The 56,160-nt window shown below is 60.9% G+C and carries 53 protein-coding genes and 1 tRNA gene (2 of these 54 only partly in view); 22 read left to right on the top strand and 32 right to left on the bottom strand.

Translation table 11 applies throughout. The features are described from left to right. On the bottom strand, nt 1–394 hold the start of the coding sequence (locus IVB22_RS08990) for a LysR family transcriptional regulator (protein ID WP_247516929.1). The gene continues 479 nt to the left of window position 1, outside the view; the window shows 394 of its 873 coding nt (coding positions 1–394); the start codon lies at nt 392–394; its stop codon lies off the left edge, out of view. Between the two features lie 113 nt (nt 395–507). Here IVB22_RS08990 and IVB22_RS08985 point away from each other — a divergent pair, with 113 nt between their 5' ends. After that, nucleotides 508–924 (top strand): tautomerase family protein, encoded by a 417-nt coding sequence (locus IVB22_RS08985; protein ID WP_247516928.1) that lies wholly within the window; start codon nt 508–510, stop codon nt 922–924. A 51-nt stretch (nt 925–975) separates the two neighbouring features. Here the strand turns inward: IVB22_RS08985 and IVB22_RS08980 are convergent, their stop codons facing one another. Further along, nucleotides 976–1,404 carry a 4-oxalocrotonate tautomerase family protein gene (locus tag IVB22_RS08980; protein WP_247516927.1) on the bottom strand — a complete coding sequence of 143 codons (429 nt, stop codon included), beginning with the start codon at nt 1,402–1,404 and terminating at the stop codon, nt 976–978. A 118-nt stretch (nt 1,405–1,522) separates the two neighbouring features. Between IVB22_RS08980 and IVB22_RS08975 the strand changes: the two genes are divergently transcribed. Both IVB22_RS08975 and IVB22_RS08970 read left to right on the top strand, forming a co-directional pair. Beyond that, a complete protein-coding gene (locus tag IVB22_RS08975; protein WP_247516926.1) occupies nt 1,523–2,398 on the top strand; it encodes a LysR family transcriptional regulator in 876 nt (291 codons plus the stop codon). An 80-nt stretch (nt 2,399–2,478) separates the two neighbouring features. Further along, nucleotides 2,479–3,996, top strand: coding sequence for a PAS domain-containing sensor histidine kinase (locus IVB22_RS08970; protein ID WP_247516925.1), 1,518 nt, complete (start codon nt 2,479–2,481; stop codon nt 3,994–3,996). Nucleotides 3,997–4,066: 70 nt separating this feature from the next. Here the strand turns inward: IVB22_RS08970 and IVB22_RS08965 are convergent, their stop codons facing one another. The 3 genes from IVB22_RS08965 to IVB22_RS08955 are packed head-to-tail and all read right to left on the bottom strand — an operon-like array spanning nt 4,067 to nt 6,750. Continuing rightward, complete coding sequence (locus IVB22_RS08965) at nt 4,067–5,503, bottom strand: TIGR01777 family oxidoreductase (protein WP_247516924.1); 1,437 nt, start codon at nt 5,501–5,503, stop codon at nt 4,067–4,069. Continuing rightward, a complete protein-coding gene (locus IVB22_RS08960) occupies nt 5,500–6,165 on the bottom strand; it encodes a DUF4166 domain-containing protein (RefSeq protein WP_247516922.1) in 666 nt (221 codons plus the stop codon). Before IVB22_RS08960 ends, IVB22_RS08965 begins: the two co-directional genes overlap by 4 nt. Before the next feature lie 27 nt (nt 6,166–6,192). Continuing rightward, entirely contained in the window at nt 6,193–6,750 is a 558-nt protein-coding gene (locus tag IVB22_RS08955; RefSeq protein ID WP_214489801.1) for a GbsR/MarR family transcriptional regulator, read from the bottom strand. A 262-nt stretch (nt 6,751–7,012) separates the two neighbouring features. Between IVB22_RS08955 and IVB22_RS08950 the strand changes: the two genes are divergently transcribed. Beyond that, a complete protein-coding gene (locus IVB22_RS08950; RefSeq protein ID WP_247516921.1) occupies nt 7,013–8,962 on the top strand; it encodes a diguanylate cyclase domain-containing protein in 1,950 nt (649 codons plus the stop codon). Between the two features lie 147 nt (nt 8,963–9,109). On the opposite strand, the gene IVB22_RS08945 is transcribed toward IVB22_RS08950, so the two are convergent. Both IVB22_RS08945 and opgC read right to left on the bottom strand, forming a co-directional pair. Further along, the gene (locus IVB22_RS08945) at nt 9,110–9,328 is read right to left on the bottom strand and encodes a hypothetical protein (RefSeq protein WP_247516920.1); all 219 of its coding nucleotides are present in this window, start codon (nt 9,326–9,328) and stop codon (nt 9,110–9,112) included. A 34-nt stretch (nt 9,329–9,362) separates the two neighbouring features. Continuing rightward, nucleotides 9,363–10,718: an OpgC domain-containing protein gene (gene opgC, locus IVB22_RS08940; protein ID WP_247516919.1), complete on the bottom strand. Its 1,356-nt coding sequence runs from the start codon at nt 10,716–10,718 to the stop codon at nt 9,363–9,365. Between the two features lie 514 nt (nt 10,719–11,232). On the opposite strand from opgC, the gene IVB22_RS08935 reads away from it, so the two are divergent. Next, the gene (locus tag IVB22_RS08935) at nt 11,233–11,895 is read left to right on the top strand and encodes a response regulator transcription factor (protein WP_247516917.1); all 663 of its coding nucleotides are present in this window, start codon (nt 11,233–11,235) and stop codon (nt 11,893–11,895) included. Here IVB22_RS08935 and IVB22_RS08930 read toward each other — a convergent pair. The 6 genes from IVB22_RS08930 to IVB22_RS08905 form a co-directional block, all read right to left on the bottom strand. Next, entirely contained in the window at nt 11,890–14,010 is a 2,121-nt protein-coding gene (locus tag IVB22_RS08930) for an MASE1 domain-containing protein (RefSeq protein WP_247516916.1), read from the bottom strand. The genes IVB22_RS08935 and IVB22_RS08930 overlap by 6 nt on opposite strands. 527 nt (nt 14,011–14,537) lie before the next feature. After that, nucleotides 14,538–14,678, bottom strand: a complete 141-nt coding sequence (locus IVB22_RS08925; protein ID WP_247516915.1) for a hypothetical protein — start codon at nt 14,676–14,678, stop codon at nt 14,538–14,540. Between the two features lie 40 nt (nt 14,679–14,718). Next, nucleotides 14,719–15,018, bottom strand: a complete 300-nt coding sequence (locus IVB22_RS08920) for an acylphosphatase (protein WP_247516914.1) — start codon at nt 15,016–15,018, stop codon at nt 14,719–14,721. Beyond that, on the bottom strand, nt 15,015–15,884 hold the full coding sequence (locus IVB22_RS08915; protein WP_247516913.1) for an oxaloacetate decarboxylase: 870 nt from the start codon (nt 15,882–15,884) through the stop codon (nt 15,015–15,017). Before IVB22_RS08915 ends, IVB22_RS08920 begins: the two co-directional genes overlap by 4 nt. A gap of 135 nt (nt 15,885–16,019) precedes the next feature. Continuing rightward, the gene (locus IVB22_RS08910; RefSeq protein ID WP_247516912.1) at nt 16,020–18,035 is read right to left on the bottom strand and encodes an acetyl/propionyl/methylcrotonyl-CoA carboxylase subunit alpha; all 2,016 of its coding nucleotides are present in this window, start codon (nt 18,033–18,035) and stop codon (nt 16,020–16,022) included. A 137-nt stretch (nt 18,036–18,172) separates the two neighbouring features. Then, on the bottom strand, nt 18,173–18,382 hold the full coding sequence (locus IVB22_RS08905; RefSeq protein ID WP_247516911.1) for a hypothetical protein: 210 nt from the start codon (nt 18,380–18,382) through the stop codon (nt 18,173–18,175). Between the two features lie 204 nt (nt 18,383–18,586). Here IVB22_RS08905 and IVB22_RS08900 point away from each other — a divergent pair, with 204 nt between their 5' ends. Together IVB22_RS08900 and IVB22_RS08895 are read left to right on the top strand one after the other, a co-directional pair. Beyond that, the gene (locus tag IVB22_RS08900) at nt 18,587–19,351 is read left to right on the top strand and encodes a thermonuclease family protein (RefSeq protein WP_247516987.1); all 765 of its coding nucleotides are present in this window, start codon (nt 18,587–18,589) and stop codon (nt 19,349–19,351) included. A gap of 56 nt (nt 19,352–19,407) precedes the next feature. Continuing rightward, nucleotides 19,408–21,858 (top strand): PAS domain-containing protein, encoded by a 2,451-nt coding sequence (locus tag IVB22_RS08895; protein WP_374207487.1) that lies wholly within the window; start codon nt 19,408–19,410, stop codon nt 21,856–21,858. A gap of 7 nt (nt 21,859–21,865) precedes the next feature. Here IVB22_RS08895 and IVB22_RS08890 read toward each other — a convergent pair whose 3' ends face one another. The 5 genes from IVB22_RS08890 to IVB22_RS08870 form a co-directional block, all read right to left on the bottom strand. After that, nucleotides 21,866–24,526: an EAL domain-containing protein gene (locus IVB22_RS08890; protein ID WP_374207497.1), complete on the bottom strand. Its 2,661-nt coding sequence runs from the start codon at nt 24,524–24,526 to the stop codon at nt 21,866–21,868. Between the two features lie 153 nt (nt 24,527–24,679). Further along, on the bottom strand, nt 24,680–25,207 hold the full coding sequence (locus IVB22_RS08885; protein WP_247516908.1) for a hypothetical protein: 528 nt from the start codon (nt 25,205–25,207) through the stop codon (nt 24,680–24,682). 153 nt (nt 25,208–25,360) lie between these two features. After that, the gene (locus IVB22_RS08880; RefSeq protein WP_247516907.1) at nt 25,361–25,651 is read right to left on the bottom strand and encodes a SemiSWEET family sugar transporter; all 291 of its coding nucleotides are present in this window, start codon (nt 25,649–25,651) and stop codon (nt 25,361–25,363) included. Nucleotides 25,652–26,125: 474 nt separating this feature from the next. Continuing rightward, nucleotides 26,126–26,617 carry a ferritin-like domain-containing protein gene (locus tag IVB22_RS08875; RefSeq protein ID WP_247516906.1) on the bottom strand — a complete coding sequence of 164 codons (492 nt, stop codon included), beginning with the start codon at nt 26,615–26,617 and terminating at the stop codon, nt 26,126–26,128. Between the two features lie 71 nt (nt 26,618–26,688). After that, entirely contained in the window at nt 26,689–27,141 is a 453-nt protein-coding gene (locus tag IVB22_RS08870; RefSeq protein WP_247516905.1) for a PPC domain-containing DNA-binding protein, read from the bottom strand. A 311-nt stretch (nt 27,142–27,452) separates the two neighbouring features. On the opposite strand from IVB22_RS08870, the gene IVB22_RS08865 reads away from it, so the two are divergent. After that, nucleotides 27,453–27,803 carry a hypothetical protein gene (locus IVB22_RS08865; RefSeq protein WP_247516904.1) on the top strand — a complete coding sequence of 117 codons (351 nt, stop codon included), beginning with the start codon at nt 27,453–27,455 and terminating at the stop codon, nt 27,801–27,803. A 1,092-nt stretch (nt 27,804–28,895) separates the two neighbouring features. Here the strand turns inward: IVB22_RS08865 and IVB22_RS08855 are convergent. From IVB22_RS08855 to IVB22_RS08840, 4 genes are all read right to left on the bottom strand, one after another. Continuing rightward, a complete protein-coding gene (locus IVB22_RS08855) occupies nt 28,896–29,162 on the bottom strand; it encodes a hypothetical protein (protein WP_247516902.1) in 267 nt (88 codons plus the stop codon). Nucleotides 29,163–29,508: 346 nt separating this feature from the next. Beyond that, on the bottom strand, nt 29,509–29,688 hold the full coding sequence (locus IVB22_RS08850; protein WP_057855515.1) for a hypothetical protein: 180 nt from the start codon (nt 29,686–29,688) through the stop codon (nt 29,509–29,511). A 42-nt stretch (nt 29,689–29,730) separates the two neighbouring features. Then, nucleotides 29,731–29,967: a hypothetical protein gene (locus tag IVB22_RS08845; protein WP_247516901.1), complete on the bottom strand. Its 237-nt coding sequence runs from the start codon at nt 29,965–29,967 to the stop codon at nt 29,731–29,733. Between the two features lie 1,051 nt (nt 29,968–31,018). Then, a complete protein-coding gene (locus IVB22_RS08840) occupies nt 31,019–31,606 on the bottom strand; it encodes a hypothetical protein (protein WP_247516900.1) in 588 nt (195 codons plus the stop codon). Between the two features lie 478 nt (nt 31,607–32,084). On the opposite strand from IVB22_RS08840, the gene IVB22_RS08835 reads away from it, so the two are divergent. After that, nucleotides 32,085–32,744, top strand: coding sequence for a peroxiredoxin (locus IVB22_RS08835; RefSeq protein WP_247516899.1), 660 nt, complete (start codon nt 32,085–32,087; stop codon nt 32,742–32,744). Nucleotides 32,745–32,836: 92 nt separating this feature from the next. Here IVB22_RS08835 and IVB22_RS08830 read toward each other — a convergent pair whose 3' ends face one another. From IVB22_RS08830 to IVB22_RS08815, 4 genes are all read right to left on the bottom strand, one after another. Beyond that, nucleotides 32,837–33,232, bottom strand: a complete 396-nt coding sequence (locus IVB22_RS08830; protein ID WP_247516898.1) for a DUF2177 family protein — start codon at nt 33,230–33,232, stop codon at nt 32,837–32,839. Nucleotides 33,233–33,343: 111 nt separating this feature from the next. After that, on the bottom strand, nt 33,344–35,080 hold the full coding sequence (locus IVB22_RS08825) for a methyl-accepting chemotaxis protein (RefSeq protein ID WP_247516897.1): 1,737 nt from the start codon (nt 35,078–35,080) through the stop codon (nt 33,344–33,346). Between the two features lie 131 nt (nt 35,081–35,211). After that, nucleotides 35,212–36,087 (bottom strand): DMT family transporter, encoded by an 876-nt coding sequence (locus IVB22_RS08820; RefSeq protein WP_247516896.1) that lies wholly within the window; start codon nt 36,085–36,087, stop codon nt 35,212–35,214. A 225-nt stretch (nt 36,088–36,312) separates the two neighbouring features. Next, on the bottom strand, nt 36,313–36,759 hold the full coding sequence (locus IVB22_RS08815) for a hypothetical protein (protein ID WP_247516895.1): 447 nt from the start codon (nt 36,757–36,759) through the stop codon (nt 36,313–36,315). Between the two features lie 334 nt (nt 36,760–37,093). On the opposite strand from IVB22_RS08815, the gene IVB22_RS08810 reads away from it, so the two are divergent. Both IVB22_RS08810 and IVB22_RS08805 read left to right on the top strand, forming a co-directional pair. Next, nucleotides 37,094–37,351 (top strand): hypothetical protein, encoded by a 258-nt coding sequence (locus IVB22_RS08810; protein ID WP_247516894.1) that lies wholly within the window; start codon nt 37,094–37,096, stop codon nt 37,349–37,351. Between the two features lie 51 nt (nt 37,352–37,402). Continuing rightward, nucleotides 37,403–37,479, top strand: a tRNA-Arg gene (locus IVB22_RS08805). Between the two features lie 1,461 nt (nt 37,480–38,940). On the opposite strand, the gene IVB22_RS08800 is transcribed toward IVB22_RS08805, so the two are convergent. From IVB22_RS08800 to IVB22_RS08790, 3 genes are all read right to left on the bottom strand, one after another. Beyond that, nucleotides 38,941–39,576: a response regulator transcription factor gene (locus IVB22_RS08800; RefSeq protein WP_247516893.1), complete on the bottom strand. Its 636-nt coding sequence runs from the start codon at nt 39,574–39,576 to the stop codon at nt 38,941–38,943. Nucleotides 39,577–39,914: 338 nt separating this feature from the next. Beyond that, nucleotides 39,915–40,544 (bottom strand): response regulator transcription factor, encoded by a 630-nt coding sequence (locus tag IVB22_RS08795; RefSeq protein ID WP_247516892.1) that lies wholly within the window; start codon nt 40,542–40,544, stop codon nt 39,915–39,917. A gap of 82 nt (nt 40,545–40,626) precedes the next feature. Continuing rightward, nucleotides 40,627–41,844, bottom strand: coding sequence for a sensor histidine kinase (locus IVB22_RS08790; protein WP_247516891.1), 1,218 nt, complete (start codon nt 41,842–41,844; stop codon nt 40,627–40,629). Between the two features lie 723 nt (nt 41,845–42,567). Between IVB22_RS08790 and IVB22_RS08785 the strand changes: the two genes are divergently transcribed. The 11 genes from IVB22_RS08785 to IVB22_RS08735 all read left to right on the top strand — a co-directional run bounded on the left by IVB22_RS08785 (nt 42,568) and on the right by IVB22_RS08735 (nt 54,093). Further along, entirely contained in the window at nt 42,568–43,635 is a 1,068-nt protein-coding gene (locus IVB22_RS08785) for an efflux RND transporter periplasmic adaptor subunit (RefSeq protein WP_247516890.1), read from the top strand. Next, nucleotides 43,632–46,688, top strand: a complete 3,057-nt coding sequence (locus IVB22_RS08780) for an efflux RND transporter permease subunit (RefSeq protein WP_247516889.1) — start codon at nt 43,632–43,634, stop codon at nt 46,686–46,688. The genes IVB22_RS08785 and IVB22_RS08780 overlap by 4 nt, the downstream gene beginning before the upstream one ends. Nucleotides 46,689–47,348: 660 nt before the next feature. Further along, complete coding sequence (locus IVB22_RS08775; protein WP_247516888.1) at nt 47,349–47,888, top strand: Na+/H+ antiporter subunit E; 540 nt, start codon at nt 47,349–47,351, stop codon at nt 47,886–47,888. Beyond that, complete coding sequence (locus IVB22_RS08770; protein WP_247516887.1) at nt 47,881–48,168, top strand: monovalent cation/H+ antiporter complex subunit F; 288 nt, start codon at nt 47,881–47,883, stop codon at nt 48,166–48,168. Before IVB22_RS08775 ends, IVB22_RS08770 begins: the two co-directional genes overlap by 8 nt. Further along, nucleotides 48,165–48,458: a monovalent cation/H(+) antiporter subunit G gene (locus IVB22_RS08765; protein WP_247516886.1), complete on the top strand. Its 294-nt coding sequence runs from the start codon at nt 48,165–48,167 to the stop codon at nt 48,456–48,458. The genes IVB22_RS08770 and IVB22_RS08765 overlap by 4 nt, the downstream gene beginning before the upstream one ends. Next, a complete protein-coding gene (locus IVB22_RS08760) occupies nt 48,455–49,396 on the top strand; it encodes an MnhB domain-containing protein (protein ID WP_247516885.1) in 942 nt (313 codons plus the stop codon). Before IVB22_RS08765 ends, IVB22_RS08760 begins: the two co-directional genes overlap by 4 nt. Then, entirely contained in the window at nt 49,393–49,734 is a 342-nt protein-coding gene (locus tag IVB22_RS08755) for an NADH-quinone oxidoreductase subunit K (RefSeq protein WP_247516884.1), read from the top strand. The genes IVB22_RS08760 and IVB22_RS08755 overlap by 4 nt, the downstream gene beginning before the upstream one ends. Continuing rightward, on the top strand, nt 49,734–51,266 hold the full coding sequence (locus tag IVB22_RS08750; protein WP_247516883.1) for a complex I subunit 5 family protein: 1,533 nt from the start codon (nt 49,734–49,736) through the stop codon (nt 51,264–51,266). Before IVB22_RS08755 ends, IVB22_RS08750 begins: the two co-directional genes overlap by 1 nt. 14 nt (nt 51,267–51,280) lie before the next feature. Beyond that, on the top strand, nt 51,281–52,894 hold the full coding sequence (locus tag IVB22_RS08745) for a proton-conducting transporter membrane subunit (protein ID WP_247516882.1): 1,614 nt from the start codon (nt 51,281–51,283) through the stop codon (nt 52,892–52,894). A 133-nt stretch (nt 52,895–53,027) separates the two neighbouring features. After that, complete coding sequence (locus IVB22_RS08740) at nt 53,028–53,495, top strand: hypothetical protein (RefSeq protein WP_247516881.1); 468 nt, start codon at nt 53,028–53,030, stop codon at nt 53,493–53,495. 124 nt (nt 53,496–53,619) lie between these two features. Continuing rightward, nucleotides 53,620–54,093 (top strand): DUF992 domain-containing protein, encoded by a 474-nt coding sequence (locus tag IVB22_RS08735; RefSeq protein ID WP_247516880.1) that lies wholly within the window; start codon nt 53,620–53,622, stop codon nt 54,091–54,093. A gap of 77 nt (nt 54,094–54,170) precedes the next feature. On the opposite strand, the gene IVB22_RS08730 is transcribed toward IVB22_RS08735, so the two are convergent. From IVB22_RS08730 to IVB22_RS08720, 3 genes are all read right to left on the bottom strand, one after another. Then, the gene (locus tag IVB22_RS08730; protein WP_247516879.1) at nt 54,171–54,875 is read right to left on the bottom strand and encodes a carbonic anhydrase; all 705 of its coding nucleotides are present in this window, start codon (nt 54,873–54,875) and stop codon (nt 54,171–54,173) included. 81 nt (nt 54,876–54,956) lie between these two features. Then, a complete protein-coding gene (locus IVB22_RS08725; RefSeq protein ID WP_247516878.1) occupies nt 54,957–55,670 on the bottom strand; it encodes a Bax inhibitor-1/YccA family protein in 714 nt (237 codons plus the stop codon). 93 nt (nt 55,671–55,763) lie between these two features. Beyond that, nucleotides 55,764–56,160, bottom strand: partial view of a hypothetical protein gene (locus IVB22_RS08720; protein ID WP_247516877.1) — the 3' portion only. 233 nt of this gene lie beyond the right edge of the window; 397 of the gene's 630 nt are visible here — the last part of the coding sequence; its start codon lies beyond the right edge, outside the window; its stop codon occupies nt 55,764–55,766.

Raw genomic sequence — 56,160 nt, 5'->3', positions numbered from 1 at the left:
CCGGATCGATGCGGTGATCGCTGACGGAAAGATCGATCGTAATTTCCGGAAACTGACCCGTGAATTGCGGCAGCAGCCGCGCCAGCCGGTGTCTTGCGAACGCAGTGCCGCTGTTGACCCGCAGATGGCCGCGCGGCCGTCCATGGACGGAGGCGACATCGGCTTCGGCGGCTTCGACCGCAGCCAGGATGCCCCTTGCATGAACGAGGAAGGTTTCGCCTTCCTGGGTCAGCACCAGCCGCCGCGTCGTCCGATGCAGAAGCTTGGCCCCGAGGCGGCGCTCCAGCTTGGTCACGATGCGGGAGACGCCTGAAGCAGTCAGTTCGATTTCGGTGCCCACGGCGGCAAAGCTTCCCAAATCGACCGTCCGGACAAACACCGCTAGGTCTGACATCGGGTGCGTCAGCATATTCATGACTTCTAGGTACGAGTGATTATCAAATGCGAGATTTATCTTCATTCATAGCATGAATAGGACGGAGGTCGCAGAAACTCGGAGACCTCGCCATGCCCCTCGCCCGCCTATCCGTTCCGGTCCATCTGTCGCCCGCCAGAATTCGCGCCCTTGCCGATGCCGTACACGAGGGTCTTGTCGAGACCTGTGGCGTGCCGCCCAACGATCGATTTCAGCTCGTTTCGACCTATCCGCGGGAGATGATGTTCATCGATCCGACCTTCCCTGACGTCGCGCGCACGCCGGACGCGTCGATCATCGAGATTCTGTTTCTCGAGGGGCGCACGATCGATCAGAAGAAAAATCTGTTTCGGCGGATCGCGGACCGCGCCGTTCGCGCCGGATTTTCCGGAGACGACGTCATGATCGCGCTCAGCGAAAATGCACCGGTGGACTGGTCGCTCGGTCGTGGCCGTGCCTTCGGCGACCACCACGCGCCGGTGGCAACGAGCCCTGCGTCTACTCGCTGACAGCGCATGCGCGGACGGCGCCGCAAGCGCCGTCCGCAAGTAAGGAGATTCTCACGCCGCAGCCTTCCGCGGCGAGACCTCGAGTTGGCCGGCGATATAGCGGCGCTCCTGGGTGAGGCCGCCGAAGCCGTAGGCGTCGCCCTTCACCTCGTCGACATGCGCGTAGCTCTCTTCATGCAGCGGCCCGAGCAGTTCGCCCATGCGCTGGAACAGCGCGGCGAGATAGGCCGCCTTTTCGTCCTTGGTGTTGGTCCCCTCGCTGACGTGAACGTCGAGCCAGAAGCTGGCGAGGCTCTGCTCGGCGAGTGACTTTCCGCCGGCGAACCAGTCGGCGGCATCGACCGATTTCACGATGACGGCGGTGACCTTGGGATCCTTGCGCAGGATGGTCGCGGTGAGATCGCTGACGGTGGACGCAATCTCGGCCTTCAGCGACGGCGTCTTGCGAACGCTGGAATAGGTGACGGTGATGAGCGGCATGGTCATTCTCCTTTTTTGCAGGCGCACTGGCATCGCGCTCCCTTTACCCTAGACCGGCAGTCATCATTTTGGTATCTTATCTCTGTTCATAACAGTGATAACCAATATTGATGATGACATGAGCACGCTGGATATCGATACGGTGCGGGCCTTCCTGCTGGTCGCCGAGCTTCAAAGCTTTACCCGCGCTGCCGAGGCGCTGGGCACGACGCAAGCGTCCGTCAGCATGAAGCTGCAGCGGCTGGAGAGCGTGCTCGGCAAGCGGCTGGTCGAGCGCTCGCCGCGGGCGGTCGCGCTGACCGCCGAGGGCGCAGCGTTCCTGCCCAACGGCCGCGCGCTGATGCAAGCCCATGACCGCGCGCTGTCGAACGAGACGCTCGCGCGCCAGCAATTGTCGCTCGGGATATCCGATCACGCCGCGGGACCGGAACTGGTGCCGCTGCTCGAACGGCTGCACGCGATGTCGTCGCAACTGGCGCTGTCCGTGACCATCGGCTTTTCGCGCGCGATGCTGGATGCCTACGATGCCGGCGAGCTCGATGCAGTCGTGGTGCGGCAGGAAGGCAGTCGCCGCGGCGGCGAGAAGCTGACTGAGGATGAGTTCGGCTGGTTCGCCGCAAAACGCCTGGCCTGGCACCGCGGCGAGACGCTGCCTCTGGCGACGCTGGCGCCGCCCTGCGGCGTGCGCGCGATCGCCGTCCGCGCGCTCGACAAGGCCGGCATCGCCTGGACCGAGAGCTTTGTGGGCGGCGGCGTCACCGCCGTGGTCGCAGCCGCATTAGCCGGCCTTGCGGTAGCGCCGCTGGCCCGGCGGATCGCGCCGCCGGGCCTGGTCGATATCGGGCCGGCCGAAGGGCTGCCGCGGCTTTCTTCCTCGAAGGTGATGCTGCACTCGAAGGTCGGCGACCCCGCCAAGCTCGCGGCATTGCGGACACTGGCAGCGACATTCAGGAGCGTGGTCGCCTCGGCGAAACGGTCCGTTTCGCCGGCATAACGGGCCGTTTCGTTAAAAAGCCGATTTTTCGGGAACCAATGGGCGCGTTGTGCGTTTGCGCCGATTAAACGGGCAGTCGGATGTTCAAGAAAGATCAACAACAGGAAAGGGATCTCTTCGAATCCGAACGTAATTTCCGACTTCTGGTTGAAGGTGTTGCCGACTACGCGCTTTACATGCTGGATCCGACCGGCGTGGTGACGAGCTGGAACATCGGCGGCCAGCGGATCAAGGGCTACTCGCCCACCGAGATCATCGGGCAGCATTTTTCCCGCTTCTATACCGAAGTCGACCGCGCGAACGGCAAGCCGGTCCGCGCCTTGCGTATTGCCTGCGAACAGGGCCGCTACGAGGAGGACGGTTGGCGTGTCCGCAAGGACGGTACCTTCTTCTGGGCCAGCGTCGTCATCGACCCCATCTACGAGGACGGCGAGCTCATCGGCTTCGCCAAGATCACCCGGGACATCACCGAGCGCCGCGAAGCCCAGCTCAAGCTGGAGCAGATGCACCAGCAGCTTGCGGAATCGCAGAAGCTCGACGCGCTCGGCCAGCTGACCGGCGGCGTGGCCCATGATTTCAACAATCTCCTGATGATCATCAGCGGCAGCGTTCACACGCTGAAGAAAGCGGTGGGCGACGATCCCAAGTCCCAGCGGGCGCTATCGGCGATCGAAGGGGCGACCAAGCGCGGCGCCTCCCTCACCAGCCAGTTGCTGACATTCGCGCGCCGGCAGAGCGTCAATCCGCAGGCGGTCGACGTCGCCGAGCGCATCGATGCGGTGCGCGAAGTGCTCGATGCCGCCGTCGGCAGCGCGGTGACGTTGCAATTCGACGTCGCCAAGGGCGTCTGGCCGATCATGGTCGACGTCGCCGAGTTCGAAACGGCGCTGGTCAATCTCGTCGTCAACGCGCGCGACGCCATGACCGGCGGCGTCATCAGGATATCGGCGCACAACGACACGCCCGGCGGGGACGGTGCCGGCGACTTTGTCGCGATCTCGGTGGAGGACACCGGCACCGGCATTGCGCCCGATATCCTCAACAAGATCTTCGATCCCTTCTTCACCACCAAGCCGATCGGCAAGGGCACCGGTCTGGGGCTGTCGCAGGTTCATGGCTTCGCGCATCAGGCCGGCGGAACGGTCAAGGTGGCGAGCGAACTCGGCAAGGGCACCAGGATCACGATCCTGCTGCCGCGAAAGGAAGCCGCTCCGGCGGCCGAGCACGTCAATGCGGTCGAAACCGGCGGCAGCGGCACCGTGCTGCTGGTGGAGGACAATCCTGAGGTTGCAACCGTCAGCACCGGCCTGCTCGAACAGCTCGGCTATACCGTCCGCCGGGTGGCCAATGCCGAAGCGGCGTTGCGCGAAGTCGAGCTCGACGGAATAGACCTCGTCTTCTCCGACATCGTGATGCCCGGAAAAATGGACGGCCTCGGCCTCGCACGCCACCTGAAGGCCGTCAGGCCCGGACTGCCGATCCTCCTGACCAGCGGCTACAGCGATGCCGCGCTGAACGTGCGCGGCGATTTTCCCATTCTGCGCAAGCCCTACGAAATCCACGAACTCAGCCGGGCGATCGCAAAACTGCCGCGGTGAGGCGCCTACGCGAGATCGCGGCAATGTCGCGATCCCTGGCGGCATGAGCCCGAGGAGACCTCGTCCTCCTCTACAGAATCGCTTCGAACGCGCTGCGCAGCGTTTCGTGCCGGAACACGAACCCGTTGCTCAGCGCCTTGTTCGGCAACACGCGCTGGCCGCCCAACAGCAATTCATTGGCAAAATCGCCGCCGACCCGGCGCAGCAGCCCGCCGGGAATCCGGAAAATCGCGGGCCGGTGCAGCCGACGGCCCAATTCCTCGGTGAACTTTGTATTGGTCACCGGGATCGGCGCGGTGGCGTTGATCGGCCCAGCCAGTTCAGGCTTTGCGATCACATGCGCGATCAGGCGGATCAGATCGTCGCGCTCGATCCACGACATCCACTGCCGGCCCGAGCCCAGCGGTCCGCCGAGGCCGAACTCGAACGGCGTCAGCATCCGCGTGATGAAACCGCCATCGGTGCCGATCACGAGGCCGATCCTCAAACAGACCACGCGCACGCCATGCTCTTCCGCCGGACGCGCCGCGTTCTCCCAGGCGTCGCAGAGTTCGTGGCTGAAGCAGGCATGTGATTTAGCTGACTCCGTCAGCACCTGGTCCTGCCAGAGCCCGTACCATCCAATGGCCGAACCGCTCACCAGCACGGCCGGCTTGCATTCAAGCCGCGCGATCAGCTTGACGATGTCGCCGGTCATGTTGATCCGGGAGTCGAGGATTTTTCGGCGCTTGGCATCGGTCCACAGCCCGTTGCCGATCGGCTCGCCCGCGAGATTGACGATCGCATCGATGCGGCAGTCCGCTGGAAGCTGGTCGAGACTTGTGATCAGCGTGATCGGCGGCGGCAACATGTCGGCTTTGGCGGGGTTGCGCACCAGCGCGATGACCTGATGCCCTGCCCCGCTCAGGCCTGCCACCAGGCGGCTGCCGATGAAGCCGGTGGCGCCGGTCACCAGTACCTTCTGCCCTGCGGGCAGTTTTTCGACCAGGCTCGCCGCGGGCGCGCTGGTCATGCGCGAAAGGCGCTTCGACGCGGTGAAATCGCGCAAGCCACACAGCGCGGCGCCAACGGCTGCCGCCGCCGCGATCAGGCTGAGCCAACCAGCGTAAGCCGATTTGACGCCGGTCGGCTGCCCGGCCCAGCCGATCAGGACCGGCAGCAGCAGCACCAGGATGGCGCCGTAGTTGATCGCGAGCAGCGTGTGATTGATGCGTTCACTGGCCGGCAATTTCCGGCTCATGTCCTCCTCGACGAAATCCATCAGCGTGATGACGATTTCCGCGACGAGAACGGCGATGATGAGAACGGCGATGACGCCGTGCACCTCCAGCCAGCCCAGCACCAGGAACAACAGCGCATAGAGCATGTTGCGCAACGCATGGAGTTGCAACTCGTAGCGCTGTGACGGACGCCATGCGAGCCGCTCGGTCAGCTCATGGTGATAGAACGTGTCGAACACGCCCATCACGACCTGAATGGCGATCAGGGTCCAAAGCAGCGACGTCATGATGCGGCCTCCCGGAACACGGCGGACTGACGAATGAGCTTGCCGAAGCGCGGATGAACGATCTCCAGCGTGAAGCGGAACGTGCCGCCGCCGAGATCGGAATGGGTCACGGTGAGATCGCCGGGCGTGAACCGCATGGGCAGCGGCAATCTCAGCGGCCCGACCTGCAGGGAATAGTCGACGCTGCGGAATACCAACGCTTCGTGCTCGACGGAGATACGCAACGCCATGCTGACGCCGTAGCCGACATATTCTTCGAGCCCGGTCGGCCCGGCGAACCGTTTCGCCGAGTGAATGACTTGCGGAAATCCGTTGCTGCGCGCGCAGATGCGGGTCCAGATCTGGCCACCGCTTGCCGCATCCTCGGTCACCGTCACGACCATCGGGACACCGGTCTCGGCGCCCGTCGGCAGCGGCCCGCCGATGACACGCGCGAGCTGCGCCAGCCACCAGCCGGCGCGGCTAAAACTCACCTCCTCCACCGTGCCGACATAGACGACGGTCTCGCCATCGGCAAAACGCTTCGAAAAACGCCGCCATATCGCCAGCGGCAAACGGCCCCACTCCTCGTCGGGCAACAGATTGTGGAAGCGGCGGTCGTCGAGCAGGATGGTGTTCGAGGCAGGTGTTGCGGGAAGCCTTGGTACTCTTGTGGACGCCATCACACGCTCCTGCCCTGCCCCTCTGCCCTATCTGGATTTCCCGGCCGGCAAGAAGCTGACGATCTTCTCACCAAGCTTGATCAGCGCGACCAGCCTCGGCCGCGGCACGCCCAGCATCTGCGTGTACCAGCGGTCGACCAGTTCGGTGAAAGCCAGCATTTCCTTCAGCCGCTTGGCTGCGACCGGGCTGATGGTCGGATCATCGGCCGCATCGGAGACACAGGCGCGCAGCGCATCGACCGCGGGATCGATCTCGCGCTCCTTGCGGCGGGCGGCGATCCGCGCCGCCACTTCCCAGATGTCGGTCTCCGCCTCGAAATGATCGCGGCGGTCGCCGAGGATCGGCACCCGGCGGATCAAATTCCAGGCCAGCAATTCCTTGATCGAATTGGAGACGTTGGATCGCGCCATGCCGAGCGTCTCGGCGATGTCCTCCGCAGTCATCGGCGCCTCGGCGAGATAAAGCAGGCCGTGGATCTGGCTGACGGAGCGGTTGACGCCCCACTCGTCCCCCATGTCGCCCCAATGCAGGATGAACCGTTCGACGACGGCGGGGAGTTTCTTCTTGTCGGTTGTTTCTGTCATGACAGAAATATCTGACGGAACTGTGCGGATGTCAAGTCCCGCATGCAGCCCCAGCGGCGCGGGTGGCGCGCTATGTCCGTTGGAGGCGCCCCTGCTCCGACGCCGCGGTCTGGACTGGCCGGTTCCCTCGATGGAACCGGGATGGAGCCGCGTTTCCATGTTTTCCCGGCCGATCCGTTAACCGCTTCGGCACCGATCACGTCTTAAATTTCCCGTAGCGCGTTGCCGGCAACGAGATCTGGCGCGGTCATCAAGGCAAGGCATGCCCCATCGAAATCCCCCAGACCCGGGCGGGCCGCTGCGGCGGGTAACATCGACGGCCGTGGTCATCACCTTTGCGCTTGTCATGACCGCCTGCGTCCTGGGCCTCATGGCCTGGAAGGCGCTCGACGCAAAGAAGGCGGCGCTGGCGAGCGGCAGCGCTGACATCCAGAACCTCGTCCATTCGCTTTCCGAACATGCCTCGCACACCCTTCAGGCGGTCGATATCGCGATGGCCGGAATGGTGGACCTGCTGAAATACCGAGATCCGGAGCCGGACCGGTTCAACAAGTACCTCGTTGAGACGGTGAAAACGCTACCCCAATTGCGCGGGATCGGCGTCGCGGACGCCAAGGGCAACTGGAACTATTCGTCACTTCCGGAGCAGCCGCGCCATACCATCTCGGACCGGAGTTATTTTGCCTACCATCGCGATACGCCGGACAGCGCGCTTCGGATCAGCGAGCTGTTGCAGTCTCGTATCGACGAGCAATCCTCGTTGATCGTTCTCTCGAAACGTATCACCAAGCTCGACGGCAGCTTCGGCGGAGTCGTCGCCGCAGCGATCGACAAGGATTACTTCAACCGCTTTTACCGGACATTCCAGCTTGGCCCGGACGGCGGCATCAGCCTGATACGGAGTGATGGCACGCTCCTGATACGCTGGCCGGCGTCGGACAAGAGCAAGGATCTTTCCAGGACCGACCTGTTCTCAAAGCATCTCAAGCTGAGCTCCGTCGGATCCTACAAGATCATCTCGCCGTTCGACGGCATCGTGAAGTATTTCGGCTACGAGGAAACGCCGCAATACCCCATGGTGGTCACCGTAGCCGTGTCGGAGGACTGGCTGCTTTCCGAATGGTGGAAGGGATTGCGGACCGACGCCCTCGTCGCAGGCGTGCTGCTGTGCATGATCCTGATGCTGGCGGCGTTGCTCGCCCTGCAATTTCGCTTCCGCAACAAGATCGAGCGCGCGCTGCGCGAACGCGAGGCCCACTATCGATTGCTGGCCAACAACATCGCCGACATCATCATCCTGATCGACGCGCGCAGCCTGCTCCGGTACGTTTCCCAATCCGTCGAGCCGGTGCTGGGATTCCGCGCGAAGGACCTGACCGGCAAATCATGCTTCGACCTGGTCCATCCGGAGGACCGGGAAAGCGTCAAGCAGGCAACCACAAGGCTCAGGGATGTCGCCAGCGTCAGCACGGTCGTATTCCGGCACTATCGCGCCGACGGAACGCTGGCGTGGGTGGAAAGCAAGTTCAAGCTGGCGACGGAACCAAGCGACCCTGCGCGGACGGAATTCCTCTGCGTCATCCGCGACGTCACCGAACGAAAGCGCATGGAGGACGAGCTGACGCAGCTCAACCGTCGCCTCACCCAGCTTGCTGCGACGGACGGACTGACCGACCTCACCAACCGCCGCACCTTCGACGGCTTCCTGAGGCGCGAATACGAGACTTGCGAAGAAATTTCGGTGCTGCTGTTCGATATCGACAATTTCAAGGGTTACAACGACACCTACGGACACCAGGCCGGCGACCGTTGCCTGCAGGCGGTCGCCAAAGCCATCGGCGATGCGACCGCCAATACGTCAGGCCTGTCCGCGCGCTATGGCGGCGAGGAATTCGCCGTCGTGCTGCCGAATACAACGGAAGACGCAGCCCTGAAGGTCGCCGAGAGCATTCGGCTGACGGTTCGGGCTCTGGGCATTCCGAACACGGCCTCCAGCCGCGGATACATCACCATCAGCGCGGGCGTCGCCGGCAGAAACCGTTCGACGCTCGACGAGGCCGCGTTGGTGGGGGAAGCCGACACCGCGCTCTATGAGGCCAAGCGTCTCGGCCGCAATCGCAGCATCGTGTATTCCTCACTCGAGTTGCAATATGTCGAGAGCGCCTCCATCCAGCACGACGACGAGTTCGCGCCCGGCGAACGGGCGCATTAGAAGTTTCCAACCGAGCGCCAGACCGAGCAGCCGTTGGAGTTGGCCGAGCGTATCGCCAGCCCGACTCAAATTAGGAAAGGAGCCCTCGCAGAGGGTGTCCGCTGATTTCAGCTGACATTCGCAGCATGACGTTCGTTTTGTCGTGTACTAGGTCCGCTTGCGCACGCCAGTGGAAACGGTCTTGTGTGCAGGCACCGGGGTGCAGGTCGTGAGTACGAGCGCAAACCGGCTGCACTGCCAGTCAGCGCCGAGCGCGGCGCTGGTGGGTGACGTCAAGTTGACCGACAGTAATGCCACAACGCAGGCAAACATCACGTACACCACGATCAGCACCGCTCTCTTGTGGGTTCTTGGGTGGGAAATCATGGCCTTGGCTCCTGTACGATGGCCCCCTTGTGATCTAATTCACATCCTGACCCACATTTTTCGCTGGTGGCCCGAAGGCGTGCGCGATTGCTGGCACTCGATCAGCGCCGCAGCCGGACTCGCGCACTGGAGCAAACAGCATCTTTATTCGATCACCTCGTCGGCACGAGGCGAGCAGCGTGGGCGGAATGTCAACGCCGAGCGCCCTGGCTGTCCTGAGATTGACGACCAGCTCGAACTTGGTTGGCTGCTCGACGGGCATGTCGGCGGGCTTCGCGTGCAGCTGCTGCCTGGGTTTGGTGTTGATCCAGTTCAGCAGCGTCGCCGCCGCGATCATCACCAGGACGCCACCAACACTGAGCGCGATCTGCATCATCAGCCCGTCCGAGATGTCGAGCAGCGCCAGGTGGCTGGCCAGCGTCAGCAGAACGCCGAGGCAGTAGATTGGCAGCGAGTTCTGGCCACAGAGAATGGCGCCACGCATCACCGCCGTCGTCAGCCCTCGCCAGTTGCGAGGCACGAACCATGCCGCCAAAACCGCAAGGGCCAAAAAATGCAGCAGTCGCAATGGATCGAGATTCGATTTGTCCATCGGGTAAAACAGCGTCAGCAGCGCCTGCGGAACCAGCGCTTCCAGCGGTTTGATGCTCCAGCTCAATGCGATGATGAGGCTGAACACCAGATAGAGAACGGCAGGCACAAGCGCGGTGCGTGAGGTCACCCACGGCCGGAATCTCTTGCCCTCGATGATCCACCACGCGCCGAGCACAAGCGGCAGTTGCCAGGCTAGCGGATTGAAGAACCAGTGGCTGTTCGGCCACGCCGGGATGGTCCAGCCGAAGACGTGCACCAGTGTGTAAAGCAACAGCGACGCACCGAGCGTTGCGTTCGGCGCTCGCAGCAGCAGCCACAGCAGCGGCGCGAACAAAAGGTGATAAAGCACGAAGAGCGGCAAGATGTCGGTGTTGACCGGGCGGTATTGCAGGATCGCCGCGTGCGCGAGCGTCACGCCCGGCTGATCCAACAGAATGCGCGTATTGCTCCTGTCGGCAAGAGGGCCGCCGCCTGCGAGGTGAACCACGACGGCGCAGGCGAGCGTGAGCAGCAGAAATGCGACATAAATATCCCAGCTTCGCCACAGCGTCCGGCCGATCACGCCGGTCCAGCCCCCGCTCTGCCGTGCCTTGCCGTAGGACAGCGCGCAGGTCAAACCCGAAAGAAACATGAATACTTCCGCGGCATCGCTGAAGCCGTAGTTGCGCAGCGTCAGCCAGCTCCCGACGTTGTTGGGGACATGGTTGAGAAAGATGCACCAGAGCGCGATGCCGCGGCAGGCATCAATGCGCAGATCGCGGCCGTAGCCTTTCAGCTCCGGCAGCGCGCCTGCCAATGGCTTCGGGGGGGGCAGTTCGATCAAGCATCTGGTTCCCCGTCCGGCGTCCAAGCACGTTTCAAGAGGGACCGAATCTGACGAAAAACATCAGCCGCGCCGAACCCGGCCGCGAATTATGGCGACGCCTGGTAGAACCTCCTGGCGCGGGAGGCTGTCGGTTGACGATTATCGTTCGACGGTACAGCGCGTAAATCAGCCGGAGGTCCTCACAGAGGGGTTCTTAGGTCCTATGATCAAGGTACCTACAGATATCCGCACTCTGAATCCCGCGACTCTCGTGGTCCGCACTCGCTTTTTCGGCGTCCTGTGAGCTGATTACAATTACAGCACACAACGGCATTCGACTTCTATCTTGAGTGCCCAACCGTGAACCGCTGGTTGGGCCAAGGATGAAGGATGGACGGTTTCGGGGTCAGTCTTCCCGCCAGCCTCTTCCTCGCCAAAGACCCAAAGGTGGGTGTATGATTTCTTCAATTGGATCTCCGTGCCATGGGATGACGGAGAGCTTTTCATGAAAGTCCTTATCGTTGACGATCATGCATTGATACGCGAGGCGTTGTACGCCGTCCTGAGACAACTGAAGCGAGAAGCCGTCATATTTGAAGCTTCGAGCAGCAGTCAGGCAATGGACATAGTCGAGGAACATCCCGACATCAGCCTCATCTTGCTTGATATCAATTTGCCTGACAGAGATGGCTTCTCTGTCCTCCACGAACTGCGAGACCGCTATCCAACCATTGCTATCATCATTCTCTCGTCCTCGAATGATCAAGACACAGTCAAGCGCGCTTTCAAACTTGGCGCTCTGGGTTTCATCCCGAAAACGACCGAACGAGAGATCATGCTCAACGCCATTGAGTTAGTGTTCTCCGGCGGTATTTACATTCCCTCGGAAATCCTGGAGGAAACACCGTCTCCGCGGCTTACAAATAAACCAACGACGCCCGACTTTCTTAAGGGCCTCGGATTGACCGATCGGCAGATCGAAGTGCTTGCGCTTCTGATGAAGGGAAAAAGCAACAAGATCATTGCCAAGACCCTCAACATGGCAGTGCCGACAGTGAAAAACCACATCACGGTCGTTCTCAAGGCGCTCAGCGTAACAAGCCGCACCGAGGCAGTAATAAAAGTAGGAAAAATGAGCTGGGAATCGTCGCCGAAATCTGAGTCATAAAGCCGGCCGGGTATCTCTCCTATCGTCGTGATCCATAAAGAGCTCGTGCATGACAGCGCGGAGCCGCATTGGGTCGACAGGCTTGTGCAGCAAAATGTATCCTCTATCCTTGGCCTCACGTGCTGGTTCAGGTGCCGTATCGCCGCTGATGAGAATAGCTGGAATGGATGAACCAAACGCCGCATTGATTTGTTCAATGGCGCGGATCCCGGTCTTTCCGCTCGCAAGATGATAATCCGAGATTATAAGATCGGGGCGTTGTTGGCGCTCCGCAAGTCGGATAAGTGCCGCTTCGTCGGATTCGCTGGTAAGGACGGTGTGTCCCCATCTGCCAAGCAATCCGCCCGTTCCTTCCTGCACGATTGGAGCATCGGCAATAACAAGAACGACCTTGCCTTCGACAGCAAAGGCCGCGGGGTGAGGTGAGTCGACGGGCTCGGTGGACGTGTCGCATTCATCGGCCATCGGAACCAGGATCGCGAATCGCGAACCTCGGCCCAAAGTCGAAGCTAAGTCGATTGGATGGTTAAGAAGCAGGCGAAGCCTGTCGACGATAGCCAAGCCGAGCCCCATGCTGCCGTACCGGTTCCGGTCTCGGGCAGCAAGTTGAAAAAACTCGCCAAAGATATTCTGCTTCTGATCCTCAGGAATGCCGGGACCACTATCCCATACTTCGATGCGCAACATTTGACCGCGCCGACGACAGCCGACGATGATCCCGCCCCGCAACGTATAGCGCACAGCATTGGATACCAGATTGAGCAGTATGCGTTCGAGCAGCATGGCGTCGCTCCGCACCCAGGCGTCACTTCGCCTGACGCGTAGACGCAAGCCCGTTTCTCGCGTTGCCTGATCAAACGTCGTCTCAATTTTTTGCAACAGGCGTGCAATCGGGAATTCAGTAATTGTGGGTATGAGTATCCCAGCATCGAGCCTGGACATATCCAGGAGTGAATTGAGCATTTCATCCATTTCCTTGCGCGTTGCATCGACCAGTTCGATCGTCCTTGTCCGTTCCCCCGATCTGAGCGGCGTACGCAGCTGTGCAACGAACAAGCCCAGCGCATGTAATGGCTGCCGCAAATCATGGCTTGCCATGGCAAGAAAGCACGATTTTGCCGCATTGGCGAGCTCCAGCTCTCGCGTACGCTCTGCGACCTTCCGTTCGAGCTCGATCTGCGCGCGGCGCAGACTTTTCTCCGCTTTCTTGCGCACCTCGACGTCGGCGCTCAGTAACAAACTTGGAACGGTAATACTGATCAAGAACATCAATACCAGCAGGAATGAAACGTTGAGATCCGCGGTCGTGAAGGGGCCGCCGCCCGTGAGCGTCCCCCATATCGTGATGCCGGCAAGCAACAGCGCAACCGTTGCGGTGTCACGTGGACCGCGGCGCAGCGCCGCCCACAACAACGGCAGGATCACAAGAAAACCCAGTGGATCTCGACTCGGCGTTTGCTCGATCAGGGGGCTGAAAGCAATGAGTCCAACAGCCGTCGCTGTTGCGAGGACGCCCATCGTCTCTAAAAATTCATTGCGGTTGAAAGCAAGGTAGTGGCTTGATGCCCAAAGCACGATAACGGGAGCAATGACCAGCGCGCCGGTCACATCTCCCATCCACCATGTGACCCAGGCGTTCGCGAAATTCGTCCGTTCGATGTACCCGGCGGTTGCCAGGCTGGTCAGTCCAATGCTGGCGCTGATCGGTGTCGCGATCACGAAGGAAATCAGAGCAAACTTCGCGACAGAATTTGGCGTCGAAAAAGTATTGCATCCGCTCGACCATCGATTGATCAGGTAAGCCCCAACAACCGCTTCAAGAGAGTTACCGATCGCAATCGCAATTGCGGTGGCAACCGAGCCGGCGGTCGTCGCATTGGCGATCATCGCTGCCGTGAAAATTGCGGGCCAAGTCCGATATCCCCACAACAGCACTGCCGCCAGCGCGACACCGGTCGGCGGCCAAATTGGCGTTGCACTGGGATGAATAGAGGCGAGAGCAAGGCCGCCTTTTGCCAAGGCGAAATAGATGACTCCAATTGCGACCAGACGGCCGGCATAGCTAATGCCTCGGTGGAAATTTATCTCCGGCGTTAGTGATCGTGGATCGGACATCGTCGACGCCTGGACTAGAGGCAGTTGGATCGTCCACCATGACTGACTTTTTGATCTCCTTGATAAAGAAGGATCGCTACTTTCCCGCTTACCAAGCGGTTGATCGACACCACTACGTCCGACCGCTGCGACAATGCAAAACTCGGCAAGATGCGCTCAGATCGAATTGATCACCGCGGTCTGCTGACGGACCAAGAGATGGCGCGTGCGATGGAGCATCTCAACGCCGCCCCCACAACCGCCGGCGGCCACCGCAATTGCCCTGCATAATCGCAATTCGGGTTCGTTGAGGAAACTACCCATTTCGAGTTAGCAGAACGCGCAGCTGGTAGTACGCTTTTACCCCCGCGAAGTCTGAAAAAGGTCATTTGCGTCGATTTTGGAATCCGCGTCATGTCCGCTTAAGGGGGTAATCTCGGAAACGGCGGTTGTGCTAGCTTCAAGCAGATCGTGCTTCTCTGCGCGGCCGGCCTGTTCGTTTCCCTGCTGATGCTGACTTACGGTCTCGATCTAAGCCCGGGTTTCTTCTAGCGCGTGCCAGGCCGCCATGAGAGGTCATCAGACAGCACATAGATCGTGATCGCGGCCAGGCACATCACGATCCCGATCCAGAACATCGGCGAGTGATGGATCCGTCTCCAGTCGCGTCCGGGCGGGTGCGGCTTCATTCAGTCACCTCGTGGGTGCGTCTCGGCCATATTACGGGCGTTAGATCGTCGGCAGCACCGAGAACCGGTCCCCTGCCCGTCGCAGATTCAGCAGGTCGGGACCAGCGGCTTCGTCCTGGACTGCATCGACCCGTGCAGACGATGGTCCGCGCCGACAGGCGGCGATCATGTCAGTCACGACGGCGGCAGGCCCGGTGAACAGCGCTTCCACGCTGCCGTCGCGGCGGTTGCGCACCCAGCCCTCGAGATCGCGTGCGGTCGCCTCGTCCTCGACAAAGGCGCGGTAACCGACGCCCTGCACCCTGCCCCTGATCGTGACATGGCGGATCGCGTCGTTCATGACTTCTTCAGCCCGAGAAATGCGCCATTGCGCGCCTTCACGTCAGCCTCGCGCATGGCACGGCCGGTGAGTTCTGCAGACGCCAGCCCCTTCAGGTTCTTCGGCGAAGTTCCCTCACGCAAGGCCTTCAGCGTTTCATAGACGGCTTGCGTGGCGGCGGCAAACGGCGCGTGGCCCTGCAATGCGATCCGAACGCGCTGACTGGCGAGATAATCGAGCGCGGTCATGTCTTCAGGCGCACCGCCCAGTACGATCGGCAGGCGGGTTGCGGCGGAAATGGCTTCGAGCTCGCCGCGGCTCTTGATGCCGGTGAAGAACAGCGCATCGACACCGGTGGTCTCATAGGCCCTCGCACGCGCGATCGCATCGTCGAGACCGGTTATGGATACGGCGCCGGTGCGGCCCATGACGACCAGCGAGGGATCGCTGCGGCCGTCGAGCGCGGCCTTCATCTTGCCGACGCCCTCCTCCAGCGAGATCAGTTGCGTCCCCGACTGCCCGAACGCCTGCGGCAGCAGCGTATCCTCGATCGTCAGGCCGGCGGCGCCGGCGGATTCGAGTTCCTGCACGGTGCGTCGGACATTGAGCGCGTTGCCATAGCCGTGGTCAGCATCGACCAGCACCGGCAATGCCGAGGCGCGCGACATCCGGCGCATCTGCTCGGCCAGCTCCGTCAATGTGATCAGCGCAATATCGGGATCGCCGAGCACGACCAGCGAGGCCACCGAGCCGCCGAACATGCCGAGCTCGAAACCAAGGTCTTCCGCAATACGGATCGAGGTCGCGTCATAGACCGACCCCGGCCGGATGCAGGTGGAGCCGTTGAGAATGGAACGCAATCTCTCTCGGCGCTGACGAAAAGCCATAGGAAGGACTCCCTCTTTCGGCATTGCCTGCGACAAACGCAAAGCGTTTGCGCAAGGGAGCGAAGCGACGAAGCAATCCAGCTTCTTTGCGTGGCTATGGATTGCTTCGCTGCGCTCGCAATGACGGGATTACCTCTACGCAAACTCCAATATCAGCGCATCCACCGCCAGCGTCGCGCCGGCCGCGGCGTGGATCTTCTTCACCGTGCCGTCGCGCTCGGCGCGCAGCACGTTCTGCATCTTCATCGCCTCGACCACCGCGAGCGTCTCGCCGGATTTGACCTCCTGCCCTTCGCTCACGGCAATCGACACCACGAGCCCGGGCATCGGGCACAACAGCTTCTTGCCGGTGTCGGCCGCCGACGTCACCGGCATCAGCCGGGCGGCGGTAGCTTCGCTTTCGGTGAAGACGTTGACCGCAACGTCAAAGCCCTGGTGCGCCAGGCGGACGCCGTTCGGAATCGCGCGCACCTGCATCGCCACGGGGTGACCGTCGATGGTGCCCTGCCAGACCGGTTCGCCCGGTGTCCAGTGTGAGATCAGATTGTGCGGATTGCCGGGCAGACCATCGGCGCCGATGAAGCGTACCGCGATGCCCTCGGCCTCCCGCGCCACATCGAGCGCGATTTCGTCGCGATCGAGCCACACCGCGCGGCGGCGTTCGCGCTGCACCAGCCGGCCGTTCATCTGGCCGGAAATCTGCCGCTTGCGCTCGCCAATCACATGATCGATCGCAGCGCCGACGGCCGCCAGCCGCCGCGCGATCTCGCCTTCCGGCGGGCGCGCGGAAAAACCCTTCGGAAATTCCTCTGATATGAAGCCGGTGGAAAGCTTGCCCTCGCGCCAGCGCGGATGGTTCATCAGCGCCGACAGGAACGGAATGTTGTGCCTGATACCGTCGACGTAAAACGCGTCCAGCGCGGTTGACTGGGCCTCGATCGCGGCCGCCCGCGACGGCGCGTGCGTGACGAGCTTGGCGATCATCGGATCGTAATGGATCGAGATTTCGCCGCCTTCCTGCACGCCGGTGTCGTTGCGGATGGTGACGCCGTCATGGCTCGCTTCCGCCGGCGGGCGGTATTTCACCAGCCGGCCAATAGACGGCAGGAAGTTGCGGAACGGGTCCTCGGCATAGACGCGAGATTCCACTGCCCAGCCGGTCAGCGTGACGTCCTTCTGCGCGATCGAAAGCTTTTCGCCGGCGGCAACTCTAATCATCTGCTCGACGAGGTCGATGCCGGTAACGAGTTCGGTGACGGGATGTTCGACCTGCAGGCGGGTGTTCATCTCCAGGAAGTAGAAGCTCTTGTCCTGGCCGGCGACGAACTCGACGGTGCCTGCGGAATCGTAGTTGACAGCTTTTGCCAGCGACACCGCCTGCTCGCCCATCTTGCGGCGGGTGGTCTCGTCGAGCAGCGGCGACGGTGCCTCCTCGATGACCTTCTGGTTGCGGCGCTGGATCGAACATTCGCGCTCGCCGAGATAGATCACGTTGCCATGCTTGTCGCCCAGCACCTGGATTTCGATGTGGCGGGGATCGACGATGAATTTTTCGATGAAGACGCGATCGTCGCCGAACGAGGATTTGGCCTCGGCCTTGGCGAGGTTGAAGCCTTCGGCGACCTCAGCCTTCGAATGCGCGATCCGCATGCCCTTGCCGCCGCCGCCGGCAGAAGCCTTGATCATCACGGGATAGCCGATCTCGTCGGCGATCTTCACCGCGTGCTTTTCGTCTTCGATGACGCCGAGATGTCCGGGCACGGTCGAGACTTTTGCTTTTGCGGCGGCCTTCTTGGATTCGATCTTGTCGCCCATCGCGGCGATGGCGCCCGGATTGGGGCCGATGAAGACGATGCCCGCCTTGGCAAGCTCGCGCGGAAACGCCTCGCGTTCGGACAGGAAGCCATAGCCGGGATGCACGGCCTCTGCGCCGGTCTTGCGGCAGGCTTCGACGATCTTGTCGATCAGCAGATAACTCTCGGCAGCGGCCGGCGGGCCGATCAGCACGGCGTCATCGGCCATTTCGACGTGCAGCGCATCGCGGTCGGCCTCGGAATACACGGCCACCGTCTCGATCCCCATTCGGCGCGCAGTCTTGATGACCCGGCAGGCGATCTCGCCGCGATTTGCGATCAGAATTCGTTTGAACATGTTCTTCTTGCTTGAGCTTTGGGCGGGATCCTCCCCCGCAATGTGACATGCGGGACGCGGGTAACCCACCCGTCGTACAGCAAAAATCGATGGAGGCAACGGTCTCGTATCGGCCGGTTGCGCCGGCCGGCGGCGATTCAGCCGGAATAGGCGTTGAAGCGGCCCCGCGCATAGGCGCGGGATACCGCCTTCATCAGTTCGCCTACCTCGGATTCCAGATATTCGTTGGCGACGATCAGCGCGCGGATCGTCGCCCTCATGTCGCCGCCGCAGGCTGAAATCGCTTGATCTACCGCGGTTTCCAGCTCGTCGTTCTCTTCGAATTTCGGCTGTGAAGAGGACGACATGGCAAATATTCCGTGTTGAGCAACGCCTCTTATGTTCCTATTTTGTTCTCATGAAGTCAATGGGCCATTCGGTGTGGCTGCAGCGGCGCCGACGGTTTTCCCCAACCTGCTTTCATGCACGATTAGCGCCAGTGCCTTGGTTCAATCACATCGCCTTATGCTAGAAGGCGGCGGCAGGCGTGGAATTGATTTGAAATGAAACAGATGCGGTCACGAATTTTTCTGGTTGCGGCGTTGCTATCGATCGTACTTGGGGCCAGCCAGAGTTCGGCCGCCACTGCCATCGTCCGGGATGGCAGCACGCTTCAGTTGGGCAACGTCACCTATCGGCTCGACGGCATCGAGACGCCCACCGTCGATCAACTCTGCATCGACGAACACGCCGATAGCTGGACCTGCGGCATCGAGGCGCGCGATCAACTGACCAAGCTGATCGGCGGCAAACAGGTCCGCTGCGACGATCTCGGCCCCGATCCCGCCTACAAAAAACGGCGCATCGGCGTCTGCAAGATCGAGGGCGAGACCACAAGTCTCAGCCAGTTGCTGGTCCGCAACGGCTTTGCCCTGAATGTCGAAGCATCCGCCTCCGGGCGCTTCCAGGCGGACGAGGCGCGCGCCAGGGAAGATCGCCAGGGACTGTGGAAAGGCTGCTTCGTTGCTCCGCAAGAGTTCCGCCGCGGGAAAAAGGACGCCGCCCTGCTCGGCGGCGCATGCCGCTCCGACCGCGACCGCGAAATCCGCGAGGCCTTGTTCCCCGAAGACCTCGTGATGCCGGCAAGCTGCAACATCAAGGGCAAATACGCCGTCCGCGCACGCGTCACCGGGAACCTCGGCATCTATCATTTGCAGGCGTGCCGCTCTTACCCCGGCCTGACCAAACCGGATCGCTGGTTTTGTTCCGAGGACGACGCCCAGGCGGCCGGGTTCCGCAGGGCCTACAACTGCCGCGCGGGGACAAAGAGCAAATGAAGCTGGCAAAGCCGCCGGCTCCTGTGTGAGAGTACCGCCAGAGGTTGCTGGCGCGCATGACCCCTTCCAACACTTCGAACGTTCTGCCTGAAGCTGCCGCTGAACGCTTGCGGCGACATCTGCAGCAAATCGCAGGCGAACGCGACAGCGCTCATCGCGCCCTGCAGGAACGCGAAGCGGAACTGGCGCGGATCCAGCGCATCGCCGGTGTCGGCGGTCTCGAAATCGATTTCCGTGACGGCGTCAAGAATCGCCGCTCCCCCGAATATCTCCTGGTGCACGGCTTGCCGCCCGAGGCGGCCAACGAGACCTATGAGGAATGGGTCAGCCGAATCCATCCCGAGGATCGCGAGCGAACGGTTCAACACTTATTCGGCGTCCTGAAGAGCGAGGGCGAGGACTATTCGGCCGAGTACCGCATCGTGCGGCCGAATGACGGCGCGACCCGCTGGATCCGCGTCGTCGCCAAGATCGAGCGCGACCGCGAGGGCCGCGCCCTGCGCCTGGTCGGCGCCGATTGCGACGTCACCCCTCAAATGCTGGCGCAGGCAACCTTGCGCGAGAGCGAGGAGCGCTTCCGCCTGATCGCGAACAGCGCGCCGGTGCCGGTCTGGGTCACCAAGCTCGACCGCACGCGTTCCTTCGCCAACCAGGCCTATCTCGATTTCCTCGGGCTACCGTTCGAGCAAGCCATCGTGTTCGACTGGCGCAAGCGGCTGCATCCGGACGATCAGTCCCGCATCGTGCAGGAATCGGTCGCAGGCGAGGCCTCGCTGAAACCGTTCGTGCTGGAGGCCCGCTATCAGCGCGCCGACGGCGAATGGCGGTGGCTGCGCTCCGAATCCCAGCCGCGCTGGGATCCGACCGGCAATCATATCGGCTTCATCGGCGTCGCCCACGACATCACGTCAGCCAAACAGGCCGAGCAGGACCTGCGCCGGCTGAATGAAATCCTCGAATTGCGGATTACCGAGCGAACGGCGCAACTGGAATCCAGCGAAGCCCAGATGCGCGCGATCTTCGAGACCAGCCATCAGTATCAGGGGCTGCTCAACGCGCACGGCGACGTCTTGCATTCGAACAGTACCTCGCTCGCAGGTATTGCCGCGAATGCCAGCGAGGTGATCGGCAAGCCGTTCTGGGAAACGCCGTGGTTCACCGGAACCGAAGGCATGCGGGACGCCGTCCGCGACGCTTTCATCGCGGTGATGCGCGGCGAGGAAATCCAGACCGAGATGCGGCTGCAGTTGCCGATCGGCGAGCGCTATTTCGACTTTGCGATGCGCCCGCTGCGCGACCAGCACGGCGCGATCATTGGCGCGGTGCCGGAAGCCGTCGACGTCACCGAACGCCGCCGGGGCGAGGAAGCGCTGCGCCAGTCGCAGAAGATGGAAGCGGTCGGACAATTGACCGGCGGCGTGGCGCACGATTTCAACAATCTGTTGACCATCATCCGCTCCGCGACCGACTTCCTGCGCCGGCGCGAACTGCCGGAAGAGCGGCGCCGGCGCTACATCGACGCCATTGCGGAGACCGTGGAGCGCGCCTCCAAGCTGACCGGACAATTGCTGGCGTTCGCCCGCAGGCAGCCGCTGAAGCCGCAGGTGTTCAATGTCGGCACCCAGGTCGAAGCGGTGGCGCAACTGATCCGCCCGCTGGTCGGCGCCCGGATCAGGATCGATATCGAAATCGCCGATCTCAACTGCTTCGCGATCGCCGACGTCGCGCAGTTCGAAACGGCCCTGATAAATTTCGCCGTCAACAGCCGCGATGCCATGAACAGCGAGGGCCGGCTGAACATCCGCGTCCGCAAGGTGGATGCGATTCCGCCGCTGCGCGGCCAGCCCGCCCGTGGCGGCGACTTCATTGCCATCACCGTGACCGACACCGGCACCGGCATCGAGCCCGCCCTGCTCGAGACGATCTTCGAGCCGTTCTTCACCACCAAGGAAGTCGGCAAGGGCACCGGCCTCGGCCTCAGCCAGGCGTTCGGTTTCGCCAAGCAGTCCGACGGCGACATCGCGGTCGCGAGCGAGCCCGGCCGGGGCGCGACGTTTACGATCTACCTGCCGCAGGCCGCGGTGCCGGCCGATGCCGTCGAGGCGGCTGCGAGCAGCAGCGAACCCGCCGCACGCGGCCGCGGCTACCGCGTCCTCGTGGTCGAGGACAATGACGACGTCGGGCAGTTCTCCACCGAGTTGCTGGAAGATCTCGGCTACACCGTCCGCCGCGTCGCCAGCGCGGATGCCGCGCTCGCGATCCTTGCCGAGGACGAGTTTTCCGCCGATCTGGTGTTTTCCGACGTCATCATGCCCGGGATGAACGGCGTGGAGCTCGCCGGCATCGTACGCGAGCGCTATCCCGGCCTGCCCGTGGTCCTGACCAGCGGCTACAGCAACGTGCTGGCGGAGAATGCCCACCGCGGCTTTGAGCTGATCCAGAAACCCTATTCGGTGGAATTGCTGTCGCGGAGTCTGCGGAAGGCGATTTCAGAGGCGCGCCGCTAGAGGTTTTTCACGCCGCGGCCTCGACGCCTGCCCTGCCCGATGCCAGCAGCGCGCGGATCTCCTGCGCCGGACGCGCCGCGCTGAACAGAAAGCCCTGCATCTGGGTGCATCCGAGATTCTGCACGGTCTCGCGCTGCTGCAGGGTCTCGACGCCTTCCGCCGTGGTGACCATGTTGCGGTCGGCGGCGATGCTCACCACCGCGCGGATGATCGAGGCCGACGAGGAATTGCGCGTCACTTCCTTGACGAAGGAACGGTCGATCTTGATCTTGTCGAACGGGAAGCGTTGCAGATATTGCAGCGAGGAATAGCCGGTGCCGAAATCGTCGAGTGCGATGTGAACGCCGAGTGCGCGGAGCTGGTTCAGCGTCGCAAGCGCGGCGTCGTCGTCCGCGATCAGGACGGCTTCCGTGATCTCCAGCTCCAGCCGGCGCGGGTCGAGCCCGGTCTCGGAGAGAACAGCCGCGACCTTCAGCGACAGCGTTTCCGACCGGAACTGGATCGGCGAGACGTTGATGGCGATGCGGACATGGTTAGGCCAGGTCGCAGCTTCGGCGCAGGCGGTGCGCAACACCCACTGCCCGATCTCCTCGATCAGGCCGGTTTCCTCGGCGACCGGTACGAAGTCCGCCGGAGAGACCATGCCGCGCACCGGATGCCGCCAGCGCAATAGCGCCTCGCAGCCGGTGACACGATCGCTGCGCAGATCGACCTGCGGCTGATAGTGCAGTTCGAAGCCGCCCTCGGCCAGCGCCGCGCGCAAGTCCGCCTCCAGTTCGCGGCGATGATTGGCCTGCTGCTCCATCGCGGGATCGAAGAAGCGATAGGTTCTGCGGCCGGCCGCCTTCGCCGCATACATGGCGATATCGGCGTTCTTCAGGAGATCGAACAGGTCCGAGCCGTCGCGCGGGGCGACTGCGATGCCGATGCTGGCGTCGCTGGAAAGCTGGTGGCCATGACAGTCGAACGGGGTACGCAGCGCCTGATAGATCTGCGCGACCAGTGCGCGCACATCCTCGGCGCTCCCGATACCGTGCTGAAGGATGGCGAATTCATCCCCGCCGAGACGGGCGATGAAATCTTCCGGTCCCACCGACTGGCGCAACCGTTCCGCCACGCCCTTCAGGAATTCGTCGCCGATCAGATGTCCCAGCGTATCGTTGATACGCTTGAACTCGTCGATGTCGATATAGAGGATCGCGAACTCGCGCCCCTCGGTTTCCAGCAGCAACCCTTCGGCATGGCGCTGGAACAGCGAGCGGTTCGGCAGATTGGTCAGCGCGTCGTAATGGGCGAGATGCTCGATCCTGGCCTGGTCGCGCCGCCCTTCGGTGACGTCTTCCAATGTCGCGGCCCAGCCGCCGTCCTGCGAGCGCTTGAAGATAAGCCGGATCGCGCGCCCGTCCGGCGTCGAGGTCACGGTGTCCTGAACCAGGCTGCCATTGGGATCGAGAAACCGGGCACAATAGGCGTCGACGTCGCCGACAAAGGAGCCGCTCTCCTGGCGGTGCTGGATCAGGTCGCGCAGATGACAACCGGGTTTGACCACGTCGGTCGAGAGCCCGAACATGTCGATATATTGCCGGTTGCAGATCACGAGGCGCCCTGAGGAATCGAACAGCAGCAGGCCCTGCGTCATGTTGTTGATGGCAGTGTCGAGATGCTGGCTCTTCTCCGAAAGCTTGCGCTGCGCCGCTGCATGCTGGCCGCGCAGCTGGCGCACGATCAGGAAGACCATGCCGATCACGACGATGATCGCCAGCGCCGCCGCAAAAAATTGCAGCCTGGCCTGCGCCCGCCAGTCGGCGAGTGCGGTCTGCGTCCTCGCGGTCGCGACGATGAGGATTGGAAAGTGCTTCAGCGACTTGACCGCGCCGACCTTGTCTTCGGACAACCGCGCGCTGGTGAAGCGTCCCGAAACATTGCCGTCCAGCGCCAGCGCTTGCTGAAACGCGTCCGTATTGGCGACGCTGTGGCCGATCAGCTTATCGTCCTTGGGATAGCGGGCGATGATGGTGCCGTCGCGGTGAATCATCGAAATCGCGGTGTCGCTGCCCAGCGCCAGCGATGCGACAAAGTGCTCGAAGTGCGAAGGTTCGACGCCGCGGACCGCAAAGCCGATGATCTCGCCCTGGCGGCCAATGATCTTTCGCGCAAAGACCGTGGTCCAGACCTTGGTCACCTTGCTCACGACCGGCTCGACGATCACGTCGGGCGTCGGCTTGCCCGACATGAACTCCTGGAAGTAGCGTCGGTCCGTGATGGTCTTGTCCGCCACCGGCCACATCTCGGACGAATTGATCAGCCAGCCCTTCGCGCTCCAGAGATTCAAGGCTCCCACATGCGGCAGCACCGAGAGCTTCGTGCGCAGCATCTCGTGTGCGCTCAATGTCGACATCTTGCTTTCGAAGTCGTCGGCGGTGTGAACCCCGTCCGCCCGCAGGCCAGCCACGACGTCTTCCTGGACGTGCTGGAGATCCAGCAATTGCTGGTCGAAATGCCGCGACAGCAGCAGCGCGCTGTTGTTGAGTTCGCGTTCGGCGACTTCCAGCGCCCGTTCGCGGTATTGCATGGCGAAATAACCGGTGCCGAGCATGATCGCGATCACGAGCACCGCCGCACTCAGGATCAGCCACTGGATCGCACCCAGCCTGATCCGCCACAGCATGCCACCCCCAAACAACGACGGGCTCTCCGCGCTGACGTCTTGCGATGAATTATTCAGCATTTTCCGCTGCCCCCACAAGCGCTTGTTGTAGGGAACACAACCCAAAAGGGCGTTAGCAAAGTGAGTTATCGCAAGGTTAAGGCGATAGCCGATTCAGGCGGTTTCCGCCAATTCAGCTTCCTTGAGGCTGCATTCGATCAGCGCGCCGTCGATCGTGAACTCCGAGAACGGCGACGCCTCGGTCGCGGCCAGCAGCGGTGCGAAGAACTGCGCATCCCCGGGACTCTTCAGAAAGAAGCGGATGTGGCTGGCGGTCATCGTATCCCGCGACAGCCATACGATGCCGGAGAACAGTGCCACCATCATCTGGGCGTATTGGCCCGCGTCTGCGATCCCCAGTTCATACACCGGCGACACCAGGATAAAGCGCGCCCGCAGGATCGGCGACGGGAATTTGCTCATCATCAGGCGGCTGACCTGGCAGGCTGCATGAATCCGCTCGCCGTCGGAGAGGCAGTACAGGCTGGGGTGGTCGCCATCCTTGGTCAGGCCGTCATAGGCCGTAAAGCTTCCCGTCGAAAAGGTCGAAAAGTCCTCCCCGACGCTTTCAGCGTCCTTCTTCCACTGGCCCTTGATCGACCGCCAGGACCTGTCCGGCTCTTTCATCGGCAGAAGGCGCATGACTAACCAGAGGTTAATGCAAAAGTTGATGCCGGTATTTTACGGACCGCGACTAAACGTTTGCTTACGCTGGTGCCGGCCACGCAAATATTTGTTGCAACTCAGGAATCGGCTACCTCAACGGGTATTCTGCCGCGACACTCTTTTGCGTGGTCAGCCGTGCTTCATCGACGCCCTGCCCGGCCTCTGCCGCTCATGAAGCTTATGGTAGAGCACATAGCCGGTGAGGCTGGCGCCGACGACATTGGCCGCGATGATGATCCAGTCGGCTTTGACGGCACCATACACCACCCAGAGCACCAGCCCGGAGGTCAGGGCGATCAGCATGCGCGACGAAAGGTCCTCCGTCGATTGGCCGGCCCAAACCTTCTTCACTTGCGGGATGTACGATAGCGAGGTCAGCATGGCTGCGATGACACCAATGACGGTTTCGAGAAACTGCATTTCTTCTGTCGTCCTGTTGCAGAGCCAGCGTCGCCGCTGAAGGCGCCTGCTACGACGCGCGCCCAAGGCAATCGTTCCTGACATGCGCAAGGCCATGGTTCTTGCATTTGGAACGATCGGACCCGGGGCGGGTTTTCCCGCATCGGCGTTTCATTCCCCCGCGACGTCGAACTCGACCCCCGCCGATAATCCCTTAGACGGGGTTGGCGGGGCTCCTTTTATTCCGTTTGCGGCAAAGACGGACGATGGCGCTGTTTCTAATACGGCTAACCCGCGCCGACATCGAAATCGCCCAGCGGATTTCGGGACCAGCGACGTGATCGCGGGCCTTGCGATCGGCGCTGCGGTCGAACGGCTGCTGAGGCGGTAGACGGGTTTCGGATTATCGCGCCGGGAATAGTCGAGGCTCGCGGTGACGGCCAGCAAGCGGGGCCGACGACGCTCACCATAGCGCCGTCGGCCGGTTTTCCGGTCTTACGCCGCGGCCTCGTAGTTGACCGCGGTCTCCGCGATCTTGGTCAGGGCCTCGTCCGTCTTCTTCTCTTCCGCCAGGGTCTGGTCGATCAGCTTCGCGGCTTGCGGATTGTTAAGCTTGATTGCCCAGGCCTTCAGGGTGCCATAGCGTGAAATCTCGTAATGCTCGACGGCCTGAGCCGCCGCCAGCAGGCCGGCGTCGAGCGCAGGCGTATCGGCATACTCCTCCATGATCTCCTTGCCTTCATCGAGAATGCCCTCGATGGCATCGCACTTCTTGCCGCGCGCGGCCTTGCCGAGCAGCTCGAATATCTGTTCCAGGCGCTCGACCTGTCCCTCGGTCTCGTCATGGTGCTTTTCGAACGCAGCCCGCAGCTTGTCCGAATTCGCAGCCTTCGCCATTTTCGGCAGCGCCTTCAGGATCTGCTTTTCGGCGTAGTAGATGTCCTTGAGCGTATCGAGAAATAGTTCGTTGAGGTCTTTCTCAGCCATGTCGTCCTCCGTTGTTGGCGGGCGGACAACATTGGATCGAACGGAATGGTTCCTAAGCCGCGCGTGACGCTTTAGTCGCGCGCCGCCGCAAGATCGATCAGCGCAATCCCGAGGTCCGCCCGCTTCTTTCGTCGAAGCGTTGCCGGGACTTCGGTCAGGACCACTTCGAGCGTCGGCCTCACCGTGCCCGACAAGAGGTGGCCGCCGCGGGTCGAGCCGTCGGCGAGCCCGAGCACGATGTGGACATGAAGGCTGGGCTTGCCGTCATCGCCGACGGCTATGTCCCCGATCGCACTGAGCACCTCGCACTGCTCATTGACCTCGATCTTGCGGTAGCTCTTCGAGGCGATATCGAACCAGCCGACGGTCGCCCGTTCGAAGGCGCCGATCGCCGTCAGCGAGGCCGCGGAAATCTCCGATTCATTGGCAAAGCGGCTGAGCGCTGCAAACGCCTCCTCACCCGTGTCAAGAATGATGACGTGAACCTGTGCTTGCTCGTCGGCGCCGATGCGCTTGCTCTTCATGGGTGACCTCGCAAATTGCCGTTCAGGCCGCGCTACGCCTGCAACTCGACGGCTGCACCCGCCTCCTTGAGGCGGGTCGCGGCACTCCCGGTCAATCGGGCTCGGCAGACATCGTTCCACGCGATCTGAATCAAGCGCCCTTCGCAACGCGTTGATGCAAGAAATTCATTCGCAGGAGCGCACAGTCCGCCTTGCGGCGGAACATGAAACCGGAACTGAAACCTCACATCCGTTTGAAGTAATCCGATCACGATATCGGAACGGTCGCTGTCGCCCCTAGTGGCCCGACGTCACTACAACGGAGGCAATTTATGAACTTGAAGCTCCTGACCGCAGCCGCAGTTCTTTCCACTGCCGTCGCGGCGCCGGCACTGGCGCAGGACGCTCACGGAAGGTCGGATGCCATCCGGCAGCATCAAACCGGCGATCGCTACTATCATCGACACAGCGGATTCTGGCCGGGTGACGTAGCGGCCGGCGTGGTCGGCGGCGCGATCGGAACGGCCGGCGCTATCGCCACCGCTCCGTTCCGGAACGACGTCTACGCGTATAATGACGGCGACTACGGACGCCGCTACTACGGCGGCGACAACAGCGGCTTCGTCTGTCAGCCCGGAACGACGTTCTGGGGTGAGGACGGTCGACGTCATATCTGTCAGTAACGAGAACGCATGAACGACTTGGGAGGCGGCCAACGGCCGCCTCTTTCTTGTGACCGCAGGTTCAATCCCATGTGTGCAGACCGGAATCTCACGAGGGCGCGATACCGTTCAGCCCCGATCTATGCCACGAAGCGGGCTTAACGCCGCCGCTCTTACCTGCTTTTTGGATCAAAAAACAGCACGCCGCATTGAGTCATCTAACCCAAGCCGAGGGTCCAAATGATTAGAGACCACACCTTTGAGCGTCGAAAGACGACGCCGGCCGAGCGCGAAGCTCGCAAGGCGTTCAGAGAGGTCATACCCGGAAATGCCGTGACTGATTACGCAAGGGCGCAAAAATCCTTCCACGAGAATCGTGAGCGTCTGAAGGCAGAGCGGCTAGCCCGAGAGGCGGAAGCGAGGAAGCGGCCATCTTCCGATTGATGATTTAATCGACGCTCGTCGCGGTTGCCGGATTTTCCCGATTTTCCGGTTCCTGTGTGCCTTTGTGCGCAGACGGCGGCAGGCGGATGTTGGTCTCCTATCCTCATTACCGACCCTTGAAATATATTTGCGATCAGCCCGGCATTCGTGCCGGGTTTTTCGTGTCGTCCTATATTTCCTATTTTCCGTCGGCCTTCGGACGGACGGCTTGGTTGGAATTGATAGTGGCCTGTTTTGAATTACGAGCGCATAAAGAAGGATGTCCGAATCTCATCACCGATCTTGTCAGTGCGGCGCGGTTTACAACCGAACGGAATCCATGGCCCCCGGACGCCAGATAAGCAGCTTCGAATGCTTGCTGTGCGGTACGACCATGGAAACCTGGAATACGGCTTGGGTGCCAGCTTACCGCTTGGTCGCGGGGCCGGCGGTGATGCCCGAGAAGGCCGCGCCTGAAGCTCCGGCCAAGGGCTAATTGTTCTCTCGTTTTCTTGTGTCGCATGGCGGACAACACAACATCGCCGCGCGGCCCTCGGCTTTTATCGGTGATGAGAACGCCGGTTGCGGTCCCGCCTCAGTTGGCGGACCTTTGATTTATGCGCACCCGCAGATGTCAATCGACTACTTTAATTTTTAGAGGCTCACGACGTACGCACACCCAGCGACAGCCTAACCCTTTTTCTTCTTTCCCGGCGGGTCGCCGCCGCGGTCCACCCTGCTCACCCGCTGCGCGCGTTCCTTGTCCCGAGGCTGCTCTTGTCCGCGCTCATCGCGGACGATGCCCTGGTCGTGGCCGCCCTCGTCATGGTGACCCCGTCCCGGCTCCGTCGCTTCTCGTTGCTGCTCTTTGCCCTCCTCCACCAATAGCTCGTCGCCGAGCATCTGCCCGATGATCTGTTTGGTCTGCGCTTCAGCTTTCTGTTGGAACTTGCTCATGGCTGACCTCCTGGCAAGGAGAACGGCGCCGGGGCTTCGATGTTTCCTCCAATCGGCCCGACCCTTGACCGGGCGCGGACGCTTGCCAGCACGGCCCACTCTTGAGGCCGGCTCCATCCAATGTAACAATCCTGTCGCAGAGCAAAACTAAACGGGAGCGACGGCGGATCGTCGGAACCGCTGCTTGTGGGGAGAACCTAATACGCCGCACAATGGTATGCTGTCCGCCGGTCTGATCGCACTAGCCGCAATCTCAGCATCCGCGCAAAACGCCAACCCGCGCAATCTGATCCTGTACGGCGGAAAACAGAAAACGGCGGGGAATAACCCCGCCGCATGTATCTGACTATCCGATGAGCCATAGCCCTTTGTGGATATCGAATTTCACCAAACCTTCGTCGCGCATCTTCAGAAGCAGCGATTGGCAGGCTTCCTCATTCGGAAGATTGGCACGCCGCATGAGTTGGTAGGCCTTGAGCGGCTTCTCGCGGAGCGCATTCAGGATATTCTCGCGATCTTTCAGCACAACTGCTCCTGCAATCCAAAACCGGCGTTCACGATGAACGGCTCAGGCGATGACGAGTTTGATCTCGCCGTCTTCAAGGTTTCCCGCCGCGAGCGCGTCGCGTGCCATCTTTTCGACAACAGACCAATTGGCGAGAAGATATTTTTGCGCCAGCGCCTTCGTCGGCAGCTCGGTTTGCAGAATGCAGCGCTGCCGCACGTTCCCGTTCGCGATCTGGAAGGATACCGCTTGCGGCCCCTCGATGATCTCTTGTTCGGTGGGCTTGGCAGCTACCCGCATCCGCTATTCCTTCTGAATTCTTGATTAAGGCAGCACCGTCGGGTCGGCATCACTGCCGCGACTGACGTTCGTTTCTGGCTGGTAGGCAAGCAATTCAATACGGTTGGTCGACGGACGCCAACTAGGCCTGGTCGTCCTCGACCTTCGAGCCTCTCGGCTTAGGGTCCGCGCTCGATTGTGTATTGCGGACAGCCTCGGCCAGCATCAGCCGCAACTCGTCCTTTGTCATCGGTGGTTGCCGGGTGGTCGATGATTTCCATTGTGCCATGAAGTCAATATGGGGATGCCGGGGCGTGAATTAAACCCCCGGATGCCAAGAACTTAGTTCCATCTCGTAGGGTGGTGGGCACGCTTCGCTTTGCCCATGGAATCTATGGACTGCGCGCAAAAGCGAATTTCACCAGCTATTTCAATGCGATTTGGTGCGTCCAGATTGCGCGCCAAAAATATTCTGCTTCCACCGCAGGCCAAATCAGCTGCATATCTCCGCGCGTCTCACCCAATTGAGGGGCGCTCGCGATCGTCACGAACGTGCGGTGAGATGCGGTGGACGCTGAGGGCGCGATAGACGTACGCGCCGGAAGCGTACGGCGAAGTCGTGTGGTTCGGGCGCCGCGGTGCTGGCGCTAAGTCCTGGAGAAGCGAAGCTTCTCGGGGGCGACGGAGGCAAAAGAGCCGTTCTCCGGGAAGAGCACGAAGTAAGCCGTAAAGCCATTGCGCAGGGAAGGCCGGAATGCTCCCGCTGCCCTGTATGCTCGTGTGCACTTTTGTTTGCGCAAATCGCACGCGAGACCGCGGGTGCAGCAAGCACCCGGTCTTCCCTGCGCCCTCTGTTTTTTGGGGGCAAGGTGAATAGCAAACCTCGGGCGCATCACGTCGCGAGAATGCGCAAGCGCGTTCAGCTTCGTAGGATGGGTGGAGCGAAGCGATACCCATCAATACCGTCACACGTGACGATGGGTATCGCTGCGCTCCACCCATCCTACAAACTACAAAACAAAACGGCGGGGAATTATCCCGCCGTCCTCAGATCAGTGATCGCCAGATGAACCTACAGCATCCCCATATCCAGCATGCCCGGCAGTTGCGCGAGCGGCAGGGCCGCGGCGCCGATCAGGGTTGCCACCAGCGCCGTGAGGCGGTGGTTGATGCGGCGCTTGCCGCGCATCTGGCTGGCAAGCCATTCCAGCACCTTGGTATCGATCTTGGCAGCCTGCGTCGGTGCCCAGCTCTCGATGTCGGTGTCGGGCGACAGCGCAACCGTGCGCGGCGGCACCGGCAGTCCGGACTCGGACGCCGCATGATGGGCGACCGCCTTGGCCAGCAGATCGTCGAAACGTCCGTCGTCGGTACGTTCGGCGGCGGCATCGCTGATTTCAAACAGCGCCTCGACCTCGGCGCGGCTCACGGGCTGATGCTCGACAGCGCTGACGGTCAGGATGCGCGCGCACCAGGCGGCGTCGTCAGCATCGAGCGCGCGGGAAAAATGGATACGGCCCCTGGTCGTGGGGCCCTCGCCGGTGATCACGCCATCGCGTACAATAGTCAGAGCCTGCGCCGCGGTCCGGCGGCAGGATGGTTGCGGGACGTCAGACGTTTCGGCAGACGTTTCAGCGGCTTTGGCAGTTGGGGCAGGCATAATTGCACTTCTCAATTTCTTTTTTTCAGGTCCAGCATTTCCATACGGGGCATGAACGAGCGGTTAACGATTCGAAACTCGCATTCCCTGATTTTTACATGGTTGCCAATTGGTCGCTGTGATGCCGGTCACGGTTCAGGCCAAGGCACCCTCAACGCATACCCGGGTGCAAAAGGCCCGGCCTGATGCGGGCGATAAAAGGCAATATCGGGGCAGAGAGGGCAGAAAAGCGGAACAGCGTTGAAAACATTGCGATCAAACAAAAAGATAGCGCTAGAACCTCTCTCACCCCGCGTCGAATGCGGAAGCAAACGGGTTCTTTTCGTCGCAGAGGCGCGGATCAAAAGAAGATGCTAGGAGTTCCGGGCTTGCGGAGAAGGATCTCACCTTTTGCGCTAACCGGTTCACTTAACCGCTTCACACTCCTATAATGTTGAAGACGAATTCTCCTGTAACTTTAATGAGATGAGGTGAAACCATGGCACTCCAGATTGGCGCAGTAGCCCCCGATTTCGAAGCTCAGACCACCGAGGGAAAGATCAAATTCCACGACTGGATCGGCAATGACTGGGCGCTTTTGTTCTCGCACCCGAAGGATTTCACGCCGGTTTGCACCACCGAACTCGGCGCTCTCGCGAAGTTGAAGCCGGAATTCGACAAGCGCGGCGTCAAGCTGATGGGCCTGAGCGTCGATCCCGTCGACAGGCACTCGAAATGGTCCGAGGACATCAAGGAGACGCAAGGTGCCGCACCGAACTATCCGATGATCGGCGATATCGATTTCAACGTCTCCAAGCTCTACGACATGCTGCCGGCCTCAACGTCGGGCGATCCGCTCACGCGCACGCCCGCCGACAATCAGACCGTCCGCAACGTCTTCATCATCGGGCCGGACAAGAAGATCAAGCTGGTGCTGGTCTATCCGATGACCACGGGGCGCAATTTCGCGGAAATCCTGCGTGTCATCGACTCCCTGCAGATGACGGCCAAGCATCGCGTCGCGACGCCCGCCGACTGGAAACAGGGTGAGGACGTCATCATCGCGGGCTCCGTCAGCGACGACGAGGCGAAGACGATCTATCCGGCCGGCTGGAAGGCGCCGAAGCCCTACATCCGGATCGTGCCGCAGCCCAAATGATGGCGTAGCCGCTTCGTAGGATGGGCAAAGCGTAGCGTGCCCACCATCAAGAGCGACGCAAGTAGTGGTGGGCACGCTACGCTTTGCCCACCCTACGAGCTAACCCAATTCGCCACGAGCAATCCGGCGGTCGACGAGACCGCCGTCACGAATGCGCCCCACGCGATGTCGACGATAGCGACCGGCCAGCTCCAATGCTTGAGCAGCGCCAGCGAGGTCAGGTCGAAGGTCGCATAGCAAAAGAAGCCGAACAACGCGCCATACAGCAGCGTCGATTGCCAGGTAGCGCCCTGCCCGCCGCTGACGAAGATCACGATACCCACGACGTAGAGCAGATAGAACAGGACCGCGGGTGCGAGCTTGATCTCGCCCAGCATGTTGCCGACCTGGGAGGTGAAGAAATCCTTGGCGACCACGCCAAGGAATAGAAAATCAAGGGGAACGATGACGAACAGCGTCACCAGATAGAGCGCGGCGTATCGGTTCACGGAAGCCCTCCACCCCGCAAACGAGGAGCAATCGTTCGCAGTATAGGCGAACTACGAACGTGGAGGCTTCCGGTTTCACGGGCGGCGGGCTCCGCCGCCGTGACGCTTCCGTCAGGCGGCGCGGACGCGGTCGAGGAATTTCTCGACCTCGGCCTTCAGGTGCAGGCTCTCGCTCGACAGATTCTGTGCGGACACAAACATTCGGCTCGACGTCTCGCCGGTCTCGTCAGCGCCCTGCGCGGCGTTGCGGATGTTGGCCGCGACATCGGCCGTGCCGCTCGCCGCTGCGCGAACGCTCTGGGCGATGTTCTGGGTCGCGCCGCGCTGCTGCTCGACCGCCGCCGAGATCGAGGTGGCGATATCGCTGATGCGTTCGATGGTCTGGCCGATCGCCTTGATGGCGCTGACCGACTCTTCGGTCGCAAGCTGCATGTTGCCGATCTGGCTGGAGATCTCCTCGGTCGCCTTCGCGGTCTGGCCGGCGAGGCTCTTGACCTCCTGTGCCACCACCGCAAAGCCGCGGCCGGCGTCACCTGCCCGCGCCGCCTCGATGGTGGCGTTGAGCGCCAGCAGATTGGTCTGCTCGGCAATCGAGGTAATCAGTTTCACCACGTCGCCGATCCGGGCGCCCGCTTCCGACAATTCGTTGATGCGCTGGTCGGTGGCGGCTGCCTGCTTGACGGCGTCCGCCGCGATCCCGTTCGATTCCTGAACCCGGCGGGTGATTTCGGCGATCGAGCTGGAAAGTTCGTCCGAGGCGGTCGCCGCGGTGCGGACATGCTCGGATGCGGTTTCGGAAGCACCGGCCGACTTGCCGGAGAGCCCGGCGGTGGTCCGCGCGGTCTCAGTGAGCTGCCGCGCGATACGCTCGAATTCGCTGGAAGAGTTGTGCACCTTGTCGATGACCCCGCCAACGCTGGTCTGGAATTCGTCGACGAAGCCGCGCAATTCGGCTTTGCGTTGCTCGACGGCCGCGGCGGACGCCGCGATCTGCTCGTCGCGCATACGCCGGCGTTCGACCGAGTTGTTCTTGAAGACTGCGAGGGTACGCGCGATCTCGCCGATCTCGTCCATGCGATCTTCGCAATCGATCTCGATATCGGCGTTGCCGTTGGCGATCGCGGTGAGCGAAGCCGTGACCGAGGTCAGCGGCTTGGTCACCCGGCGCACCAGCACCATGGTCAGCAGCATCACCAGCAGCGCAGCGATGCCGGCGGCGATCGCCATGTTCTGGATGGCACGCGACAGCATGGTCTCGTAGTGCGCCATCGGAATGCCGACATAGAGAAGTCCGACCACCTTTCCGGCCGGATTCATGATCGGGTAGTAAGCCGTCATGAACGTCTTGCCGAACAGCGTCGCCGGTCCCTTATAGGCCTCGCCGCGGCGCACCACCGCCTGTCCGGGGTGGTCGGGGGCGAGCTGGGTGCCGACGGCGCGGTCGCCGTTCTCCTTCTTGACGTTGGTGGTGCGGCGGACGAACTGGTTGCTGGCGTCATCATAGACGAACAGGGTCGCGTTGCCGCCGGTATAGCCGACTGCTCGATCGACGATCGCGTGGTCCTTGAACTCGGGCATCTTGGCGATTTCGGCGCGGGCGACAGCCCCGTCCTTGAGGGTGATCTTGGCGTCGCTGTAGGTCTCGGCAAACGCCAGGCCCAGCGTGCGCAGGTTGACTTCGATGTCCCGCAGCGCCCTGTCGCCAAATTCGTTAGTCAGCGACCAATGGGCCGCCCCCACCACCAGCGCGGTATTTACCGCAATCAGGAGAATGGCCGAGATGACGGCCTTGGTGCCAAGCCGCAACTTGAGCGCCGGCAAGAACTTTCCAATGGATTGCGTAGTCATAACGAGAAATCCCCCAAAATCGGGCCTAATCTGACCCGTTTTGCTTACGATCGCCTTAATGGGCACAACCCTCGGCAAGTTATTGGGAGATATGTGAAATTTATACGTGTGCGTGCGCCATGGACTCTACCTCAAACTGAACGGCGATTGACCACCAGCACCGCGGCAGCACAGGCGATCATGCCGACAATCGAAACCGCGTCGAGCTTCTCGCCGAACAGCACATACGCCATCAGCGACGTCACCGCCGGGACCAGATAGAACAGGCTCGCCACCGACGTCGCGGCCGAGCGGCGGATCAGCCAGTACAACAGCCCGATCGATCCGATCGACAGCACCACGGCGAGCCAGGCCAGCGCCAGCATGAATTCGGTGGTCCAGTGCACCACATTGGTCTCGAACAGCCATGCGCCGAGGCCGAAGAAAATCGTCACTGCGATGTATTGCACGAGATTGCCGGAGCGCCAGTCGATCGCGCTGCAGTAGCGGCGCTGGTAAAGCGTGCCGAGCGTGATGCTGACCAGCGATATGGCCGAGGCGAGCCAGCCCCAACCCGCCTCCCCGTCCATTGGCCTGTCGTGCAGGATCAGCACGACGCCGGCGAGCCCGAGCAGCAATCCGCTCCATTGCAGCGGCGTGACGCGTTCGCCGAGCCAGCGGCTTGCGAGCGTCGAGGTGAGGATCGGCTGCAAGCCCGGAATCAAGGCCGAGAGCCCCGCCGGAATCGAATGCGCGATCGCGATCGCCGTGCCGCCGAGATAGATTCCATGCACCAGAATGCCGGCGACGGCGCTGTGCGCGATGCCGATGCGATCGGGCCAGCGTGGCCGCGCGACCGCCACGATAATCGCCATCAATCCCACAACAAACGCCATGCGGATCGCGAGATAGGTCAGCGGCTCGGCGCTGTTCAGCACATATTTGGTGCCGATGAAGCCCGTGCTCCAGAGCACCACGAAGATCGCCGGCGCCGCGCGCGCGGCCATTTTTTCAAAGTCGGCAGTCATTTGCCGCCCCTGTTGCCCGATCATATGCTATGCGGCAAGCACTGATCGCGCGGGGAGACCTGCGCGATTTCAAAGCAGAGCGGAATGGCCAGGCAGACGAGATCAAGGTTGGCCCATGCCGGAGGCGATGTCCTCACCCGCGCGGATAAACTGCTCTATGAGGCAAAACAGGCCGGCCGGGATCGCGTCGCCGCCCAAGCGGCGGCAAGCGCGATCAACACGCGATCACCATTCTTCCGGGCAGGGATCGACGATCCTCCAGAGCTCGCGGCCGTTCTTGATCTTCTTCATCTCGGTGGTGAGCCCGCCATTGCGGCGGATCCAGTCCTTCACGGTTTCCGGGTAATAGGACATCAGGTCCGACGTCCCTTCCGCACTGGTGACTTTGATGCCGAAGGTGAAGGCCTTGTCGTAATAGGCCTGGTGGAAACCGACGCTTGCCTTTGGCGTCACGCAGATCTTGTTCATTGGCACGATGCCGAACACCAGCGTGCAGGCCGAATTGCAGATGCCGTCGATGATCACCCGCTGCTTGCGGTCGCGGATGCGCTTGTACTTGGCCTTGTACTCCTCGACATACCCGCCGTGATCGCGCGTAATATGCAGGTCTGCGCGCGCCGGCGTCGCGACCAGCACCGAAAGGGACAGCAGGGCGAGGGGCGTGATGCGCATGGGTCGATCGGGAACCGTTAGCCTTTGTCAGACGCGGGATAAGTCGGCCCGTAGAGTCAGGAACGGACAGCAAAATTTTGGCCGGACTGTGTTGGGAATTCGTTAAGCATCCCTTGAGGCCAAAAATGGGCGCGTTACGGTGGTTTTCCGCAGCTTTTCTGCCCGTTTCTCCTAGAATGCGAAACCAGACCGGCCAAAATGTCAGGGGGCGCGGCTTCGATCGAATCAGAGGATTAGCATCTATCTTGTTGTTCTAACGCGCTTTCTTCACACGAATGGCTATCCACTCAGCCCGAAATTGCTACTGTTTCACTGGGACTTCCGGAGAATCAAAATGACCAAAGCGAAGTTTTTCGTTGCCGCCGCCCTCCTCTCGACCGCGGTGCTCGCCCCGAACCTGGCCGACGCCCGCCATAATCGGCACCACCTGCACAATTGGGGCCTGCCCTACCCGATCAGCTTCCTCCACAATTACGGCCCCGGACTGCAACCCGGCACCTTCGCCTATTACGACGGTCCCTCCACCGTCCTCTGCCGCCAGAGCGCGGCGGCCTATATCGGCCAGGACCGCCGTCGGCATCCCTGCTACTAGGCTCGCGATGCTGGCCCTGCCGGGCCAAGTCTGATAATCGGCAGACCGCACGCGCTCGTAGCTCAGCTGGATAGAGCATCGGATTTCGATTCCGAGGGTCGGGAGTTCGAATCTCTCCGAGCGCGCCAACTCCGCCTTCGCCGCACTTCGCCCGCCATTGCCGGTCGTCGCCACAACTTCCTATAAGGCTAGGAAAGAATAGGGTTTCTCGCGCAATCGGTGGTCACTGGGCGTAGTTGGCTGTCTTCGACGGCCTCCGCTGTAATGTCCCTTTGACTGTCCCTCGGTGCAATCGACCCACATCCGATGCGCGGTGGCGACAAGCTTGCGCGCAAGCCGACATGACACCGAGCTCGCGGCCTCCTGCGGCCCGCAATTCGCAGGCCAGCGTGCACTGCAGTTGCAGTCGCATCATCGTTGCGCTGGCGGCCTCACAAGGCGGTCCGCACCAGTGCGTCATCCCCACGTGAGATGCGGCCTTTCATGGCCGACGCACCGGATTGTTTACGCCGTGACGTCAGTCCAAAAGTCCGCAATACGCGCCAACCATCTTCGATTTGGCAAAGCGCACGGCATCGGCGAGCGAGCTATCGCTATATTTCAACGCCTGCTCTTCCTCATGCCGGCCATCTGGCAGCTTCGGCCGTCGCGCGGCCTTGCCAGCGCTGCTTCGAGCTCGGCGTTTCCCGACGCCGTTGCGGTAGCAAGCGCTGCTGCCGCGTCTGCAAATATGCCATCCCGAAATTCGAGCACGTCGCTGCCCTCCGTGTCAATTCGCAGCTTCTCACACGCTCTGCACTGCAGGCTATTTGAGAGCGAAGCCGCACAGTCCAGATCAGCGTCGAGTTCTGTTACGTCGAAAATTGCTGCACCAGACCCATGCACGGGGGGCTTCTGGCGGTAAACTGCGGAATGCGGTATACAACGGTTGGAGCGAGGACACCGGGAAGCCATGAAAGTCGGATCGCTTGCGCTCGCCGCTGTTGCGCTTTATGCGCCCGCTGTCAGCTTCGGGATCAGGTCTGCATTCGCGACCGACTTTTGCGTCGAACTCACTGCCACTGAATTCAACCGCAGGGCAGAGCGGCGGGGGGATGATAATGCCTGCGCCAGAAGCCATTCCTCATACATAAAGGCCAAGGCGAGAGATCGGGCAAGAAACAATGCGATCAATGCCATTGCCCTGCAATGTCTGGACAACGTTACGCCAGGTACTGCGCAACGGGCTTGCACCCGGGTCAACTTGGTTGCCAGTAACTCAGCCAATAGCTCCTGGGGTGACTCTCCTCCAGCGCCGAAACCCAGCGCCGACAAAGTAAGATACATTGGTCATGGGACCGGCAGCGCCGCCGGCGTGTATCTCTGCGTCGTGGCGCATGATATCCGCCTCAGGACACACCGCGTTGTGGACGGAAAGTGCCCTCACGACAGAGGGCTTTTGCCGCACAGAACGTTTGCAACTGCCCGAGCGTGGGCACGTTGTGCGGTTATATGCAGGACGCCATAGCGCATGACGAGGGGCGCTTCTCTACGCGCAAAACAGCTTTCTCCGGAAGTGCAGGTTCAATTGGCCAAAAGAAAACTCCCTTTCAAAGTCCGATCAATTTTGTACGAATTGCATACCGGACCAATTCGGCGGTCGATGAAACATTGAGCTTACGCATTGCCGATGCGCGATGGGTCTCGACCGTCTTCACGCTGAGATTCAAAACCGCGCCCACGGACTTGTTGGTGTGTCCTTCCGCGACCAATTGAACAACGCTCTGTTCTCGCGAAGATAGCAAGACCTCCGATTTGTCCTTCTTGTTTGACTGATACTCATGAAGCAACTTCTCCAACAAAATACTGGTGAAGTATGGTCGGTGGTCAAGTAGTGCTTCAATAGCCGCAATAAGGTGGCTCCTCGCATCTGACTTTAGTAAGAATCCCCGCACACCTGCCAAAAGGGCTTCCGTCAGAATATCTTCGCGTTCATGCATCGTGAGAATGAGCACTTCTGTGTGCAGATGATGCAATCTAATTCGACGGCTGACCTCTAACCCGTTCATGACCGGCATTGAGTAATCGACGATTGCTACATCCGGCTTCATTTTCAAAGCTAACGCAACGGCTTCCCTGCCGTCGATCGCCTCCCCGCTCACGATCCAGTCAGCGCGAGTTTCGATGATCGCGCGAAGACCGGACCGAACGACTTCATGGTCGTCCGCAATCAGGATCTGCTTCACAGTGACGTTCCTGTCGGTTGGAGCCACTGGCCAGGCGATCGGCGACAGCGATGCGACAGCAGGACTGACTCATCATACTGATCGGCTTGCTTGGCGATAATCCCACAAAACCCTGAAACTCGGTGGATGAGTATTCGGATTTCTCGCTTGAACGCTCTTCGACATCTTGGAGGCGCCGCGGCTCACTATATGGTTGGTCAGCTCTCCCGGAATCCGCACAAACCGTGCAGCGCAATCTCACGAGACGATTGGAGAACCAGCACTTAATTTATCGTCCGAACCAAAGTGTTCGAATTTGCGCAGCGCGAACCGGCTTTTCTCACATGAACGAACCGTTCTCATGCCTCCACGAGCTTGCTACGAACCGCGTATCGAACCAGGCCCGCGGTCGAATTTATGTTAAGCTTGCGCATAGCGGCCGCTCGATGCGTCTCCGTCGTCTTTATGCTGAGATTCAAGATCGCGCTCACGCCCTTATTGCTGTGCCCTTCCGCAACCAGTTTAACGATCGTCTTCTCTCGGGGCGAAAGCACCTGGTTCGGGTCGCCCTTTCCAGTCGCCATGCCCTTTAATTCGCTCGAGAACGAGCCCGCGTAGAACGGCTTATGAACTATCAATGACTCGACGGCCGCGAGCAGCATTTTATTCGCATCGGACTTCAGCAAAAATGCACGGGCACCTGCCCGGAACGCCTGCAACGCAAGCACCTCGGAGTCATGCATTGTGAAAATGAGTATCTCCGTTGTTAGCTGATGTTCCCTGATGCGCCGTGCAACTTCTACCCCCGTCATAAAGGGCATCGCGTAGTCAACAATGGCAACGTCAGGCCTTTTTTCCACAGCCCCAGCGACTGCCTCGTTGCCATCGCGTGCCTCAGCAACGACCTCCCAGCCGGCGCGCCCTTCCAACACGGCGCGTAGTCCCGATCGCACCGTTTCGTGATCGTCAGCTATAAGGATCCGTTTCATGATCGAACAAAACTCCAATGCCGCACCGCGTCGGGCATCGTTGGATCATTGTGCTCCTCTCCAGAACTTCCTTTGATTTACCTCAACGCCATTGCGCAAGGGATTTCTGGTGACCGAGATGGCTTTGGTGCCGTTCTCGTGGTCGAACCCTCTTGAGCGGGAGCGGGTGCGGAAGTACTGCACACAACGTAGTACCTCGGCCCCTTGTCGCTGATGAAGAATGGATTTCGAGAGTACCGCCCAGCTGCCGCAATCTGGCTCTCATAGCCGGAATTCCGACACCAAATGAAACCGCCTTGGGGCCCGATCTCGCTTGATTGACTGGCATGCCGCGGCCATTGTCAGTAACCCGAAGCTTGAAATGCGCATCCGCAGCTTCCATCGCGACCTTCACCTGTGTCGCTTGGGCATGACGGAAGACATTCGCAAGGGCTTCTTGAATAACTCTCAGCACAGCGCGCTGCCGCTCGTAGGATAATTTATCAACCTCGGGAGCGATCTCGAGACTGGTCTTCAGCGAAGTGCGCGCCGCAAATCCGCCCACGAATCGTTCGATCGTAATCTTCAGCCCATCGGTTAGCAGATTTTGGGGATGCAGCAGGTAGGTAAAGGCACGGATTTCCCTCTGCGCCTGATCAATCGAGGCATCGATATCATCGAGGAGTTTCTCTGCGCTACCATTATCGCTGATCGCGCGCCTCAACCGCATCACGTTCAAGCTCGCAGCAATCAAATGCTGGCAAGTCGAATCATGTAGATCGGATGCAATCCGCTGCTGCACCTCTTCCTGAAGCGAAAGCAGCCGGAGGTCGAGTTCTGCTGCAGCCCGTCTCTTGACCATTCTGTCGACAGCATCGACGGTCGCCCGCTCCTCAATCGCCCGGTGGCTACCGACTAGCTTGACTATACTCCCGCTTTCGGAATCACGGACAGGATTGATCGTCGTATCAAACTCGCGTCGGCGTACACCGAGGGTAAGGCGGTGCCGGTAACGGACCGACCTTCCCTCGGCCAGACATGCATCGCAGGAAGCGCAAACGGACTTCGCGTCCTCTTCGCTCAGGCAGTCATGAATTGCTCTTTCGTTGCCCTCGATTGAAATTCCGAGCGAGCGTTCGAAGGCCGGATTCATGCTCTCGTAGAAAAACTGCCCGGCGTCCGAAATCTGCATTCCGAAGAGATATTCCGGAGCGTTCATCCAGTGGAGCTTGTGGTACGCTGGTTGGGGACTCATCACAGTCTTGCCCCTGATATTTCCCAGACCGCGCGGCCGAACGAACGGCTCGATTTCCTTGGGCAACGTTAGATCTACGTCGCGTTCTGGGCTTGGCCTAAGTAAATACCCCCTGGAAAACACCCGTCAAGCATCTGTTTTGATATCCGAATAGCGTGAACTCACTTGGCACAATTTGCATAGTTCATCTTTATTCGAGTTTTCCAGTTTTGCGCGGTCGCAATTAAAGATTGAACGCGATTTCAGTCACTTACTGACTAGAGTGGGCACCGCCCAAAAACACCCCAAATTACCTACCGCGGTCGAACCACCAGGTATTTTTGAACTGCTGCGGCCGAAGTCCGGAAAGAACTCCCAACAAGTACTACGCACGCCCAGTGCATTTTCCGATAGCGGGCAGCTATCCGTCGGCCCAAGATCCTCGACGGAAACGTGATGAAGAACTGCGACACGTTCGTCCGACATCCTCACTAGTGGCCGCTGCAGAAAGCTGTTCCGCCGACTTTCTTCGGCAGATGTTGCGGGCTTTGCATTCCTGTTTCGCAGGCCAGCATGAGGACACAGACCAGACGAGACTCAAAAGGGGGCGACAGCGCCAGCCGGCGCGGCGTAGCCGTCATACGCGCGGCACCCTTACTCAAGGCCGGGGCAATCAGTAGGAGCGCTCAGTATATTTGCTGATGGCGGGGGTTCTTCGTCCGACCGAAAACACCTATCGGGGTCTGTCTGCAGCTCATAGGTCTTCCTATGCCTTCACGCTCCGGCAGGACGAAATTGTATCGACGGCTGATGATGGCGCTTATTACGATAGCGCCGGCATTGTCGCTCGCCGCCTGTCAGAGAGAGACAGACACCGCAGCTCCGGCAGCCCGTCCAGTTCGGACCATAACCGTTGAGAAGCGCGAGGCTGGCGAGGCGCTTACATTCACCGGCCGCATCGAGGCCGAGGATGAAGTGAGCTTGGCGTTTCGAATTTCCGGGCGGCTGTTGGAAAACAGCGGCAAGCTCGGAGACCGGGTGGAAGCCGGACAAATAATGGCACGACTTGAACCGCAAAACGAGTTGAACACATTGCGGCAGGCGCAGGCAGCTCTCGCGGCCGCCCAGGGGCAATTGACGCAGGCGCGCAATCATTACGAACGCCAGGAGACGCTTCTTGCGCAGGGATGGACGACGCGGGCCAATTTCGAGGTCGCGACGCAAGCGCAACAAACCGCTCAATCGCAAGTGGATGCCGCCGAAGCCCAGCTCCGTACCGCTCACGATTTGGTGAGCTTCACCGAACTCAAGGCCGATGCGCCGGGGACAATAACCGCAACAGGCCCCGGCGCGGGGGAAGTTGTTCAGGCGGGGCAAATGATCGCCAGGCTTGCACGGAAAGACGGTCGCGACGCGGTTTTTGACGTTCCGGCCCAGTTGCTTCGATCAGCACCCAGCAATCCCCAGATCACCGTCAGCCTGACGGACGATCCGGCAGTGACTGCGCCCGGACGAATTCGCGAGGTCGCCGCTCAAGCCAATCCTGTAACCCGGACCTTCGAGGTCAAAGTCGGCTTGACTGACCCTCCAGCAGCCATGCGGCTTGGGGCAACCGTCGTTGGGCGCATGCAAACCGATGCCGTGCCGATCATCGACATCCCGGCAACGGCACTAACGAAGATCAATCAGCGACCGGCGGTGTGGATTGTCGATCCATCAACCAAAACGGTTTCAATCCGAAACGTCGACGTCTTGCGCTTTGACCAGGCGCGGGTAGTCGTTTCCCAAGGGCTAGACACCGGCGAAGTCGTGGTTACAGCGGGCGTTCAGGCCCTTCACCCGGGCCAGAAGATCCGTCTGCTCGGGTCAGAGCCATGATCAATCTCTCCGAATGGGCGCTCAACCACCGCTCGCTCGTCGCCTACATCATGATCGTTGCCGTCATCGCCGGCGTCTTGTCCTATTTCCGACTTGGCCGCAGCGAAGATCCTACCTTCATCATCAAGACCATGGTCGTTCAGGCTGCCTGGCCGGGAGCGACTGTCGAAGAGACGCTCAAGCAGGTAACCGAGCGGCTTGAGCGCAAACTGCAAGAAACGCCTCACCTCGATTTTCTGCGCAGCTTCACGCGTGCCGGCAATACGACAATCTTTGTCAACCTGAAGGGCAGCGCGAGCGAGGCGGAAGTTCTCGACACTTGGTATCAAGTTCGCAAGAATGTCGGTGATATCCGCCACACGCTTCCGGCAGGAATTGTTGGGCCCGGCTTCAATGACGATTTCGGTGATACGTTCGGGATTATCTATGGCTTTACGAGCGACGGCTTCACGCATCGCGAACTGCGTGATCGTGTCGAGGATATCCGCTCGAAGCTGCTCCTGGTGCCTGACGTATCAAAAATCGAATTGTTGGGGGCACAAGACGAGAGGATCTTCGTCGAGTTCTCGATAAAGGAACTCGCCAGCCTGGGGCTCGACCGATCTGCACTGATCGCTGCGCTGCAAGCGCAGAACATCGTACGGCCAGCCGGCACGATTCAAACCGGTTATGAAAGTCTTTCGCTGCGGGTTTCAGGCGCATTTGCATCGGAACAGGATGTCGCGAACACCAACTTCGTCGCTGGCGGACGCGTGCTCCGCCTTAGCGATATCGCGCAGATACGGCGTGATTATTCCGACCCGCCGCAACCGCAATTTCGTGTAAATGGCGAACCGGCCATCGGGCTTGCGATCGCGATGCGGGACGGCGGTGACATTCTTGCTCTCGGTGCAAACATCAAGCAACTGATGGCGCGGGTCACCGCAGACTTGCCTGTCGGCATCGAGCCGAAGCTCATTGCGGACCAGGCCGTCACCGTCGAAGGCGCCATCTCGGAATTCATGACGTCGCTGCTACAGGCGATCGCCATTATTCTCGTCGTGAGCTTCATCAGCCTCGGCGTCCGACCCGGCTTGATCATCGCGCTTTCCATTCCGTTGACGCTGGCCATCGTCTTTCCGATCATGCAAATGGCGGGCATCGATATGCAGCGCATATCCCTCGGCGCGCTGATCATCGCCCTCGCATTGCTCGTCGACGACGCGATGACGACGACCGACGCCACGCTCAATCGTCTGGCGGAAGGCGACGACAAGGTCGATGCCGCGACATACGCGTTCCGGACCTACGCATTTGCCATGCTCGCGGGAACGCTGGTGACGATCGCCGGTTTCGTCCCCGTCGGCTTTGCGGCCAGTTCGGCGGGAGAATACACATTCTCGCTCTTCGCGGTGGTCAGCATCGCGCTGATCGTGTCCTGGTTCGTTGCGGTGATCTTCGCGCCGTTGCTGGGTGTCGTCATTCTTAAGCCACCGAGGGCCGCGGCGACCGCCGAACCGGGGAGAATTTTCCGATGGTATCGGAATTTCCTTACCTTCGCCATGCGCGCGAAATGGCTAACGATTTTCGTTTCGTTGGCCCTCTTCGTAGCATCCTTTCTCGCGCTTCCGCTCATCCCTCGGCAATTCTTTCCGTCCTCGGATCGTCCGGAGTTGCTAGTTGACCTCAGTCTGCCGCAGAATGCGTCGATCTATGCCAGCGAAACCGCGGCGCAACGCCTCGATGCAGCCCTGAAGGGCGACCCGGATGTCGCCCGCTGGAGCACTTATGTCGGTCGCGGCGCCATTCGCTTCTATCTGCCACTCAATGTTCAGTTGCCGAACAACTTTTTCACCCAGGCGGTAATTGTTGCAAAGGACGTTGCGGCACGCGAACGCCTTCGCCTGAAGCTGGAAAAGATCCTGGCAGAGGAATTTCCAAGCACAATTTCGCGGGTCTCCCCGCTTGAACTTGGGCCTCCGGTCGGCTGGCCGGTACAATATCGCGTCAGCGGACCTGACGTAGATCAGGTGCGCGAGATCGCTCTCAAGCTCGCCCAGATCATCTCGACCAATCCCAAAGCCGAAAAGGTCAATTTTGACTGGATAGAGCCCGCCCGGCAGGTACGAATTCGTGTCGACCAGGATGAGGCGCGCCTGCTGGGCCTCAGCTCGCAGGCATTGGCCAGCGTTCTGAATACCGTAGTATCCGGCACCTCCGTTACCCAGGTGCGCGATGATATCTATCTGGTCGATGTCATCGCACGTGCGACGGATGAACAGCGTGTCTCGCTTGCCACCCTGCGCACCGTGCAAGTGCCACTGCCGGGCGGGCGAACGGTTCCGCTCAGTCAGTTTGCGACCTTCGAATACGGGCAGGAATATCCCTTGATCTGGCGGCGCGACCGCGTTCCGACCCTGACGGTGCAAGCCGACATCGTCGCGGGAGCCCTGCCGGAGACGGTAGTGAGCTCACTTTCGTCCGATGTGGAGGCCCTGACAAAGACCCTCCCTGCAGGGTATCATATCGTTGTCGGCGGGACTGTCGAAGAAAGCCAGAAATCACAGGCCTCCGTCATCGCCGTCGTGCCGGTCATGTTGCTCATCATGCTCACCGTCCTCATGGTGCAGCTACAAAGCTTCCAACGGTTGTTCCTGGTGCTCAGTGTAGCGCCTCTTGGTCTGATCGGTGTCGTCGCCGCGCTCCTGCTGTCTGGCAGGCCGCTGGGCTTCGTTGCTATTCTCGGCATCCTGGCGCTGCTCGGCATGATCACCAAGAATGCGGTGATCTTGATCGGCCAGATCGAGGCGGAGCGTTCGCAGGGAAAAAATGTCTGGGAAGCCGCCATCGATGCCAGCAGCTCCCGTTTCCGCCCGATCATGCTCACCGCTGTGTCCACCGTTCTCGGCATGATACCGATCGCTCCGACGGTGTTCTGGGGGCCAATGGCCTTTGCGATCATGGGAGGCTTGTTGGTCGCGACGATTCTGACGTTGATCTTTCTGCCTACGTTGTACGTTGCCTGGTTCAGAGGAACAGAAGAATCGTCGAGTCTTTCGTCGAGTCCAGCATAATTCATGTAAAATGCCAATCGTGCGTGAGGTCACGTTCCAGTGCCTTCCATCGAAGCCAGATCCTCAAAAGCCGAAACAAGGAAAAGGCAAATTCATTTGCGTTCGGCTGCGTTATTCCCACCCAAGAGCCGAGGCAACTTTGCGCATCTGCGACAAGGGTGATTCCTCATCTTCACCTAGGTGATCACCCGATATCGTGGTGCACTCCAACCGTGCATTGTGCCGATACCTTAAAGTGGAGACGATGATGCAGAACCCGAAGGCAGGATTCGCATTGGCTCTGCTTGTTCCCGCGCTTCTCGCATTGTCCATTTCTGAAGCGGGGGCGCAGAAGCAGTCAGCCGATGCGGCACGAGCGGAATGCTTCAGGCAAGCCAATGAGGCGGCAGCAACAGTCAATATAGCTAACCCCTCTGCGACTGCAGAGAGAAACGCCAGGGGTGTTTCGGCCTATCGCGAATGCGCCAGGCGAATGGGAATCCGTCCCTGATGCAGTGTCGTGACATGGTTGCAGCTCCGTTGGAGCAGCAGCCGAGCTGGCTTTACTCCGGGCCATCGCCGAATGAAACTCTGATCCTCTCCAGCTGAGTTGATGTCGATACGCCAGTGGGTGTCCGAAGCACCCGCTACCGGATCGAACGATATGGAGGTCAGCGGGTCATGAACTCATCGGAGGAGCAAAGCAGACCGGCGGAACCGCGCGTGAACGGTCCAGGCACTCTTGGGAGTGCGATTTCCCGCGCTGCCGGGTTTTTTGGTTTCTGGCTGGTGCTAACCGGCGCCGATGCTGACGATCTTGCGGCCGGGTTGTTTGCTGCTGTTGCGGCGACCTGGGCAAGTCTGCGCCTGATGCCGGCGCAGCAGTGGAGCCTGCGTCCCATCAAGCTCGCCGAATTCGCACTGCACTTTCTGCGTCAATCGATCGCTGCCGGGATAGACGTCGCATTGCGGGCGCTTGATCCTCGGCTGCCGTTGCGGCCGGACTTCGTGGTCTATCAAACGCGCCTCCCCCCGGGCACAAGGAGAGATACGTTCTGCGCAATCATGAGTTTGCTGCCAGGCACGCTTCCGTGCGGACCCGCCGCAGGCAACGGCCTAAACATTCATTGTCTCGACGTGACGCAGCCGGTGGTCGAGCAGCTGGCTGCGGAGGAAGCCCTGTGCGTGCAGGCACTCGGAGGAGCGCAGCGCAATGACTAGCTTCCTGTTCGGAGCCGCGGGCTTCGTGCTGACGATGGTAGCGCTCGGTTTGGTCGTGATTCTTCGGCGCCCGGCCGAAGTCGACCACATGATGGCGGCGCAGCTGCTGGGCACGGGTGGCGTCGCGATACTTCTTTTGCTGGCCGCGGCGACCGAAATACCGTCGATCGTGGACGTTGCATTGCTGTTGGCGCTGTTTGCTGCGTTCGCGGCCGTCGCGTTCGTTAGAAGCGCGTCCGACCAGGAGAGCGAGGTCCTGAAGGCAACGAGCGACGGATGAACCTCGCGTTTGACATCTTCACCGTTTCCGTCGTCTCGGCCGGCGCGTTCTTCTTCTTGGCAGGCACGGTCGGCTTGCTCCGCTTCCCGGACTCGCTGACACGCCTGCACGCGCTCACCAAAGTGGACAATCTTGGCCTTGGCCTTGTCGTCGTGGGCCTGTTGCCACAAGCGAACGGACTATTCGGCGCGTTGAAGTTGGTGAGCATCTGGCTGCTGGTCCAATTGTCCGGCGCGATTGTGACACAGCTCATTGCAGGCGCGGTTCGACAACGCGGATCAGATGGATGACCATTTTGTCTGCTTTCGATATCGGTCTTGTCGTCCTGATCCTGGGGATCGGAGCTTCGACCATCGCTGCACGCGAAGCGTTCACAGCCGTTATCGGCTTCGTCGTCTACGGGTTGCTGTTGTCCATCGCCTGGGTCAGGCTCTCTGCGGTCGATGTCGCGCTGACGGAGGCGGCGATCGGCGGCGGAATGACCGGCATGTTGATTCTCGGTGCGGTCGCACGCCTGCGACTTGCCAAAGGCACCGACACCCGGGCCAGCCTGCCGGTGCGTTTTGCGGCGGGGGGATTGTGCGCGCTTGTCGCGGCAGGCCTTGCAATCGCCATCCTGTCTCCGCCCGAAGCTATTCCCACGCTTGCACCTATGGTGATGGAGAATCTGGCGCAGAGTGGCCTCGGCAATCCTGTCGCCGGCGTTCTGTTCGTTTACCGCGCGCTCGACACGCTGCTCGAGAAAGTGGTCCTGATACTCGCTTTGCTCGGCGTCTGGTCGTTGGCGCCGGATAGCGTGTGGGGCGGAATACCGGGGCTGCGTGTCTATGCACAGCCAAGCAGCACGCTGACTTTTCTCGCCCAGCTTCTGCCACCGGTAGGAATCGTGGTGGCAATTTATATGTGCTGGGTCGGCGCGAAAGAGCCGGGCGGCGCCTTTCAAGGCGGCACGGTTTTGGCCGCGATGTGGCTCCTTGTCATGATCGCAGGCCTGAAGAATGTACCTTCCATCAGCCAGCCTTGGTTACGCCTGCTGCTCGTCGTCGGACCGGTGATTTTCCTTGCTATCGGACTCGCCGGGATGGTGTTGGCGAATGCCTTTCTTGATTATCCATCGGGCTACGCCAAACCGCTGATTATCGCGGTGGAGGTCGCCTTGACGCTTTCGATCGGTGTGGCACTGGGCCTGCTGGCCGCAGGCCCGCCGGAACGGGTGCAACAGCAATGAACGCTGCAACGTTGTTCGGGTTATGTGGCGCAGCGCTGGTAGGCTTCGGATTGTACGGGCTCGTCACAAATCCCGAGCCGCTACGCAAGATACTGGCATTCAACCTGCTGGGAAGCGGCGTGTTTCTGGTGTTTGGCGTCGTGTCCAGGAGGGCCGCAGCTTCCGGCCTCGGGGGTGATCCCGTCCCGCAGGCGATGGTCATTACCGCGATCGTTGTTGCCTTCGCGGCTACGGCCATGGCTATCGCCCTGGTGCTGCGGCTTTTGCAGGAAACCGGCCGATCCACGCTCAACGCCGATAATTCTGGAGGCACGAATACGGACAGAGGCAACTCCTGATGCCGGACGCAAACGTCTTGCCCGATGCGACAACGACAGATGGAGCTCTTCTTGTTCTGGCGATCGTATTGCCAGCCGCGGGCGTTCTGTTGTCGTTCGTCCTCGGGGGGCGGTACGCTGAAAGGATTGCCTCCGTCCTGCTGCCCTCCGGTTTCATCCTTGCAACGATCATTTTCGGCGACGTGTGGCAAAGCGGCCACCGGCTGGTCTACATCGTTGGGGATTGGAAGCCCCCGCTCGGTATTGCGTTGCGCGCCGACGGACTTTCGGCGGCGATGATGGTGGCAATGGCCATCGTGATCTGCGCGGTCGCGATCTTTGCACACGCGGACTTCGGCATGCGCGCCGGATCCGTCGAAGCCCGCGCACCGTTCGCGTTCTGGATCCTGCTGATGGCGATCTGGGGCGCAATGAATATGGTCTTCCTGGGCGGAGATCTGTTCACGTTATACGTCGCGATCGAGCTCCTCACCTTCGCCGCGGTACCGCTGGTCTGTCTCGATGGCCGGGCGGAGACATTGCAGGCCGCGCTGCGATACCTGCTCTTCGCCCTGCTCGGCTCGATTCTCTATCTGGTCGGAACGGCCCTGCTCTACGGCAGCTATGCAACGCTCGACATCGTCCTGCTCTCCCGCCGGGTTCATGCGGAACCCGCGACACTTGTTGCCGCCACGCTGACGACCATCGGACTCTTCGCCAAGACCGCTCTCTTTCCACTGCATCTATGGCTTCCGCCAGCCCATGCCGGTGCGCCGGCGGCCGCCAGCGCGGTTCTGTCGGCGGTGGTGGTGAAGGGATCGTTCTTCATCATCGTGCGGCTCTGGTTCGACGTCATGCCAGGATTGCTCGGTCCAGTCGGCGCGCAACTGTTCGGCGCGCTGGGGGCGGCGGCAATTGTATTCGGCAGCGTCGTCGCACTGCGACAGCAGCGACTGAAGCTCCTGATCGCCTATTCGACGGTCGCGCAGATCGGCTACCTGTTCCTGATGTTTCCGCTAGCCCTCGACACGGCGTCGGCGCAGCTCCAGGGCAGCGGCGCTTTGACCGGCGGCATGCTTCAGGCGATATCGCACGCAACAGCGAAGGCGGCCATGTTCATGGCCGCTGGGCTTATCTACGTGGTGCTTGGACATGATCGCATCGCCGAGCTTGGAGGGATCGCGCGGGCGATTCCCATGACGATCTTCGCATTCGCACTTGGTGGAGTGTCCCTGATCGGGTTGCCGCCAAGTGGCGGCTTTCTGGCGAAATGGCTGCTGCTCGAGGCGGCGGTCGCGACCGGTCAATGGTGGTGGGCGATTGTGATGCTCGCGGGAGGCCTATTCACAAGCGGCTATATGTTCATCGTGCTGTCGAGCGCAGTTGCGCCGTCGGGCGAGCCTCTCAAGCTCCGCGTCGCTGTGCCGAGATATCAGGAAGCAGCGGCGCTGACGTTGGCGCTGACGTCGCTGTTGCTGGGTCTGGTCGCGCTCGGCCCTATCGATATCCTCCAGGTTGGCCGCGCGGATTCAATGATGGTTGGGCCGCGATGATTGGGGAAAGTACATTGCTGGCCAGCGCCTTCGTCGTGCCGCTCGGCATGCTCCTCGCCTGCCTCTGGCCGCGGGCGCTGAACCGGATGCCTTCACTGCTGGCGTTCGCCCCGATCCCGGCGCTGGCCGCGGTGTTGCTTGTCGCCTCAGATTCCTCGTTCGCAATTGGTTCGACACGCCTCCATTTGACCTTCGCCCTGGATCGTCCAGGAGCCATGCTGCTGGGCGTTGCGGCGCTGTTGTGGATCGCATCAGGTGCTTACGCTTCGCAGTATCTGCAGGGCCGACCCAACCGAGGGCGATTCGTGGTGTGCTGGTTGACGACGCTCACTGGCTGCCTCGGCGTATTTCTGGCCGCCGACATGGTGGGCTTCTATTTTCTTCTCGCGCTGCTCACGCTCGGAGCCTGCGGCCTCGTCATCCACCACGAAACGCCCAGCGCATGGCGCGCCGGCGCGGTCTATATCGGGCTCGCCCTGCTGGCCGAAGCCCTCCTGCTAATGGCCTTTGTGCTGCTGGCCGCGCAAATCCCGGGGGATAGCCTGTTGATTCGCGACGCCGCGGCAGTGCTGCCGATATCGCCTCAGCGCGACCTGATACTTGCCCTGTTGATAGCTGGCCTCGGCATGAAGGCGGGCCTCGTGCCATTTCACTTCTGGATGCCACTGGCATATTCAGCGGCGCCGACGCCAGCTTCTGCCGTGCTGAGCGGTGCGGTCGTCAAGGCAAGCATCCTTGGAATGATCCGGTTTTTACCCCTCGAAACCGCGCTGCCCGATTGGGGCACGGCACTCGCAGCCGCCGGACTTTTTGCCGCGCTCTACGGCGTCGTGATTGGAATCACGCAACGAAACCCCAGGGGAGTGTTGGCGTATTCAAGCGTGAGCCAGATGGGATTCATCATCGCGGTCATTGGCATGGGAATGCTCGCAGGGGATGGCCGCGCTGCACTGGCGGCGGCCTTCTACGCCGCGCACCATGTCCTGGTGAAAGGCGCGCTGTTCCTGTCAGTGGGCGTGATCGCCGCGACCGGCAGCCAACGCCTATGGCCGATGCTGCTGCCCGTGGCGATCATTGCGGTGGGCCTCGGTGGACTCCCGCTGACGGGCGGCGCATTGGCGAAATTCGTTGCCGACGAGCTACTGGGAGACGGCCCCGCCAGCACGATTGCAACGCTGTCTGCGGTTGGCACAACGCTGCTGATGTTACAGTTCTTGCGCAGCCTTGCGAAGTCGGCATCGCAAGACCCGCAAGCGACAGCAGCCGCAGGACTAGTCTGGCCGTGGCTGGCGACCGCCGTGGTTTCGCTCGTCGTGCCGTGGACGCTGTACCTGACGGTCCCGAGCGGAACGCTGCCTGACCCGCTTTCTCTCGCAGTGCTATGGAAAGCGCTTTGGCCAGTTCTGCTGGGTGCCGTACTGGCAATTGCGCTGTGGCGTTGGTGGCGTTCGTTGCCACGCATTCCCAAGGGAGACATCATTGTGGCGCTGGATAGCGGAATGCAGATGGCTGTCACGTCGGGCAAGGCGCTCGAGCGAATGGACAGCGCTCTTCGTCAGTGGCCGACTGCCAGCGTTTCGTTGCTCATACTGACCATCGCGCTAGGTGCAGCGGTGTTCACGCGGTAGAAATGGCGCGCAGAATCGCCGCTGCGCGCCCGCTTCGCTACCCTGCCGGCGTTCGTGCCAAGCGACATGACGGAAACTACCACGAGGAAGAAGGCGACTACACCCACCGCCAGCCGCAGCGGCGACGTCCCCTGTGCCACCAGCAAACCCAACGCCGGCGACGGCGACCGCGACGACGGCTCGGATTAACAACGACTACCTGGGCCTTCACTGCCAGGTCATCGACCTTGACGTGATTTCCCTTGGCGGTGGCCAATGGCATAGCATCCGCGCCTTCCGGCGCGACAGCCCAACCGATCGTTCCGACGCCGGCCATAACGACGACGGCACCAGGCAGAACATTCGTGAGCATCGCGCGGCGACTCATTGCAACCATGAGTTTTCTCCTTCGTTCGAAGGTTTTTTTCAAACGCTGCAGAAGCCACAACACTTGTCAGGTGAAGTCGCCTGGCCCTTTGCACCGCAAACCTACGCTCATCTAAATTCAACTCAGCTTGTCGATCAATCGGGGGATTCATCTGGACGGGTCAGGGTTTTTTCCTATCACCTCGCGCGCAAGACATCGGCATCATATGGCAGGTCGCCTTTCGGCAGTTCCTGATTGCGGTTCCCGTGAGTACACCATCATGCGGATTGATTGCGGACGACAGCGGCACAGGGCGCGCGGTTTCACTTTCCAATTCATCTCCGCAATCAGTCGTCCGGGTTCGTTGGCAGCGGCGGCAATGTCCAGAATTCGCCTGCGGGCGATCGCATGTGCATTCCTGGCCGTTCTTTTCGGCGCGGCAACCGCGCAAGCCCGGCCGCCTTTTCGAATCGGCGGGCTGACATGCAACACCGGTCCGAGGGTCGGACTGGTCCTTGGCTCGCGGCAGGATATGCGATGTGTTTTCGTTGCGAGCGCAGCGGGACAGCAGTACGTCTACACAGGCACGATCAGGCGCCTTGGCGTCGATATCGGCGTGACAAGAGGGGGAACATTGTTCTGGGCTGTCTTTGCACGAAACAGCCAGATCGGCCGAGGCACGCTAAGAGGAAGTTACGTAGGTGCCAGCGGCAACGTTGCCGTAGGCCTGGGTCTGGGCGCCAAGGTGCTGATCGGCGGATCCCGCCGCACGATAATGTTGCAGCCGTTGTCGGTCGAAGGCCAGATCGGCGTTAATTTGGCGTTGGGCGTAGCGCGTCTCACCCTTCGATGAATGCCGCGGCGCATGCATCAGGCCTGTTACCAGAGAGCACCCAGATTGAGGGTGGAATGTTTATCGGCGTTATTCGACTAGACCAAGGCAACTTTCCCTGTGGTAAGATCATATACTCCACCGACCACGCGAAGCTTCTTCTTGGCCACCATCTCCGCCAGAATCGGGGTTGCCTGTTCCAGCCGCTTCACATTATGGCGTACATTCGCGACAACCGCGCGCTGCTCAAGATCCGGCCCGGCTTTCTTCATTTCCTCTTCAATACCCGGCTTCATGGCCCGCACCAGATCCGCGATATGCCCGGGCAAATCGTTGCCTTTCTGAAGTGCCGCTACGGTGGCATTGACCGCGCCACAACTGCTGTGGCCGAGCACCATAATCAACTTGGTGCCAAGCACTGCAGCGCCAAACTCCAAACTCGCGAGACCCTCGGTCGTTACGAAATTTCCTGCAACGCGAACGACAAACAGATCTCCTGGTCCTTGATCAAATGCCAGCTCGGGTGCGATCCGAGAATCTGCGCAGCTTAAAATTGCTGCAAAGGGAGCCTGACCAACTGCGCGGCTCGCGCGTCCAGCAGAGAAATCCCTCTCGCGCGGCTGGTTCGCCACATAGCGCTCATTGCCCTCGGTCACTAGTTTCAACGCTGCATCTGGCGTGTCGGCCGCCGACACGGGCTGAGCTCGAGCGACACGCCCGACGAGAGGAATCGTTGCGAGTGCAGCGCCCCCCAGCAACAGCGACCGACGGCTGGGATCTGCTTGCAAACAAGAATCGCACATAGGATTTCTCCTTCCCTGTTTTCATTAATCCCCATTGCCCTCCCCTTCTCCATTCGCTCCGCGCTTCTGAAACGGCATGCTTTAGCGCCGCCCTCCCATCAGACGCAGCAGCATCATGAAAAGGTTGATGAAGTTGAGATAGAGCGAAAGCGCGCCCATCACGGCCTTGCGGCCCGCCGAAGTGGCGTCATCGCCGCGATCGTACATACCCTTGATGCGCTGGGTATCGTAGGCCGTGAGGCCCGCAAAGACGCCGACGCCGATGATGGAAATCATCCAGTCCAGCCCGCTCGATCTCAGGAACAGATTGACCAGGCTCGCGATAATGATGCCGATCAGACCCATGAACAGAAAAGTTCCGAATCCCGACAGGTTTCGCTGGGTGGTGTAACCCCAGATGCTGAGCGCACCGAAGGCTGCTGCCGAGATAAAGAACACCCGCGTGATCGAGGACTGCGTGTAGATGTGAAAAATGGTCGACAATGAAATCCCGACCAGGGCCGCATAGAGGAAGAACAATGCTCGCGCAGCTTCCACTGACAATTTGTTGATCCGGGCGCTGATAAAAAACACCAGCCCCAGCGGCGCCAGTATGAACACCCACATCAGCGGACTCTGAAGTAATTCAGGGCCGGTGAACTGATAGGTAAAAAACGCGACAACGCCGGTGAGGCCAACGCCCGCAGCCATGTAGTTGTACACGCGCAGCATGTAAGCGCGCAGGCCGGCGTCTATCGCGATGGTGCCGTCGGCGGGAAGACCGGGAGCGGCTACATTTCGATCGTAATCCGACATGGTCTTGTTCCTCCCTGATCCCCGACGACCCGCCGGGGCGCTTCTCACCGAAGCCCATAAGCCTGATCTACCGATCAGTTGGATTTCTCGCCCTTAATCATTGTGGCTCCCTTCCGTCGTGGCCTTTGACTGTTCAGGAAATGCGGCCGTCGTGCGCTCGGAGTCCACGGGATGCGTATCGCCCCAATAGGACCAGAAGGCCATGGCGAGCCCGACAAGGAACACCACTGCCAGAATCAGAAACAATGCGGATTGCTTGACCCACGAGATCGCCGGAACCGCCAGCGCCAATGCAAGGCCGAGAAACCCGATTTGAAGCGACCGCAGGTGAACACCGGCGAGGAACGTACCTAGCGCCAGCAATATGAGAAGGACGAGACCGGTGGCCAGCGTAGGCAGCACCTGCTGCACGCCGGAAAACAGCATGATGTTCATCGTCACCAGAACAGCCAGCCAATGCAGCGCCTGAGTCCACATCAGTCGAAAGCGA

Source organism: Bradyrhizobium sp. 190, from assembly GCF_023073415.1.
Taxonomy (GTDB): domain Bacteria; phylum Pseudomonadota; class Alphaproteobacteria; order Rhizobiales; family Xanthobacteraceae; genus Bradyrhizobium.
This window is presented reverse-complemented; position numbering and strand designations above follow the sequence as displayed.

What these genes read in the sequence shown, in the direction of transcription:
- IVB22_RS08810 (WP_247516894.1), top strand. Translation starts at nt 37,094, where the DNA reads ATGACCAAAGCGAAGTTTTTCGTTGCCGCCGCCCTCCTCTCGACCGCG.
- IVB22_RS08770 (WP_247516887.1), top strand. Translation starts at nt 47,881, where the DNA reads ATGACTAGCTTCCTGTTCGGAGCCGCGGGCTTCGTGCTGACGATGGTA.
- IVB22_RS08795 (WP_247516892.1), bottom strand. Translation starts at nt 40,544, where the DNA reads ATGAAACGGATCCTTATAGCTGACGATCACGAAACGGTGCGATCGGGA.
- IVB22_RS08760 (WP_247516885.1), top strand. Translation starts at nt 48,455, where the DNA reads ATGACCATTTTGTCTGCTTTCGATATCGGTCTTGTCGTCCTGATCCTG.
- IVB22_RS08875 (WP_247516906.1), bottom strand. Translation starts at nt 26,617, where the DNA reads ATGGCTGAGAAAGACCTCAACGAACTATTTCTCGATACGCTCAAGGAC.
- IVB22_RS08870 (WP_247516905.1), bottom strand. Translation starts at nt 27,141, where the DNA reads ATGAAGAGCAAGCGCATCGGCGCCGACGAGCAAGCACAGGTTCACGTC.
- IVB22_RS08735 (WP_247516880.1), top strand. Translation starts at nt 53,620, where the DNA reads ATGTCCAGAATTCGCCTGCGGGCGATCGCATGTGCATTCCTGGCCGTT.
- IVB22_RS08730 (WP_247516879.1), bottom strand. Translation starts at nt 54,875, where the DNA reads ATGTGCGATTCTTGTTTGCAAGCAGATCCCAGCCGTCGGTCGCTGTTG.
- IVB22_RS08960 (WP_247516922.1), bottom strand. Translation starts at nt 6,165, where the DNA reads ATGGCGTCCACAAGAGTACCAAGGCTTCCCGCAACACCTGCCTCGAAC.
- IVB22_RS08930 (WP_247516916.1), bottom strand. Translation starts at nt 14,010, where the DNA reads ATGTCCGATCCACGATCACTAACGCCGGAGATAAATTTCCACCGAGGC.
- IVB22_RS08950 (WP_247516921.1), top strand. Translation starts at nt 7,013, where the DNA reads ATGCCCCATCGAAATCCCCCAGACCCGGGCGGGCCGCTGCGGCGGGTA.
- IVB22_RS08820 (WP_247516896.1), bottom strand. Translation starts at nt 36,087, where the DNA reads ATGACTGCCGACTTTGAAAAAATGGCCGCGCGCGCGGCGCCGGCGATC.
- IVB22_RS08725 (WP_247516878.1), bottom strand. Translation starts at nt 55,670, where the DNA reads ATGTCGGATTACGATCGAAATGTAGCCGCTCCCGGTCTTCCCGCCGAC.
- IVB22_RS08785 (WP_247516890.1), top strand. Translation starts at nt 42,568, where the DNA reads ATGATGGCGCTTATTACGATAGCGCCGGCATTGTCGCTCGCCGCCTGT.
- IVB22_RS08895 (WP_374207487.1), top strand. Translation starts at nt 19,408, where the DNA reads ATGACCCCTTCCAACACTTCGAACGTTCTGCCTGAAGCTGCCGCTGAA.
- IVB22_RS08840 (WP_247516900.1), bottom strand. Translation starts at nt 31,606, where the DNA reads ATGCCTGCCCCAACTGCCAAAGCCGCTGAAACGTCTGCCGAAACGTCT.
- IVB22_RS08985 (WP_247516928.1), top strand. Translation starts at nt 508, where the DNA reads ATGCCCCTCGCCCGCCTATCCGTTCCGGTCCATCTGTCGCCCGCCAGA.
- IVB22_RS08945 (WP_247516920.1), bottom strand. Translation starts at nt 9,328, where the DNA reads ATGATTTCCCACCCAAGAACCCACAAGAGAGCGGTGCTGATCGTGGTG.
- IVB22_RS08885 (WP_247516908.1), bottom strand. Translation starts at nt 25,207, where the DNA reads ATGCGCCTTCTGCCGATGAAAGAGCCGGACAGGTCCTGGCGGTCGATC.
- IVB22_RS08915 (WP_247516913.1), bottom strand. Translation starts at nt 15,884, where the DNA reads ATGGCTTTTCGTCAGCGCCGAGAGAGATTGCGTTCCATTCTCAACGGC.
- IVB22_RS08775 (WP_247516888.1), top strand. Translation starts at nt 47,349, where the DNA reads ATGAACTCATCGGAGGAGCAAAGCAGACCGGCGGAACCGCGCGTGAAC.
- IVB22_RS08855 (WP_247516902.1), bottom strand. Translation starts at nt 29,162, where the DNA reads ATGAGCAAGTTCCAACAGAAAGCTGAAGCGCAGACCAAACAGATCATC.
- IVB22_RS08780 (WP_247516889.1), top strand. Translation starts at nt 43,632, where the DNA reads ATGATCAATCTCTCCGAATGGGCGCTCAACCACCGCTCGCTCGTCGCC.
- IVB22_RS08905 (WP_247516911.1), bottom strand. Translation starts at nt 18,382, where the DNA reads ATGTCGTCCTCTTCACAGCCGAAATTCGAAGAGAACGACGAGCTGGAA.
- IVB22_RS08925 (WP_247516915.1), bottom strand. Translation starts at nt 14,678, where the DNA reads ATGAAGCCGCACCCGCCCGGACGCGACTGGAGACGGATCCATCACTCG.
- IVB22_RS08910 (WP_247516912.1), bottom strand. Translation starts at nt 18,035, where the DNA reads ATGTTCAAACGAATTCTGATCGCAAATCGCGGCGAGATCGCCTGCCGG.
- IVB22_RS08815 (WP_247516895.1), bottom strand. Translation starts at nt 36,759, where the DNA reads ATGCGCATCACGCCCCTCGCCCTGCTGTCCCTTTCGGTGCTGGTCGCG.
- IVB22_RS08755 (WP_247516884.1), top strand. Translation starts at nt 49,393, where the DNA reads ATGAACGCTGCAACGTTGTTCGGGTTATGTGGCGCAGCGCTGGTAGGC.
- IVB22_RS08835 (WP_247516899.1), top strand. Translation starts at nt 32,085, where the DNA reads ATGGCACTCCAGATTGGCGCAGTAGCCCCCGATTTCGAAGCTCAGACC.
- IVB22_RS08980 (WP_247516927.1), bottom strand. Translation starts at nt 1,404, where the DNA reads ATGCCGCTCATCACCGTCACCTATTCCAGCGTTCGCAAGACGCCGTCG.
- IVB22_RS08750 (WP_247516883.1), top strand. Translation starts at nt 49,734, where the DNA reads ATGCCGGACGCAAACGTCTTGCCCGATGCGACAACGACAGATGGAGCT.
- IVB22_RS08765 (WP_247516886.1), top strand. Translation starts at nt 48,165, where the DNA reads ATGAACCTCGCGTTTGACATCTTCACCGTTTCCGTCGTCTCGGCCGGC.
- IVB22_RS08955 (WP_214489801.1), bottom strand. Translation starts at nt 6,750, where the DNA reads ATGACAGAAACAACCGACAAGAAGAAACTCCCCGCCGTCGTCGAACGG.
- IVB22_RS08900 (WP_247516987.1), top strand. Translation starts at nt 18,587, where the DNA reads ATGCGGTCACGAATTTTTCTGGTTGCGGCGTTGCTATCGATCGTACTT.
- IVB22_RS08865 (WP_247516904.1), top strand. Translation starts at nt 27,453, where the DNA reads ATGAACTTGAAGCTCCTGACCGCAGCCGCAGTTCTTTCCACTGCCGTC.
- IVB22_RS08825 (WP_247516897.1), bottom strand. Translation starts at nt 35,080, where the DNA reads ATGACTACGCAATCCATTGGAAAGTTCTTGCCGGCGCTCAAGTTGCGG.
- IVB22_RS08880 (WP_247516907.1), bottom strand. Translation starts at nt 25,651, where the DNA reads ATGCAGTTTCTCGAAACCGTCATTGGTGTCATCGCAGCCATGCTGACC.
- IVB22_RS08890 (WP_374207497.1), bottom strand. Translation starts at nt 24,526, where the DNA reads ATGCTGTGGCGGATCAGGCTGGGTGCGATCCAGTGGCTGATCCTGAGT.
- IVB22_RS08970 (WP_247516925.1), top strand. Translation starts at nt 2,479, where the DNA reads ATGTTCAAGAAAGATCAACAACAGGAAAGGGATCTCTTCGAATCCGAA.
- IVB22_RS08975 (WP_247516926.1), top strand. Translation starts at nt 1,523, where the DNA reads ATGAGCACGCTGGATATCGATACGGTGCGGGCCTTCCTGCTGGTCGCC.
- IVB22_RS08965 (WP_247516924.1), bottom strand. Translation starts at nt 5,503, where the DNA reads ATGACGTCGCTGCTTTGGACCCTGATCGCCATTCAGGTCGTGATGGGC.
- IVB22_RS08920 (WP_247516914.1), bottom strand. Translation starts at nt 15,018, where the DNA reads ATGAACGACGCGATCCGCCATGTCACGATCAGGGGCAGGGTGCAGGGC.
- IVB22_RS08935 (WP_247516917.1), top strand. Translation starts at nt 11,233, where the DNA reads ATGAAAGTCCTTATCGTTGACGATCATGCATTGATACGCGAGGCGTTG.
- IVB22_RS08845 (WP_247516901.1), bottom strand. Translation starts at nt 29,967, where the DNA reads ATGCGGGTAGCTGCCAAGCCCACCGAACAAGAGATCATCGAGGGGCCG.